The following is a 57,671-nucleotide window of genomic DNA, read 5'->3' on the forward strand; positions in this document are numbered from 1 at the left end:
GTAACTTTAGGCTCGCTTTCACCAAATCCTTGTCCAGAAATTCTATCCTTAGCAATTCCTTTAGAAACTAAATATTGAACTGTAGATTTTGCTCTTCTATCTGATAAGTTCAAATTATATTTATCACTACCTCTACTATCTGTATGAGATTTTGCAAAGATTACCATCGTTGGATGTTCGTTCATCACTTGAACTAACTTGTCAAGTTCAGTAGCTCCTTGCTGAGTAATATTACTTCTATTAAACTCAAAATAAATTGGCTGAAGTATAACTTCTTTTTCAGTAATAATTGGCATGATTGGTTTTAGGGTCACATCAACTTTAAAATCATCTCCTATTGCATCACTTGGAATGTTAACATTAAAAACTTCACCTTCATAACCAGATTTAGAAACTTGACCAACGTATGAAGTCATACAATTAAATTGAGAAATAGAGTTTCCATTAATATCTGTCGTCGAATTAGATAAAGTTTTTTGCTTATCATCCATTAAAACAACTAAAGCCCCTTCAATTTCTTTACCAGTAACTTTATCTCTAACTATTGTAATTGCTCTAAAATTACAAACAGGATCTGCTTTGTAAATATCATCATTCCCTGCTCTATTACTAGAAAAGAAACCAACTTTTTTACTTGTATTATAAGTAAATGAAAAATCGTCTTTTTCTGTATTTACAGGAGCTCCAACATTAATTGCATCGGTTCCTTTGTTTAAATCAATTTTAAAAACATCTAAACCACCAAATCCTTGTTTTCCATTTGATGAAAAGAAAAGAACATTATCATCAGTAATAAATGGAAAACTTTCATTTGCTTCAGTGTTAACTTTTGCTCCTAAATTTTCAGGAGTTCCATATTCATCTCCATTAACAGAAACCTTCCAAATATCTTCTCCACCAAAACCACCTGGCATATTTGAAGAAAAATATAAAGTTTTACCATCTTTACTTATACTTGGGTTTCTTACGTCGTATGCCGCATTATTAAAAGGTAACGGTTTACCATTTGACCAAGAACCTCCAGCATTTGTAGCTTTATAAAGATAAATTTTGCCGAATTTTGCTTTCTTTTCTTTATCCTTTGTATACTCCTTTTCGTTGAAACTTTCACTACCATAATACATTGTATTCCCGTCTGAACTAATAGAAGCGGGACCATCATGCCATTTTGTATTCAAGTTATCAATAGCAACAGCTTCACTTATTGTACCATTTGCGTTATAAGTAGCTTTGTATAAATCTAAATATGGTTCTTCATTCCAATTGCTATTTCTTCTTGAAGTATTTCTAGCACTTGAAAAATAAACGTTATTATCATTAGTCAATACAGCACCAAAATCAGTTTTATCACTACTAATGTCTGATTTTACAACATCGTATAATTTCGACTGATTTTTTAAAGTCGGTAAATAGTTAGGATTACTTGAAAAAGTCTTAGCTCTTTGATCGCTTGGAGCTAAACTTGCAAATTGTCTCATTTGCTTATCTGCTTCCGTGTAATTTCCCTCCGCCTTTAGCATTTGAGCATACTTATAATAAGTTTCTGCGTCTTGTTTTTGCTCAATTGCTTTCGCATACCACTTTACAGCTTCTTTTGTATTAAAAACGTTGTAATAACTATCTGCTAATTGTTTATATACGTAAGTATCTGCTTTACCACTTTCAGTAAGTTTTAAATACTCTTTAGCTGCATCTACATACTCGTATCTATCGAATAGTTTGTCTGCAACTTTGGTGTCTTTGTTTTGTGCACTAAGTAAACCACTTGCGATTACAAAACTCAATGTTAAATATATTTTTTTCATGTCGTTATCGCTTTTAGGTTAGAAAAATCTTGGTGAACTTGATACTTTTTTCGGGAAGTTCAAATCAAACAACAAGATAATCTCATGTGAGGATGGAGTTGTTACATTCAAATCCGATACTATATGATCATATGCATAACCTAATTTAACATTAGGGGTAATTGCATAGTTTACCATAGCTCCAAAACTATCATCTAAACGATATGTTACACCTGCTTCAAACTTTTGATTGAATAAAAAGTTTGTAGACAAATCTAAAGATGAAGGTGCATTAAATGCAGATTTTAACATGAAGAAAGGTTTGAATTTGATATTTTCAGAAACATCAAATACATAACCTCCAGTTAAAAAATAATGTGAGGTTTCAGAACCAAATTCTCTTCCATTAAAATCTAAATGCTTTGACTTAATCATATTTGGAACAGATAATGCTAAATAATACTTGTTTGTATAATAGAAAAATCCAGCTCCCATATTCAAGTAAGAATTATTTGTATCTTCTGAAAATGCTGGGTCATTTGGCTGAGGAAGTGTATTATAAATATCACTATACAAAGCAACATTGTGTAATGTTATACCTGTTTTTAAACCGAATGCTAATTTATGTTCACCTCCTAAATTTAAAGTATAAGAGAAATCAGCATAAATATTATTCTCTTCAACTGGTCCAATTTTATCAGAAATAACAGATAATCCTAAACCTACATTTTTACCTACTGGCGCATGACCTGATAATGTTGCAGTTGTAGGAGCATCTTCAATTTCTACCCATTGCTTACGATACAACATACCGATTGATAAATTTTCTTTACTTCCTGCATAAGCTGGATTGATAACATTCATATTATACATGTATTGTGTATAATGTGGATCTTGTTGTGCGTGTAAATCCACTACGGTGGCAATTACTACTAAAGCTACTAAATATAGTTTCTTCATTATTTTTGATTTTTAAAGCTGGCTGCTTCAAAGTTTGAAGCAGCCTACTTTTTTTAATTATTGCTCTCTATTAATATATACCCAACCTGTTTTTGCAGGTAAGTCGTTAAATTCTATAACATAATAGTAAGTTCCATCTGGAAGCTCGTTTCCATTGTCTGATTGACCATACCATTCGTTTTCATATCCAGATTTGCTATAAACGATTGTTCCATAACGGTTGAATATTTCAACTTTTCTAATATCATATCCTGATAAATCCCATGTGTCATTTTTAGTATCATTGTTTGGAGAAATTCCTTTAGGTATTTCACAATTTATAACAACAACATCTAAAGTAGTAGATGAAGCACATATTGATGCGTCAGGAGTAAATGTATAAGTAGTAGTCCCTACAACTGAGGTATTAATAGCTACTGGAGACCATGTTCCCGCATAACCTTCAATTGAAGTTGCTGGTAAAGTAACATCTAAAGAACCAATACATAAATCAAGAATAGGATTAAATGTTGGAGTTTCTCTATTAATTACGGTAACTACTAACGTTCCTACTGCCGCACATTGCCCTGCATCAGGAGTAAATGTATATGTAGTATTGCCAACTGTTGCACTATCAATAGTTGATGGAGACCAAGTACCTGTATATCCTTCTACAGAAGTAGCCGGAAGCACAGGAGGAGTAGAATTCTCACAAACATCACCAAGACTATTGAAAGTAGAATTATTAAGCGGTGAAATTACAATATTTGCTGTACTTGAACCAGCGTTGGTACAATTAGCAGCATCAGCAGCAACTGAATAAGTAACCACATAAGAACCTACTGTACTATTTGATAAATCAATTTCACCCGTAACACTATTTATCGCTAAACCAGTTGTAGATGAATATGTACCTCCATTAGCAAAACCAACCGCTGAAGTATCAGGTAAAGGATTAGTTGTACTAGAAATACAAACAGGAGTAGTATATGAGAATGTAACTACAGGATTTGTATATACAACAGGGTTTATTGTAAATGTTAATGGTTGAGAAAAACATCCTGTCATTAAATCATGAGCTACTAAAGTGTGAGTTCCTGGTGCAACACCTGTAAATGTAACACTAGATTGAGTTGTTGTTCCGTCTAAAATATATTCATAATTAGAAACATACAAACTATAGAAACCAACATCTCCATAAACTTCAGGATCTAAAGCTGTCCAATCTGCAGGATTCCAAGTTGTTGAAGGTAATGTTGCTGAATTAAGTCTTCTATATACATATCCCACACCATTACTTGGAGTAAATGGAGTTCCATCTGAAACACCCCAAACATCAAGTTCTACATCTGCAATTGTTGCCAGAGCAATTTTGTCATTATTATTTACACCATTACAAGTAGTATATGTTAAATCTGGTACTATACCTGTTATATTAGCACTGTTACTCAGTTTTACTACTACAACATCATTGTTTGCAATTGTTCCACTTAAAGTAATATTACAAGCTGCAGATGGTGTTGGACTACCATTAGTCATTACTCTTAACTTATAATTCGCTAAGTTTTTAGCACTTCCTGTACCGTTATAAATTTCCACGTAAGTTAATGAACCTGTTTGTGCATCGGTTACCTCAGAAATAAACAAATCTGATGGGAAATTTAATTGTAAATTAAGTGGTGAAACCACATCAAAAGTTGCTGTTTGGTTAGAACATACTGGTTGAGCCGTTACATTAATAGTTGGAACAGCAATAGTAGTAACAACTACTGTTGAAGTCTGAGTAAGTGGCACTGTACAACTTGCACTTGCAACACTAGTTAAAGCAACTACTACATCAGCAGCTGGAGTTACTTGAGTAATTGTGTAAGTACCTGTAGCACTTAAAACAGCTGTTTGAGCAATTCCTCCGTTGATTGTATATGTAACAGTCGTATTTGGAGTTCCTGTTATTGTAAATTCAGCATTTCCAATACCGATACAAATATTTCCATCTACTGCAGCAATAGAAGCTGTAGGTAATGGATTAACCACAACTGTATATGATGTTCCTAATGTTGTAGTACAAGCTCCATTATTAATTTGACTTAATGCTAAAACAACATTTCCAACAGCAGGATTATTTACAGTAATTGTAGCCACACCTGTTCCATCCACATTTAACACTAATGGAAGACCAGCGTTTATTGTGTAATTAATTGTTGTATTTGGACTAGATGTTATTGTAAATACAGCATTATTTCCAAAACAAACTGCTGGATTAAGTACACTCGTTATAGTTGGAATAGGATTAACTAGAACTGATAAAGTTCCTGAATTATTAACACATTGTCCTGCAGCAGGAACAAAGTTTAATGTATATGTACCTGCAACTGAAGAATCGAATGTTGTAACAGGATTACCTCCTAATGTCCAACTTCCAGGGAATCCTTCAATTGAAGTTGATGGTAAAGTAACTGTATCACCAACACAGAAAGGTCCAATTGGCGCAAAAGTTGGAACATAAACAGGATCTACTAATGTTATTTGAGTAGCACTTGTAAATGTACATCCATTAACTACAAAGCTAAAGTTATTATAAACTCCTGCATTAAGACCAATTAAATTAATTTCCCCTGAAACGTTAGCCGTATAATTTGCTGGGCCTACCACTACAGTATCATCTGAATAAGTAACACTGTAAGTAACATTTGGAGTAAATCCACTAATTGTAATTGTACCTTCTGTACCATTACAAGTGGTTGGATTAGTAGAAGCAAATACTGGGTTAGACTGTATAGAGAAAGTAGCTGAATAATTTGCTCCTGCATTGTTAACAAATATAGTATCATCACATTGAGCAGGATTATCATTATCTCCAGTAACATCAAAGAAAACTTCAATTCTATAATTTCCTGGAGCAAATGTTGTTAAATCAACTGGAGATTCTGAATCAGATAATATTTCTTGCCATTTTTGATCTCCTGGGTCACATGAACCTCCTGTAGGGAATGTTCCAGCACCACAGTTATCAAAGAAAGGTAAATTTATTACTGTAAACGCTCCTGGTGTAGCAGAAACTTCATAAACTCTATAATTTAAACGAGCACTACAAACGTTTGAAGTTGCTGTTTTAAATGTTTTTAATTCAGCACCTCTAAAAATTAAATTTCCAGAATTTTGAACATAGTTCCCTAAATCAGAACTTGGAAACACATTCGCAATAGGACCGATAATATCAGTACCTGAACCTGTAATATTGAAGAAATCTCCATCTGTTGCAGAATTTGTACAATTTTCAATCCAAGCTGCAGTTGCAAAAGCATTAAAGCTACAAGTAGCTAATACCTCAACATAAACTGAATTTGTAGTAGCACATTGTCCTGCATCTGGTGTAAACACATAAGTTCCAGAAGCTGTATTACTAACTACTGCTGGCGACCATGTTCCTGTAATACCATTATTTGATGTTGTTGGTAATACTGGCGCTACATCTCCTGAACAAATTGGAGAAGGCGCAATAAAAGAAGGTATTGTTTGATCTAAAACGGTTACATCTAAACTAACAACTGTTCCACACTGACCTGCAGTCGGTGTAAACACATAAGTTGCAGAATTCAGATTGTCAACAACCGCAGGTGACCATGTTCCTGTAACACCATTGTTAGATGTTGTTGGTAAAACTGGCGCTGTATCTCCAAAACATATTGGAGCTGGTTGTGTAAATGTTGGTGTCACTACATCTAAAACAGTAATTACTGTTGATTTAATAGTAGAACACAATGCATTTGTATCTGTTGATTGAACTGTAACTGTGTATGTTCCAGGAGCTGGAGGTGTAAACACAACTGAAGTTCCTGTTAAAGCACTTAATCCAGTAGCTGGAGACCAGTTGTATACTCCATTACCTCCACCTGCTGTAAGTGTTAAGGTTTGACCCATACACATAGTTGGAGTATCAGGTGTTAAAGTTACATCCGTAATTGCAGAACCTCCTGATGTTAATGTTACTGAATAATCACAAACTGCCCCTGCAAAACCATCAATCATCAAGAAATAGTTTTGTCCTGGAATTAGTCCTGTAAATGTCAAAGCATTCAATCCTGGTGCCATATTTCCAAAACAACCCAAACTTGTTACTGCTCCAGAACCACAAGTTGGAGTAGTAAATATCATAAATTGAATTCCACTTCCATTAGTACAGTTTCCAACATTAACATTCATCGATATTGATGTTGATGCCGCTTGGAATGTTAAGAATGAGTTATTTTCAATAGAACCACAAAATGCAGTATCTAAAGCACCCCAAGAATCGTCTCCATATGTTGATGAAGTGTTTCCACAATAACCATCTAAGTTACATACTGGTGCAGCAGTTGCACAAATATCTCCAGCTGGAGTTGAACCATTACATCCTGGAAACAATGTATTAAATGCTCTTGGTCCTGACCAAAAACTTACTCCATCTGTAGCGCCACAATCTGATAACACATAAAATTCTAAAGCTGTATTTGGAGTTAAACCTGTAACAGTAAACGGATTTGTAGTAGCTGTTATTATTGTAGAACTTCCTGTAGGATAACCTAAAACAACTGGTTGAACCACAATTTGCCATCCACCTACTGGAGGAGTAACATTGTTATCAATCCATGATAGAGTAGCACTATCAGAAGTTATATTTGTAACAGCAAGTCCTGATGGTTGCACACAAGCCGGCGGAGGCCCACATGTTACATTGGCTGTCCAACCTGGATTTGTAACCGAAGTATCACTTCTAAACACAAATGTTAAACAACCAGAAGGATGAGTTGATGTAAATGGTCCTGGAACAGTTGTTCCCCACCAACCACCTGCTAATCCTCCAGGTACATTTCCAGCACCATTTGTACTTGCAATTAATGGAGAGGCAGTAGATGGCCCATCATAAACATATAATGCATCCCAAGTTGCCTCAGTATTAAAAGATGTAAAAAGAACAGTTACCATATCTCCTGCTGTAGTAGGACATATTGTTGTTGTAATATTTTCACTATTTGAATAAGCTCCAGAAACCCCTCCTGAATCTATAAAGTTACCACCACAACCAGGTGGGAGAGCAGAAGTTTGAAAATTACCAACTGCAGACCAAGCACTTGGATTATCTGCCGCACATAATGTTCTTACATAAAAACTATAATTTGTTAACGGGTTAAGCGGAGATATTACAAAGTTTGTATTAGTAGCCGCAGAAACTATTGTTCCTGTACCTTGTACAAAACCAGCTGGTCCATATTCAATTTCCCATGGCCCCGTATTTGGACTTGTCCATGATAAAGATGCTGAAGTAGCTAATGGCGTTGCAGTTAACGCCGTATTAACTTGACAAATTGGATCTAGATTAATATTATCTACCAACCATCTATCTCCATTGTCATTTTCCATAACAAAAGCGATATAAACATTTTGACCCGCATAAGCACTTAAGTTTACAAATTTTTGTTCATAAACGTTATACGTTGTCACTAAATCAGCTTCTGTCCAAGTTTGAACAGTAGTAAAAGAACCTGCTGTAGTTTGTGAAGTTGTAGAAACCCTAATGGTATAAATACTACCAAAGTTTCCGTTTTGTGTTTTTCTTGTGTAGAAACGCAATTGTCCATTAGCAGGCACTGTTGTTATTGGCGATACTAACCAATCTAAAGCAGTTGTACCATCAGTAACATTTTCTCTGTTCAAAAATGCTGCTTTTGCTCCTGCATAAACTAACGAAGCATTTGTCGTCTCATTCCACTGTTGAGCTAATCCAATTCCATTGTCGAATCTAGCCCAACCTGCTGGCGGGAAAGATGCATTTTCAAAACCTTCAGGAAACTGTGCATAACTGAAGATTGTGAAGAACGACATGAAAAAAAGTAAAAGTTTTTTCATTATGTTATTTTTTTGTTATGGTTTGATTAATTTCTCAAAATTAAATAAATCATATCAAAAACAAAACTCTATCGATTAAATGATGTCTTTTATCGATAAATTACACATAATAATACCCAATTGTTACAAATAACTTATTAAAACCTGTTATCACCATCCAACATTCTACCCAAACCACCTAACAGACTCCCTTCTTCTCTACTACCTCCTCCTGCTTTTGGAGCTGAAGCTATTATTCTATCTGCTAAACGAGTAAACGGTAAAGATTGAATATAAACTATCCCTGGACCACGCAAAGTTGCAAAGAAAATTCCTTCTCCTCCGAAGATTGTATTTTTGATACCTCCTACAAATTCAATATCATAATCAACATCTTTGGTAAACCCTACTAAACAACCTGTATCAACTCGTAATAATTCGCCAGCTTGCAATTCTTTTTTTGCTAAAGTTCCTCCTGAATGTACAAAAGCCATACCGTCTCCTTCAATCTTTTGCATGATAAAACCTTCCCCACCAAACAAACCTGTTCCTAATTTTTTAGAAAATTCAATTCCTACAGCAACACCTTTAGCAGCGCATAAAAAAGAATCTTTTTGACAAATAAACTTTCCTCCAAATTGTTGCAAATCAATAGGAACAATTTTTCCAGGATAAGGAGAAGCGAAAGATACTTTTCTTTTTCCCATATCAATATTTTGATAGGCAGTCATAAACAAACTTTCACCCGTTAAAACACGCTTTCCTGCCGATAAAAGTTTTCCGAAAATTCCAGATTGTTGATCTTGACTATCATCACCAAAAATAGTTTCCATCTTGATGCCGTTTTCCATCATCATGAAACTTCCTGCTTCAGCAACAACAACTTCTTGTGGGTCTAATTCAATTTCAACATATTGCATTTCCTCACCATAAATATGGTAATCTATTTCATGTGCTTTCATATTCTATAATTCTATTTTAGATTTACTAATATGTCGTTCACGAAAAACAAAAGTTACTAAAAATTAAAATTATTTAAGCGTATATTTTCTTATTAAGCTATTAAACATACGATAGCCTAAACCTCTTCTAAGAAATTTCATCAAATTTGCATCAAAACCAATGGTATATCTTCTAAATTTTTTATTGGGATTCTCGGCAATCTCATATAATTTTTCAGTAATCAATGGGGTGAGATTTGTGTTTTTATTTGATTTTTTTTGAAGTAAATCAGTTACTTTTTTCATTAAATCATTATAAGACTTGATTGCAGTAGCTGGGCATTTTGTAACATTTTTTTGAAAAGAAGTTGGTGCATTCCCAAACTGAACAGTACAAACTCTAATATTCAAATCATATAATTCATAAGCCATACATTCTGAAAAACTTTCAACCGCTTGTTTTGTAGAATGATAAAAACTACCCAAAGGCAAATTAACCAACCCCGCTATAGATGAAATATTAATAAAAAGTCCGCTTTTCTGGGCTCTAAAAACTGGGATAAACGCTCTACAAACCTTTACAACACCTAACCAATTAATAGCAACAATAGCATCAATTTTTTCATCTTCAGAAAGTTCTACAAAACTTCTATAACCTATTCCGGCGTTATTAATAATTACATCAATTTTAGCATTTTCTTGCATTATTTTTAATCTAGCAAGTTCGATACTTTCTGAACTTGTAACATCTAATTCATAGCATTTGATGTTGGGATAATTATTCAAATCCATTGCTTCCTTCAAGGATAGCATTGTAGCTAATACGTCCCAACCTTTTTCCGCAAAAAAAAGGGCTGTTTGTTTTCCTATTCCACTAGCTGCTCCAGTGATTAATACTGTTTTTTTCAATAGACTTTTTTTAATAATCCAGTTTTATCATTGGAATATAGCGTGAAATTTTTGCCTTTCTTCGGTTGATATATGATGATGAATTTGATGCTTTATATTTTCTTGGATTAGGCAAAATGGCTGCAATTCCAGCGGCTTCATATCGTGTTAAATTTGCGGCATCTTTACGAAACCAATGTTTGGCTGCGGCTTCTGCTCCATAAACTCCATCACCCATTTCAATACTATTCAGATAAACTTCCATGATTCGTTTTTTACCCCAAATCAATTCAATCAAAACAGTATAATAGGCTTCTAAAGCTTTACGAACATAGCTTCTCCCTTGCCATAAAAAAACATTTTTTGCCGTTTGTTGCGAAATAGTGCTTCCTCCTTTTATTTTTTTTCCTTTTTGATTACTCTTATAGGCTTTTTGCATAGCTTCAAAATCAAAACCCCAATGGTCTAAAAAGCGTCCATCTTCGCTAGCAATTACGGCTTTTTGAAGATTTAAAGATATTTCTTCAATAGGAACCCATTCATGACTACATGTCATTTCCTTTCCTTCTTTCTTATGCTCCATTGCTCTAATTCCCATTAGTGGCGTAAAAGGCACTGGGACAAATTTGAATAATAAAACTAATAAAAAACTAATAATATTAAACCAAAGAAAAGTTAACCAAATAAAACGAACTATTCTTTGACCTGTAGTTCGTTTTACAGGTTTTTTTGCGGTTTTATTTTGTGTTGATTTTTTTGCCATTTTTTAAACTAAATCTGCTAATTCTTGACCAACTAAACTACCTATAGCCACACCCATTCCTCCCATTCTTACACCACAATAAACGTGATTTGAAAGTTGCTCTACTATTGGTTTTTTATGAGCTCCAATTCCCATTGTTCCACTCCAACGATGTTCTACTTCAAAATTGATATTAGGCAAAATTACTGTTTTTAATAATTCTTCCAATCTGTTTTGAATTAATTCAGTTGTATCGTGTGAAGTTGTAGTCTCGCCATAAAAATCTAAATTTCTCCCTCCACCAAAAAGAATTCTATCGTTAATATTTCTAAAATAATAATAACCCTTATCTAAATGAAAAGTACCTTTGATATCTAAATTTGGGATAGGTTTGGTGATTAAAACTTGTGCTCTTGCAGGCTTTACTTGATTATTAGTCAACTGCGCTGCAAAACCATTTGTAGTGAATAACAATTTATTAGTTTTAAAAGAGATTTCATTGGTGACCACCTCAACATTATCGTTTAGCTCTTGAAAACTTGTTACGGTTTGGCTATTTAAGATAAGAATATTATTTTCATGAGCTTTTCTCAACAAAGCTTGCATCATATTTCCAGTATCAATTTGTGCTTCAAAAGGATTGAAAATTAGATACTCGAATATATTATCAAAATTAAAGCGGTCAACTTCTTTTGAAAATACATCTGTTTTAAAAAGCGGTTTTAAGATATCATTTATAAAAGGCATTTTTTGAACACACTCATTATAAAAAGATTCATCTTCTTTTAGAAATAATTCATAACCACCATAAGGTTTCAAATCAATTACCGAATCGCCAAGATTTTTTCGAAGCAATTGCAATCCTGCATACCTTTTTTGAACCAGTTGAATAACTTCTTCTTCAGTATGTGTTTTTAAATCATCTATAATTTCAGATACACTACCAAAGCAAGCAAAACCGGCATTTTTTGTGCTGGCTCCTTGTGGCAAAACTCCTTTTTCGAGAATTAAAATTTTAGCCAAAGGAAATCGTTCGCGTAAAGCTAATGCTGTATGTAAACCAACAATTCCACTACCAACAATAGTGTAATCTACATTAGTAAACCAATTTTTTATTTCCCAATAACTGAGTTGCATTATTCTTTAATATTTTCAGTTTTTCTTTTCGCTTTAATTGCTTTCATTATTAGAGGAAATGAAGTTACTGCAATTAAAATCAATATAATTGTTTCAATATGTTTTTTCAAATCGATACCAAATTCATCATTAAAAAAACCATATAGATAATGTCCTGCAAAAACTAGTAGAAATGACCACAACAGCGAACTCAACACATTGTAGAACATAAATTTACTTTTTGGCATGTGCACAATTCCTGCAATGATAGGTACAAAGGTGCGCACAATGGGTAAAAAACGCGCAAAAATAATAGCAACCCCTCCATGCTTTTCAAAGAAAGCTTGAGATTCAAACAAATATTTCTTTTTAAAGAAAAAACTATCTTCTTTATTGTATAAAAATTGTCCGCTTGTGGCACCAAACCAATAACCAAAAATATTTCCTAACGTAGCAGCCGCAGCAATTAATAGCGATAAAATAGTTACATTAGAAAAATCGCTTGGAATCATAAAAAAAGTCTCAACTAACTCTCGACTGTAAATTCCAGAAAGAAAAAGCAAACTATCACCTGGTAAAAAGAAACCTGCAAACAAGCCAGTTTCGGCAAAAACAATGAACAACACCATGTAAATCCCAATAGGAATTCCTCCAACTTCCATAGTAATATAGAATTCAGGATTAAAAAGTTTGGTCCAATGAAAATCGTTCATTTTTATTCTTCTATTTTAGTTTCCCATTTATCAATAGCTGCTGTTGAAAGGGCGTTTCCTAATACATTTGTCATACTACGCGCCATATCACAAAAATGGTCAATTGGCAATATTAAAGCAATTCCTTCTGGTGGAATTCCAAACATTGCACAAGTAGCTACAACAACAATCAACGAAGCTCTTGGTACTCCAGCAACTCCTTTACTAGTCAACATTAACACCAACAACATAGTTAATTGTTCTCCTAAAGACATATCAATTCCATAAACTTGAGCAATAAAAATACTTGCAAAAGTCATATACATCATACTGCCATCTAAGTTAAACGAATAACCCAATGGCAAAGTAAACGAAACAATTTTGGGTTGGCAGCCAAAACGCTCTAATTCTTCTACCATTTTTGGAAAAACAGCTTCACTACTGGTAGTTGAAAAAGCAATTAACAATGGACTCTTAATTCGCTCTAACAAGACCAATAAACGTTTTCCTAATATCAAATAACCCACAGTAAGTAATATTACCCAAAGTGCTAAAATTCCAACAAAAAAGGCTCCTAAATATTTAGCATATAAAGTAAAAACTTCAAATCCATGTTTGGCAATTGCACTTGCTACGGCACCCAAAACACCAAGTGGAGCTGTCCACATAATATATGTTACCATTTTCAAAACTACATGAGACACAGTATCTAAAAGTTTTAAAACAGGTTTTGCTTCTTTCTTACTAAAAGCAGCCAAAGCCACTCCAAATAAGATTGAAAAAATTACAATTTGTAAAATTTCATTAGTAGCCAAAGCTTCAAATAAACTTTTAGGAATTACATGTTTGACAAACTCTTCTAATGAAAATCCTTTTGAATTTTCGACTAATTCAGAAGCACTTGAAGTATCATCTAACTTAATTGTTGTTCCTTTTCCTGGTGCAAAAAAGTTTACCAAAACCATTCCAAGAAGCAACGAAATCAATGAAGCCGAAATAAACCAAGCCATCGCTTTTCCTCCTACTCTTCCTACCATTTTCATATCGCCCATTTTGGCAATTCCAACTACTAAAGTGGAAAACACTAATGGTGCAATAATCATTTGCACTAAACGGATAAATATTGTTCCTAACAGTTTAATATTTTTTGAAAAAGATTCAATCGCGTCTGGAAACTGATAATGTACAATTCCTCCTAAAGCAACGCCAATGACTAGCGATACAATGATTAATATAAATAGTTTATTGTTCTTCACGGTACTCTATATTTTAGTTTGTGAAAATACTTATATTTTTTTAAAAAAGTACTACATTTAGCATCGTTTTAAATATAATCGGTATGAAAAAATACATTTTTCTCATTTTCAGCATGATAACCATGAGTACATTAGCACAGCAAAACCTAACTCCAGAAACTTTATGGCAATTAGGAAGAGTAACGCCTTTAGGAATTTCAAAAGATGGAAAGCTATTGGTTTATAAAGTAGGAATACCTTCTATCGAAGAAAACAAAATCAACTTTAAATATTACACCATTCCGGTTCAAGGGGGAAATGCTACTTTAGTGGAAGATTACAAATCGTTATTGTCTGACAAGAATGTTTCTCCTGATGGAAAACATTTATTATCTTCTCAAGAAGTTAAAGTAGAAAAATTATTAGGAAAAGACCATTATCCAGAATTATCAAAAACAACAGCACAAGTTTATACCGGTTTAGATTACCGTCATTGGGATACTTGGAATGATGGCACCCATAATCATGTTTTTTACAGCACTCTAGGTTCGGAAACAGAAAAAGTATTACCTCCAGTTGATATTATGCCAAACGAACCTTATGATGCGCCTCAAAAACCTTTTGGTGGTGATGAAGATTATATTTGGTCACCCGATGGATCAAAAATAATATACGTTTGTAAAAAGAAAGCCGGGACTGCTTATGCAACCAGCACCAACACAGATTTATACGAATATGATTTAGCAACAAAAACCACAAAAAATCTTACTGAAAGCAATTTAGGTTACGATACGCATCCGATTTTTTCACCAAAAGGCGATTTGTCTTGGTTACAAATGAAACGTGATGGTTTTGAAGCCGATAAAAACGATATTATTGTTCGTCATAAAGGAATGGACATCAATTTAACTGCTGGTTGGGACGGAACTGTGGATAGTTTTACTTGGAGTGCAGATGGGAAAAAAGTGTATTTCATTGCTCCAATCAAAGGAACAAAACAACTTTTTGAAGTTAATTTTCCGGGGTTAACAAAAATTGCGATTAGAGTAACTCAATTAACTGATGGTGATTTTGATGTGAATGGAATTGTTGGTTTTTCAGGAACTTCAGTTTTAGTTACCAAAACAACACACAATATGGCAACAGAAGTGTTTTCATATGATCTAAAAACAAAATCTTGGAAACAAATTACACACGTAAATGATGAAGCATATTCAAAAATTGCAAAATGTACTTCCGAAAAACGATGGGTAACTACAACAGATGGTAAAAAAATGTTGGTTTGGGTAATTTTACCTCCAAATTTTGACAAAACTAAAAAATACCCAACCCTTTTATACTGCCAAGGCGGGCCACAAAGCGCATTAACGCAATATTATTCGTTTCGTTGGAATTTTCAATTGATGGCATCGCAAGGTTACATTATCGTGGCGCCAAACCGAAGAGGAATGCCAGGACATGGAACGGCTTGGAACGAGCAAATTTCTGGTGATTGGGGCGGACAAGTGATGGATGATTATTTAGCAGCAATTGATGACGTAGCAAAAGAATCTTATGTTGACAAAACACGTTTAGGGGCTGTTGGCGCGAGTTATGGCGGATATTCTGTATTTCAATTAGCTGGAATTCACAAAAATCGTTTCAAAACATTCATTTCACATTGTGGCATTTTCAATACAGAAAGTATGTATGGAACTACAGAAGAAGTGTTCTTTACAAATTGGGATTCAGGTGGCGCGTATTGGGAAAAAGATAATGTTACAGCACAAAAAACATATAACGAATTCAACCCAATTAAGTTAATAAACAATTGGAATACACCAATTTTAATTATCCAAGGCGGAAAAGATTACCGTGTACCAATTGGACAAGGACAAGAAGCTTTTCAAGCGGCACAATTAAAAGGAATAAAAAGTAAATTCTTGTTGTTCCCAGATGAAAACCATTGGGTATTAAAACCACAAAATGCGTTAGTTTGGCAAAAAGAATTTTTTGGTTGGTTGAAAGAAACGCTTTAAAAGTTCAAGAGCAAGAGCAAGTTCAAAAAACAAAATAGAAGCTGAAACAAGTTCAACTTGACAAAATTGAACTTGCTCTTGTAATTCACATTTACCTTGCCCTTGAAAATGATGCCTTTTGAAGACATAAAGTTCACTATAAAAACCTTTCACAAGCATGGCTTAACGAAAGAAGCGGCTTTATGGCTATTAAAAATATATCAAATTGAACATCCAAATTTTGCTGGTTTTGAATTTAGAGAAGCTGCAAAACCTGATTTTATTTTAATGACAACCGAAGGCGAAATTGGCAACCCTCAAATTATTAGAATTCCTGAAAACACTTTTGAATTTCCATTAATTTTGATGCTTAATTTGCTCGCTCACGAAATGATGCACGTGAAGCAAAAATCGAAAGAAATTGCGCTACAAGATAAAAACGAGCGCGAATGGCAGGCTTATTATGAAATGTTGTTTCACAAAGAATTTCCATTGGTTCCAATAGCAACTGTGTATCATCAAAAATTTTTTGCTGAAAAAGCTATGATCTATTACAATCGCTCTGAAAAAGAAGCTAATCCATTGCGATTAAAGTATGAAGCACAAAAAAAAGAAATTGAGGAATTGATAGTAAAATTAGAATAATTATTGCAACACCATTTCTTCATAAGATAAAACTGTAGTGTATCCTTTTTGTAGAAAATAATCTTTTGGATTTTCTTTAGATAATACCATTACAAAATCACCACCCCAAGCCCCAAGACTTTTAACAACTCCTTTAAAATCTGGGAATAATTTTTCTTGAACCGTTTTGGTTTCTAAAACATCACTCATTATAATTTCGTGCTGTTCCATTAATTTGGCAAATTCTTTCCCTTCTTTGCAGTCAATTGCTTGGTAAGTAATAGTGTTTATTTTTGAAATTATTTTTCCAGTTTTATGACGTTGGGTCAAATAATTTGAAATAGCCGATTTACTGCTTTGCTTCTGATTCAAATACACAAAATGAATGTTTTCTTTAAATTGTGGATTAAAATGTATGGCTTTAAAATGTGGAATTTCATTTTCTAATTGGTAAATAATAGGCAAATTAGTTTGTGCACAAGCTACATCATAACCGCTTCCGCCAAAGCTTTTGCTCAATAATTCAAAAGCATCTATTTGCAACCATTGTCCAATGTTGTTTATCAATGTTGAAGAAGTGCCTAACCCCCAAATTCTTGGAAAAGTTAAATGCGTTTCAATTTCATAGCCTTCTGTAGTTAAAAAATCAGGTTGTTGCATGAAAGCTTGATACAATATTTCTATTAAGGTGTTTTTTATCTTATCGTTTGTTTCGTTAAGTGATTTATTTTTTATTTCCTCAAAAGTAATTGTATCTTGAAACCAAATTGTTTCATCGGCATCAAAACTTACCCATTTTATTAATTGATTGCTCCCTTTTTTTACAACAAGATTTTGTCCAAACCGAGTAGGAACAGCCAATGCTTTTGCACCATCAAGCACAACATATTCTCCTGTGAGCAATAATTTCCCGTTGCTGTAAAATGTTTGATTTTGCATTAACTTCTTAATTTTTCTAAATAGTCGATTACTAAACTATGGGAAACTGTTGTGTCTTTGAAATAATCTAATACCTTTTGTTTTTCTTCTTTTGTTGCTTGATGTTGGTTTAAAATATTCATCAAATGCATCTTCATATGTCCTTGTTGAATTCCGGTTGTAGTTAGCGATCGTAATGCTGCAAAATTTTGTGCTAAACCTGCCGCAGCTACAATTTGCATTAATTCTTCGGCTGAAGGTTTTTGTAATAATTCCATCGAGAATTTTACTAATGGATGCAAAGAAGTTAATCCGCCAACAGTTCCAAGTGCTAAAGGAACGTCCATCCAAAAAGTAAAAATTCCGTTTTCAATTTTTACATGTGACAAACTTGCATATTGCCCTGATTTACTAGCATAAGCATGGATTCCAGCTTCTACAGCTCTAAAATCATTTCCTGTGGCTAAAACTACTGCATCAATGCCGTTCATGATACCTTTGTTGTGTGTTACAGCTCTATAAGGTTCTATTTCTGCAATTTTTACTGCGGTTGCAAATTTTTGAGCAAATTCGACTGAATCGATACTTGCTGATTCTGAAAGTCGATCAACTGGACAAGAAACTTCGGCTCTAACTACACAATTTGGCACATAATTACTCAGAATACTCATAATGATTTGTACATTTTTTTCTTCAGAAGAAAATCCATCAAAATCATTTGCTTGTGATTCTAGTGTTTTTGCAAATTGTTCTAAACAAGTATTGATGAAATTCGCGCCCATGCTGTCTTTTGTATTAAAAGTTGCATGCAGCTGAAAATAATTTGCGATTTCATGTGTTTTATCACGCAATTCGATATCTAAAATTCCGCCACCACGTTTTTGCATATTTTTGGTGATTTCTGCAGTATCTGAAAAGAATTTTTCTTTAATATGATTAAAAAAAGCAGTTAACTTTTCCGCAGTTCCATTAAAAAGGAAATGCACTTGACCAATTTTTTCGGTGTTGATGATAGTTGTTTTAAAACCCCCACGTTCACCCCAAAATTTTGCCGCTTTTGAAGCCGCAGCAACTACCGAACTTTCTTCGATAGCCATTGGTATCGTATAACTTTTTCCGTTGATGATAAAATTTGGTGCTACACCATAAGGTAAATAAAAATTGGTCAACGTGTTTTCGATAAATTCATCGTGCAATTTTTGCAGATTTTCGTCAGAATTCCAATATTTTGTAAGACTTTCTTTTGCTTCTAATGGATTGATAAAATAGTTGTTTGTAATCCAATTTATTTTTTCTTCTTTAGAAAGTTTTGAAAACCCTTTTACGTTTTGAGTCATAGCAGTTGTAATAATCAAATGAAAAGCAAAGATACTAATTGCATTAATTATGAATGCTGTTTATCCATTTAAATGTAGTTTCTTCAAATAAATTTTTATCTATTGGTTTTATGATAAAATCATTCATACCGATATCAATACATTTTTCTTTTTCTCCAGTAATAATTCCGGCTGTTAAGGCTATAATAATGCTATTTGGATTGTGTTTTTTAATTTCAATTGTGGCTTCATATCCATTCATAATTGGCATTTGAATATCCATAAAAATAATATCTGGAAGTTCTTTTTTAGCAATTTCAACTGCTTCTAATCCATTTGATGCTTCAAATACAGTACAATTTGGCAATTTGTTTAAAATGAGTGTTTTGGTTAACAACATATTAATTTTATTATCATCAACAACTAAAAACTTCACTTCATTCAAATAACTAACATCAATGTTTTCAGCTGTTTTTGCCAATTGTTTTTCTTCTGTAATTTTATTAAAATAGTTTTGAAGAACACTAAATTTAACAGGTTTAATTATGCTTTGAACATTTTTATAATAATTAATATCTGGAAAATCTGATGTTGAATTTTGCATTACTAGAACCATAATGTTTTTTACTTTTTCCAGCTTTTTTAGTAAACTCAATACGTTTTCTTTTCCTATGTATTCTAAATCTAAAAGCAGAAGTTGGTATTTGTTTTTTTCTGCGAATAACAATTCATCTAAATTTTCAAGTTTAATATTTTTTGATTTGATTTGATAAGCACTCAACATTTTTTGAATTATGCTAGAAACCAATGGATTATCTTCAATTAAAAGTGCTTTTTTGATGTAATTATTTTCTAAAACCAAATGATTATTGCAAAACTCTGCTTTTAAAATTAATTCAAAACTAAATACAGATCCAACATTTGGTTTACTAGAAATTTCAAGTTTGCTATTCATCAATTTTAAGAGGCTATTTGAAATTGTTAATCCTAATCCAGTTCCGCCAAAATTTCGCGTTGTTGAGCTATCTTCTTGTGTAAAAGCTTCTAGTATTTTTGCTTTGTTTTCTTTTTTTATTCCTATGCCTGTGTCTTTAACTGCAAATTTGAACTTTGATTCATCATCATTAATTACCGTTGCAGTTACTTCTATTTCTATTTGGCCTTTAGGTGTAAATTTTATGGCATTACTCAATAAATTTTGAAGAATTTGTTTTAATCTAATTTCATCTACCCAAACTGCGCAACGCACATTTTCATGAATATTTACAATTAACTCTAAGTTTTTTTGATGCGCCATAAACTTCATCATATCAACTGATTGATTGATTATGCCGTGTAAACTAGATTTTTCTTTATCTATAATAAGTTTTCCAGCTTCGATTTTGGAAATATCTAAAATGTCATTGACAACGTCTAGCAAGGTTTCAGCAGATTGATTGACCGTTGCTAAATATTGCTTTTGAATTTCAGATAATTCAGAATTTAAAAGCAACTTACTAAAACCTATAATTCCATTTAGAGGAGTTCTGATTTCGTGGCTCATGTTGGCAAGAAATTCTGATTTTGCTTTATTTGAAGATTCTGCAAATTCTTTTGCGACGACAGCTTCTTCGGCCGTTTTTCGTTCAGTAATATCTATTAAAACGCCTTCAATGTATGCTAGTTGATTGTTGATAACAACACCTTCTCCATATTCTTCAATCCAAACGTAAGTCCCGTCTTTTTTTCGAAGTCTACAAGTAACTTGATATGATTTTTTATTATGAAGTGCGTTTTCTATTTTTTCTCTTACAGCTTCTACCTCATCGGGATGATATAAATCTACCAATGAAACTTTATTGTTCATAAAATCATCTCGGTGATAACCCGTTAATTTTTCTATTTCATCATTCAAATAAACTTTTGTGCGCGCTTTATCATATTTCACTAAAAATACTGACGCAGGAATATTATTTGCTAATAATCTAAATTTTTCTTCACTTTCTGCAATTGCTTTTTCGCTATTAATCCTAATAATTGTTGAAGAAATGTTATTAGCTAATGTCTGCAAAATACTTATTTCTTCTTCTGTCCAAATTCGTTCATTTTTACAATCATCAAACCCAATAAATCCTAAAAATAAATCGTTATCAAAAAGCGGAATAACCAAGATTGAAATTATTTCTTGGCTAATTAATATATTTTTAAAATCACCTTCTGGAATATCTTTTGTGAGGTTTTTATACGTTTTTTTACTCAAAATATTCTCCATAAAATCAGGAAAAGCCTCATGCGGAACATCTTGAAGATCTGGGTTATCAATTTCTTGCAAATCAGTTTCAGAAACCCATTCAAAACGTTGGCTTAATAGATTGGTTTTTTCATCATTTTCAAAATAATATAACCTGTCAACTTTTAATGTTTTTCCGATTAGCTCTATTGAGTTATCAAAAATGCTGTTTTTGTCTTTATGAATCAGCAAATTACTTGTTACTGTAGCAATAGCTGTTAAAATTTCATTCTTATATAGAATTTGCTTTTCGGCGGTTTTTCTTTTTGTGGTTTCTATTGCTAAAGCGATAATGTCAGCAATGGTTTTTGCAAAATTAATATCTTCATTTGACCAATATCTAATTTCATTAGTAGCTTCCAAACAAAAAATAGCTTCCAATTCTCCTGCTATATATATTGGAAAATCCAACAATGATTTAATATTATATTTTGGAAAATAATCAACATAAAACTCATTTAAAGCAGGATTAGAAAACACATCTGAAGCAATAATTATAGGTTCATGCTTGATTGTATCAAAATAATTTTTAAAATCTTTTTTATACAATGTTAAATCTGCATAATGCTTATCTTCATTATAAACGTAAATATTATGAAGTTCAATACTATCTATATGATTTTTCCAAATACTAACACGGTCTATATTTAAACCTATCGCCGTTTCTTTACAAATATGTTGAATTATAGACTCTAAATCAGGAAAATTTAAAAAGTTCAACGTAGACAAACGATTAGAAACTGCATTTAAACGTGAAATTTCTTCCATTCGTTTTTGTTCTTCTATCTCTATAGATTTTGAAAAAGTAATATCTCTAATAATGCATGAATATCCGATAATTTCGTTGTTCTCATCTCTTTTTACAGAAACTTTTTGAGAAACCCAAAGCTCTTCTTTATTTTTCTTTAAGATTGGAAATTCTAACAAATCATATTCATCTGTTTCTTGATTAATATTGTTAATATAATAATTCATAACAGATTCTCTGTAGTCAGCACGAATAAAAAAGCTGTAATTTTTTCCAATAATTTCATCGATTCTATACCCTGATAATTTTAAAGTAAATTTATTTACATAAGTAATCGTACCATATTTATCACTTTCATAAATAATATCTTTAGCGTTTTGAATTAGATTTGCATATTTCCGTTCTAAGTTTATTTTTGAAGTAACATCTTGACCTGTTGCAACATAAATGTTTTTAGTATGCTTAAAATCGGTCCACTGAATAAACTTATAATCGCCATTTTTACACTTTAGTTTTCTAAAATAAACAGCGTTAGGTTTAAATTTAAGATTATAGTCTCCCGCTTCAAAATCTGCATCTTCAGTCAATGTCCAAAAAGCATCTCCGAGAACTTCTTCGGGTGAATATCCTAATATTTTACTCACTGATTCGTTGCAATACAATACTTTTCCTAAGTTATCTGTCGCAATAATAATCGAATTTGTATTGTCAATTATATCTTGCGTAAAAAGTAATTTTTCATTGTTTTTTACATTTCTTATAAATTGAGACAAATGAATTATTAATGTTATAAAAAGACAATTCAAAAGCACAATAATTACAAAAGTTTCTGTAGGCTTTTGATACAATAACGCTAATAGTAAAAGAAAATTCACAAACACAAAATAGATGTAATATGTAAATCTTTTAAATACAAAAAGCGCAAAGAATAAAATGAGAATATATTTAGAAAAAAGAATAAAATGGACTGGTTTAATAAAAAAATTATAGCTAATAATTGCCCAAAGAATCAAGAAACAATAAGCAAAAAAGGTACTCGAATATTTTGTAATTTTTTTAAAAGAGGTTAAGGCAAACAGCAAAATACAAATTGCCCCTATCGAATAACCTGAATAAAAGTTAATATCAATATTTATTTTAAAAAAAGTATAAAAAATTTCAGTTATTGGAAAAATTAAAGCTAAATAAAGAAAGTAAAACTGGTATTCTTGAGAAGATTGATTGGTGATTTTACTCTTAAACGTTGTCAAATCAATTTTTGAAGTTCGTAATTGATGAAATAATAATGCTGCTAAAAAAACAATTAAAATAACAACATAAAAAACAACATAAAAATAAGAAGTACCAAAGCTTCCTGATAATAAACTAATATCTTTTTGTAGGGGTAATATCATTCAATACTATTAAAATATCGTTTATAAATATAATTAAAAAAAATTAAAAACTTGATTAAATGAAGTTAAAAATATGGTTATTTGATAAATTTTCACTAAAATTGGTGTTTTTTAGAACATAATTCTCATGAAAAAATATCTTATTACGCTACTTTTTATTGTAGCATGCTCATTATCAGCTACTGCCCAACAAAAAATTACATTAGAAGAAATTTGGGGTGGCGCCTTCCGTACCAAAGGAATGGACGAATTGAATGCAATGAAAAACACCAACCAATATACAGTGTTAAATTTTGACAGAGCTTCAAAAAGTTTTCAAATTGATTTGTATGATTTTGCTACTTTAGAAAAAGTAAGTACATTATTTGACACTAAAAATCATTCTGAAATTACTTCAATTGACAGCTACTCTTTTGACAAAAACGAGAAGAAAATATTGATAGCAACCAATTCAAATCCTATTTTTCGCCATTCTTTCACAGCTGACTATTTTGTTTATGACATTGCAACAAGAAAAGTAAGCAAATTCACAAATAGACAAATTCAAGAGCCAACATTTTCTGCAGATGGAACTAAAATCGCATATGGCTTTGAAAACAACTTATATGTCTACGATTACATTTCGGATGCTACAGTTACACTAACATTTGACGGTAAGAAAAATGCAATCATTAATGGAATTACTGACTGGGTATATGAAGAAGAGTTTGCATTTGTAAAAGCATACGATTGGAATATTTCTGGAAGCAAAATTGCATACATCAAATTTGACGAAACAGAAGTTCCAGAATTTTCAATGGATTTGTACAATGAAGGTTTATATCCTACTCAAAATGTTTTTAAATACCCGAAAGCAGGAGAAAAAAATGCTGTTGTTTCGCTACACATTTATGATTTAAAAACGAATACAACACAAAAAATCAATTTAGGAAATTATAATGACTTTTATATTCCTAGAATAAAATGGACAAATGAAGCAAACACATTAAGTGTTCAAGTCATGAATCGTCATCAAAACAATTTAGATCTACACTTCGTAGATGCTACAACTGGTAATACAAAAATTGTTTTAAACGAAAAAGACAACGCTTATATTGACATCACTGACAATTTAACTTTCTTAAAAGACAACAGCTTTATTTGGACCTCTGAAAAAGATGGATTCAATCATATTTACCATTATGACAAGACAGGTAAATTAAAAAAACAAATTACTAAAGGAGCTTGGGAAGTAACTAATTACTATGGTTTTGATGAAAAATCAGGAATAATATACTACCAATCGGTAGAAAATGGTTCAATCAACAGAGATGTCTATGCTATTAAGATTGACGGAAAATCAAAAGTGAGGTTATCTTCTAAAACCGGAACTAATAACGCAACATTTAGCCCTAATTTTCAATTTTTCATTAACGCCTATTCTAGCGCAACTGTTGCACCAACACACACATTAAACAATTCAAAAACTGGTGCGCTTGTAAAAACAATTATTTCTAACGAAGCAGTTGAACAAAAATTAGCTAAATATGATGTTGCTCCAAAAGAGTTTTTTGTTTTAACAACAGAAAAAGGACATCAATTAAACGCTTGGATGATCAAACCTAAAAATTTCGACCCAAATAAGAAATATCCAGTTTTCATGTATCAATATTCTGGCCCTGGATCACAACAAGTTAATAACGATTGGAATGGTGCTGATGATTATTGGTTTATGATGTTAGCACAACAAGGCTATATCGTAGCTTGTGTAGATGGTAGAGGAACAGGTTTCAAAGGAGCAGCTTTCAAAAAATGCACACAAAAAGAACTTGGAAAGTATGAAGTAGAAGATCAAATTGATGCAGCAAAAGTAATTGGAAAATATAATTACGTTGATGCTTCGAGAATCGGAATTTTTGGATGGAGCTATGGCGGATTCATGTCGTCAAACTGTTTATTCCAAGGTGCTGATGTGTTCAAAATGGCAATTGCAGTGGCTCCAGTAACTTCTTGGAGATATTACGATAGTATTTACACAGAAAGATACATGCAAACACCACAAGAAAACGCTAGTGGTTATGATAACAATTCACCTATCAATCACGTAAGCAAATTAAAAGGTAACTTCTTGTTAGTTCACGGAACTGCTGACGATAATGTACATGTACAAAATACAATGAAAATGGTTGAGGCGTTAGTTCAAGCGAACAAACAATTTGATTGGGCTATTTATCCAGACAAAAACCACGGCATTTATGGTGGTAAAACACGCTTACAATTGTACACTAAAATGACAAATTTCATTAAAGAAAAATTATAATAAACCAATAAACTAAAACAAATTATATGAGTGAAGTAGCAGCTAAACAAAGCCATCCAAAAGGACTATGGGTTTTATTTGGAACCGAAATGTGGGAGCGTTTCAATTTCTACGGAATGAGAGCAATCTTAACATTGTTCATGGTAAATTCATTATTAATTAAAGAAGCAGATGCAGCCATTATTTATGGTGGATTTTTAGCTCTTTGTTATTTAACACCACTTTTAGGAGGATTTATTTCTGATAAATACATTGGAAATAGATACAGCATTATGTTAGGAGGAACATTAATGGCAATAGGACAATTCTTATTATTTATTAGTGCTTCAACATTTGATTCTAGCATTGGAAGTGCAAAATTATTCATGTGGATTGCTTTGTTTATTATTATTTTTGGTAATGGATTTTTCAAACCAAACATTTCATCAATGGTGGGAAGTTTGTATCCAAAACAAGAAAAAAACAAACTAGATTCAGCTTTTACCATTTTCTACATGGGGATTAACATTGGAGCTTTCTTAGGTCAGTTTATTTGCCCTTGGGTTGGAGATGTTAAAGACGCTGAAACTGGAGTTAGAGATATTTTTGCCTTCAAATGGGGATTCTTGGCAGCTTCAATTGCAATGATAATTGGAACAATCACTTTCTTCATGTTGAAAAATAAATATGTAGTTACACCCGAAGGAAGACCAATAGGTGGTTTGCCGAAAAATAATGGCGCAGAAGACTTTGAAGAAGGAGAAACACAAACTGCTAAATTTACTGGTACAGCAGTTGGTACAGCAATAGGAATTTTTGCAGCTTTATTCTTTGTGTTTAGATATTTATTAGTGGGTGAATTCGGATTTTCGGATGTAGCAATGGGGCAATTGATTAAAGGAATTATTTATCCATTTATTTATTCTGCAGGTATTGCTTTGGCTTACTTAATTATGAGTTCAGCTGAAAACAAAGTAGAAAGACAGAGAATTTGGGTAATTTATATTGTTTCGTTCTTTATTATTTTCTTTTGGGCGGCATTTGAACAAGCAGGTTCGTCATTAACTTTTATTGCAGACAACCAAACAGACAGGAATATTTTTGGATGGAATATGCCACCATCAATGGTGCAAATTTTTAACGGTATTTTCGTTGTTATGTTAGCATTGCCTTTCAGTTTATTATGGGATAAATTAAGAGCTAATGGTAAAGAGCCAGTTTCTCCATTAAAACAAGCAATGGGATTGGCTTTAATCGCCTTGAGTTATTTTATTATTGCACATAATGTAAAAGATTTAGGTAACTCTGGATTATTAGCAATCAAATGGTTAATGTTATTATACTTAATCCAAACAATGGGTGAATTATGTTTATCTCCTATCGGATTATCATTGGTGGGTAAATTAGCACCAAAACGTTTTGCTTCTTTATTATATGGAGTTTTCTTTATTTCTAATGCGGCAGGTTATGCTTTAGCAGGCTCGTTAGGAGCAATTATTCCAGCAACAGGAGATAAATTTCAAAAAGCAGAAACATTAGGTGTAAATCTTCAAGATGTTTTAGATAAAAAAGTTACGTTAACAGCAGAACAAGTAGCCTTATTTGAAAAAGAACAATTGCCAATGGAATATACCTCTTTTGGAGGATTTGAAATTCATAACTTATATGAATTCTTTATGGTGTTCGTTGTTTTATGTGGAATTGCCGCTGTTATTTTAGCCGTTTTATCTCCTAGATTGAAAAAAATGATGAATGGTATTACCTAATTGTCAATAAAAATATTTTTTATATCTTTCAAACCTACAAGAAACCCTTGTAGGTTTGTTTTTTTAATACAATAAATTATGTGGAAAAGTCATCCTAAAGCATTGCCTTACTTGTTTTTATCTGAAATGTGGGAGCGTTTCGGTTACTATTTAATGATTGGTATTTTTACCTTATATCTTAAAGATGTTGAAGCCGGATTCGCTATGACCGAGAAAGAAGCATCGGATTTATATGGAACTTTTATCGCTTTGGTGTTTTTAACTCCTTTTATAGGTGGATTAATTGCCGATAGATATTGGGGCTACAAAAAATCCATTGTAATAGGTGGTTTAATGATGGGAGCGGGTTATTTCATGATGGGAATTCATGATGTCACAATGCTTTACATTGCAATGACTTTAGTAATTGTTGGAAATGGATTTTTTAAACCAAATATTTCAACATTATTAGGAAACTTCTATTCTGAAGATAAATATAAAGACAAAAAAGACGAAGGTTATAATATTTTCTACATGGGAATTAACGTGGGTGCGTTTATTTGTAACTTCTTTGGGGCTGCTTTACAAATTTTACTTGGTTGGCAATATGCTTTTATGGCAGCTGGCGTAGGAATGTTTATTGGTGTAATTGTTTTCTTATTGGGAACAAAACACTACGGAAATCAAACCGAAAAAAAAGGAGTACAACCAGGCGATATGCCCTTTTGGAAAATTGTACTGTTTATTTTAGTTCCATCAGCTGTATTTGGAATAATCGGATGGTTAATCAAAGGGGTGCAATCTGATATAAATTTAGATAGCGCCATTTTTGGTTCAGATAGTACTGATGCCTTTATATTTGCTTGTATTCCAGTTATTTTTTTCTACGGGAGTTTATATTTTAAAGCCAAAGTGGAAGATAAAAGGCCAATTGGTGCATTATTAACAATATTTGCCGTAGTAATTTTATTCTGGGCGGTATTCAAATTAAATGGCTCCGCATTAACAACTTGGGCAGACCGTTATACAGACAGAGAAATCACAGGGAATACACAAGCAGTTTTCAATGGATTGAAATTAGCCAAAGAAGTAGAATACAAAAAAGACACAGTTGAATTATATGATTCAAGTTTCCGTATTCAAAAAGTAGATGGTGAAGTTCAAAAAACAGTGGATTATCCAGTTTATTTCAGAAACGTAGCGAAAGATAAATTACCAGAAGAAGGTTCCAAAGTTTCACTTTGGGCAACTAATTTAAGTCAGTCGATCAATCCAGGTTGGGTAATTATTTTAACTCCATTAGTTGTGGCATTCTTTACATTTTTAAGAAATAGAAAGAAAGAACCTTCAACCCCAACCAAAATCGCATTTGGATTATTAATTTCTGCCTTATCTGTTTTAGTAATGGTTGCTGCTGTTAATATGGGTGCAAATGGAACTGAAAAAGTAAGTGTTTGGTGGTTAGTAGCTAATTATGGAGTCATCACAATTGGAGAATTATTCTTAAGTCCGATGGGATTATCAGTCGTTTCTAAATTAAGCCCGACCAATATTACTTCTTTAATGATGGGCGGTTGGTTTTTATCTACTTCTATCGGAAACAAATTAAGTGGTGTGTTAGCAAGTCTTTGGGATACCTATGATAACAAACAAGACTTCTTTTGGATTAACTTCGGATTATTAATGTTTGCAACTATGTTGATGTTTGTTTTATTGAAACAATTAAACAAAGTAATGCAAGAAAAAGGAATTCATTAAGATGCAAACAATAGAACAAATACAAGACTTTAAAGGAAAATATCCGAAACAACTTTGGTATTTATTCTTTAGCGAAATGTGGGAGCGTTTCTGTTTTTACGGAATGCGCGGAATGTTGGTGGTTTTCATGGTAAATCATTTAGCCATGGATGAAAAAACGGCTAATTTACAATATGGAGCAACTCAAGCTTGGGTGTATGCTTTTACTTTTATTGGAGGTTTATTTGCCGATAAAATTTTAGGATTAAGAAAATCACTTTTTTGGGGTGGAATTCTAATGATTCTAGGAAGTATTATTTTAGCAATCGATCCAAAGAACTTATTTTTTATTGGAATTAGTTTTACCATTGTTGGAACAGGTTTTTTTAAACCAAATATTTCATCAATGGTTGGTCAATTATACAAGGAAGGTGATCCAAGACGTGATGCTGGATTCTCGTTTTTCTACATGGGAGTTAACTTAGGAGCATTATTAGGAGGTTATGTTTGTATAGCTGTTGCCGAGGGTTCTATGTGGCAATCTATGGTTCCAGAACATTTAAGATGGAACGTTGGTTTTGGTTTTGCAGCTATTGTAATGATGATTAGTTTATTGACGTTTACACAAACTCAAAAAACATTAAGTACTATTGGACTTTCTCCTTTACAAGAAGTAGCAACTTCAAAACGTAAAGGTTTGGAAATTGCAACTTATTTGGGATCTTTACTAGTAATTCCAATCATTATTGTAATGGTTGCTAATACGAAGTATACAGATTATTTTATGATGTTTATTGGGCCGGCTTCAATTTTGTATTTGTTCTATGAAATGAAGAATTTTTCAGTTTCCGAAAACAAGAAACTTTTAGCGGCTTTAGTTTTTATTATATTCTCTATTTTCTTTTGGGCATTTTTCGAGCAAAGTGGAGGATCTTTAAGTTTGTTCGCAGCAAATAATTTGAACAATACAATTGCAGGAGTTGAGTTAAGTCCAAACGGAGTTAATAATTCAGCGAACTCATTTTTTGTAATTGGTTTTGCCGCATTAGTTGGTTTAGTCTGGTTGTGGATGGCAAAGAGAAAAATTGAGCCAAATACTATTATTAAGTTTGGTTTAGCCTTTTTGTTTTTAGCAGGAGGTTTTTGGGTATTCTATTACACACAATTTTTTGCCGATTTAAATGGAAAAACATCTTTAGGGATATTCACTTTAGGTTGGTTGGTTATCACTTTTGGTGAATTGTGTTTGTCCCCAATTGGAATGAGTGCTATGACCAAACTATCGCCGCAAAAAACCCAAGCCGTTATGATGGGAATGTGGTTTTTAGCAAGCGCTTATGGCCAATATTTTGCTGGAATTTTAGGGGCTAATATTGCAGAAGCTTCTGAAAATGCAACTAACATGGAAAAATTAGTTTTGTATGCAGATGGTTATGAACAGTTAGCTATTTACGCGCTTATTTTAGGTGTTGTGCTTATTATTATTTCACCACTAGTTAAAAAATTAATGCAAGAAGTTAAGTAGTTGATGTTTTTTGGCATCCAATTTGCTTAATTTTGTTTTATAAATTTACAATATGAAAAAGATTTTAGTAATAGCGTTTTTAACTTTGACGAGCATGTCAATTCAAGCACAAGAAGAATTAACATGGCATACAGATATGTCAAAAGCAACCGATATTTCGATTAAAGAAAATAAACCTATGTTTTTATTCTTTACAGGCTCTGATTGGTGTGGTTGGTGTATTCGTCTACAAAAAGAAGTTTTCAAAACACCAGAATTTATCAAATGGGCAAAAGAAAATGTAGTTTTAGTTGAATTAGATTTTCCTAGAAAAAATGAACAAACAGACGCGGTAAAAATGCAAAACGCTCAGTTGCAACAACAGTTACAAGTTAATGGTTATCCTACAGTTTGGTTTGTAAGTGCTGTTAAAACAGATGAAGGCAAAGTGAATTTAACAGCTTTAGGAAGCACAGGTTATGTAGCTGGTGGTCCTGAAAAATGGCTTGAAGGCGCTAATCAAATTATCAAAAAGAAATAATTTATTTCAATCTATAAAATCCCTTTTCGGCTATGGCATGGAAAGGGATTTTTTCTTTTTGGCATGTTGCACTCCACACTTTTAATAAGTTTCTATAATTAGTTTTATCAGCTATAATTAGTTTTGGGTTTACATCTTTAATTAAGCGTGATAAATTAATTTTTGGGCTTTGCATTAAAACAACTATTTCTGGTTTGATAGAAGTTTTATAAATTCCTAAACTATCGATAATTAAAATTCTCTTTTCATCAAACAACAATACATTTTGCATAGGAAAAATGCGTAGCGAATCCGAAAAAGTTCCTCTACTATAATGATTTAATGTTGCAATGTGATTTTCGGGAGCGTCAGTGTATGCAATAATTGTATTCCTATTTTTTATTCCTATCAAACTGCTCTTATCATTGAAAACAATTAATTCTGAGCCTTTATTTTCGGCAATTTTAACAAAAATAAAACTGATTTGAAAAATAAAAAGTGCAACTAAAACATATACAGTGTGCTTTCTTTTTTTCTTGTAAATCCAAAATAAACAGCTTATGATGAATAAGTAAAGTGTTAAAACCATAATAGCCGAAAACGATATATTGGTAATTATTCCACTTTTAAATTGTGCAATCCAATGAATATAATCATTCATAAGTTGAATTAAAAAAGACAAAAGTTTTCCTAAAAAAACAGCTGCTTCTGGGAGAATAAAATTAAGCACCAAAATCAGAATTCCATAAATTAGCACAAAGCTAGAAAGCGGAATAATAACCAAATTTGCCAATAAAAATAGCATTGGCAATTGATTAAAATAATACAAACTCAATGGCAAAACACCTATTTGAGCTGCAATAGAAACCAAAATAGTATCTATAAAATAAATTCCTATTTTGTTTTTTGTAAAATGAAATTTCTTATAAAATGGCTGAAATAAAATAATTGCCAAAACTGCTGCATAACTCAACTGAAATCCAATGTCAAAAATAGCGTTTGGAACAAATAATAAAATTAAAAAAGCAGAAATAGCCATAGCATTATAAATTGCCTTTGGCTGATTAAAATAGTTTCCAATACTAATAAAACTAAATAAAGTAACTGCTCTGGTTACTGAAGCTGGCAATCCAGTTAATAAAGCAAACAACCAAAGAAAACTAAGAATGATTACAAGCTGTATTTCGTTACCAAACTTAACTCTTTTTAAAGGTTTTAAAAGAAATACTAAAACAAAGTATAAAATTGAGATATGTAATCCAGAAATTGCTAACACATGAATTACGCCAGCATTCGAATAATCTGTGACAGTTTGTGTATCCATTTCTACTCTTTGTCCTAGCAATAATGCATCAACAATTGCTTTTGTTTTAGCATCAAAATGATGTATATCAAAACTGCGGCTTAATGAATTGCGCAAATTTTCTAAAAAATAATCCACGTCATGATGCTGATGAATTACTTTTAAATGATTTTCATTTGCATAAACCTGATGAAAAACATTTTGCTTTTCTAAGTAATTTGCATAATCAAATTGATAAGGATTATATGCTTTTGGAATAGAATAAACGGGAGCCATAAACCAAATTTCAGCACCAGAATGCAATATTATTTTGGTCTTCTTTGGCACATAAATCAATAATTTCCCGGAAACATTTGCTTGATTAAAACTTGTTACTGTAACAAAATATTTATTGTATTTTGCATTTGGTTTTAGTGGTGTTTGAACAACTCCTCGAATAGAATTTGTAGCTTCAAAAGTTTGCCTAGAATAATGATTTTGTTTATTACTATCTAAATGAACAAAAAAAGTAATCATCCCCAAAACAAACGAAAGCAAATAAACTACTATTCCAAAAGTAGTGTTTTGGATAATTTTCTTGTTACTTTTCCAATAAAAAACCCCAAATAAAAGAACACCAAACAAACTGCTAATCAATAAAATAGAAAAAGATATTTTCCAATAATATTGAGCAATAATTCCAACTGCAAAAGCGCAAGTTATTGTAATTAGGGGGAATTTAAGTGGCTTCAAAAATCTATTTAGTTTATATTATCCCAAGCTATTTAATCGTTTTTAAAAATTGAGTAAGATTGTCATGACTGTGCGAAAGTTTTCCGTTAATGACAACTATTGGAAAAGTTATGTTTTTTGGTAAATTCTTTTCTTGTTTCAACAACGTCCATACTTTTGCCCTATCTGCTGTGTTGTCATACTTTAATTCTTTAAAAGCAATTTTATTATTATTCAAATAAAGCAAAGTTTCTTTACATCTAGGACATCCTTTTTTAGTCATAATAAAAATCCCTTTTTTAAGATCCTCTTTTTGAAACTCATTCGCTGGGTTAGAAATAATATTTTCAAAAACTACATTGTGATGAGCAAAAAAAAGCAAACAAGACAAGTGAAACACAATCAAAACATTTTTCATAAAATAGGGATTATAGCGTATTTACAATCAATTGTGCCGTTTTTTTACTTGCTCCTTCACCACCAAGATTTTGTTTTAATTCGGCATAATTTTTCAACAGATCGACTCTTTTTTCTGGATTTAGAATTTTTTGCAACTCAATTTTTAAAATTTTTGTATTCAAATCATCTTGAATCAATTCTTTTACCACTTCTTTATCCATAATTAGATTGACCAATGAAATGTATTTCAAAGTAATAATTCGTTTAGCGATTTGATACGAAATCCAACTTCCTTTATAACATACCACTTCAGGAACATTAAACAAAGCCGTCTCTAAAGTAGCCGTTCCAGAAGTTACTAAAGCAGCATGCGAATGACTTAATAAATCATAGGTTTTATTCGAAATAAATTTTACATTATCGCTTGTTAGAAATGGCTTGTAAAATTCATATTCCTGACTTGGAGCACCAGCAATTACAAACTGATAATCAGGAAAATCGTTTACTATTGAAAGCATAATAGAAAGCATTTTAGAAATTTCTTGTTTTCTACTCCCTGGCAATAAGGCTATAATTGGTTTATCAGATAAATTATTTTCTGTTCTAAAAATAGCATCTGAAATTTCGGTTCTGCTTGCAATTGCATCAATTAGTGGATGGCCTACAAAATGAACAGGAAAATGGTGTTTTTTCTCATAAAAATCTTTTTCAAACGGAAGAATTACATACATGTAATCGACATCGCGTTTGATTGCTTTGATTCTATTTTCTTTCCAAGCCCAAATTTGAGGTGAAATGTAATAATGAGTTGGTATATTTCTCGCTTTAGCCCAAGTTGCAATTCGCATGTTAAACCCAGGATAATCGATAAAAATAATAGCATCTGGTTGAAACGCTTCAATATCTTTTTTGCAAATTTTGATGTTATTCAAAATCGTTTTTAGGTTCATAACAACTTCTATAAAACCCATAAATGCTAATTCGCGATAGTGTTTTACCAATGTTCCGCCTACGCTTTGCATCAAATCGCCACCCCAAAAACGAATTTCGGCTGATGGGTCTTTTTCATACAAAGCTTTCATTAAATTAGAACCATGTAAATCACCCGAAGCTTCTCCTGCTATGATATAATATTTCATATGTTTTTCTTTATAATTCCCAAGCATTCAATTGCTGAATAGCATGATGCGCTGTTAAATCAAACTGAACTGGAACAATCGAAATATAACCGTTTTCTAAAGCCCATTCATCTGTATCAGTTCCTTTATCTTGATTAACAAATTTACCCGTTAACCAATAATATTCTTTTCCTTGCGGATTGGTTCGCTTATCAAATTCTTCATGCCACATAGCTTTTGCTTGGCGACAAATTTTGATACCTTTAATTTCTTCTTTGACTAATTTAGGAAAATTAACATTCAAAACAACTCCATTTGGCAATCCTTTTTCTAAAACATTATGTGCAATTTGCTTTACGTGACTTTTTATAGGTTCAAAATCTGCATCCCAACTATAGTCCAACAACGAAAAACCAATGGCAGGAATTCCTTCAATACCAGCTTCCACAGCAGCACTCATGGTTCCAGAATAAATCACATTGATAGATGAGTTTGAACCGTGATTAATCCCTGAAACACATAAATCGGGTTTTCTTTTTAAAATTTCATTAACTGCAATTTTCACACAATCTACAGGTGTTCCACTACAACTATACTCTTGAGTAATTTCTTTATCCAAATGTACTTTCTCTAGTTTGAGCGTGTTGTTTATAGTTATTGCGTGTCCCATTGCGCTTTGAGGACTATCGGGTGCAACCACTACAACTTCTCCTAATTCTTTCATTACTTCAATCAAAGCTCTAATTCCAGGAGCAACAATGCTGTCGTCGTTTGTAATAAGTATAAGTGGTTTTAACATTTTTATCATTTTTTGCTAAATTAATTAATTTATATCGAAACCTTTTTTCTGCAACAAAAAAAATATAGGTTTAACAAAAATTTATAGTAAATTGCGGACTTGTGGCATGATTTTTTGTGTAATTTAGTTGAAAATTTTTTAATGAAACGAATTGTGGAATTTATGAAGAGAAATTATAAGGTTATTTTGCTAATAACTGCTTTATCAGCAGTTTTGTGGAGTTTTATTCCAAAAGATAAAAAAGAAGACCCTGAAAAAGACAAACTATTACTAGAGTTGTTAACTTTTGTATTAGAAAAAGGTCATTATAGTCCAGTAGCTTTAGATGATGCATTTTCTAAAAAAGTATATGCAAAGTATCTAGATGGAATTGACCCTACTAAACGTTTCTTTTTACAAAGCGATATTGATGAGTTCAGTAAATATGAAACTCAAATTGATGATATGATTAAGGATAAAGATTTAACATTCTTTAATCTAACAAATTCTCGTCTATTACAAAGAATGGATGAATCTAGAGATATTTATGAAAACATATTGGATAAACCTTTTGATTTTAATACAAATGAAAGCATTAATGTGGATTATGAAAAACTTCCATTTGCAAAAAACAAAAAAGAATTAGCAGATAGATGGAGAAAGCAATTAAAATTACAAGCATTATCATCTATAACAGATAAACAAAAATTAGAAGAAGATAAAAAAGCAAAAGACGCTTCATACCAAAGTAAATCGTTTGACGAAATTGAAAAAGAAGTTCGTGAAAATTCGTTAAAGTCTTTAAATGAATATTTTGATTTTATACAGAAAGAATTAGACCGAAATGATTGGTTTTCTATCTTTTTAAATTCAATTGTAGAACGCTTTGATCCACATACTTTCTATTTTTCACCTGATGATAAAGAAAAATTTGATGTAAGTATGAGCGGAACTTTTGAAGGAATTGGAGCGCGTTTACAAAAGAAAAACGATGCTGTTGAAGTTTCCGAATTAATTTCTGGAGGTCCAGCTTGGAAGGGAAAAGAATTAGAAGCAGGCGATTTAATTTTAAAAGTAGGACAAGGAAAAGAAGAACCAATCGATGTAGCTGGTATGCGATTAGACGACGTAGTTAAGAAAATCAAAGGTCCGAAAGGAACCGAAGTAAGATTAACTGTTAAAAAAGTAGATGGTTCCATTAAGGTTATTACTATTATTAGAGATGAAGTAGAAACAGAAGAAACATTCGCCAAGTCATCAATAGTAGAAAAAGGCGGAAAAAGATTTGGAATCATCTATCTACCAAAATTTTACATTAGTTTTGAAAATAAAGAAAATAGAGACGCTTATAAAGATGTTGCTACTGAAATAGAACGCTTAAAAGCTCAAAATATCGATGGTATTATCATGGACTTGCGTGATAACGGCGGAGGTTCTCTTGAAACAGTCGTAAAAATGGTAGGATTATTCATTCCAGAAGGACCGGTGGTACAAGTAAAAGCTCCAGGACGAAACCCTGAAATTTTACCAGATCCAGACAAAAAAGTACAATATGATGGACCACTTATTGTAATGATTAATAACTTTTCGGCTTCGGCATCTGAAATTTTTGCAGCAGCTATTCAAGATTATAAGAGAGGAATTATTGTAGGAAGTAAGCATTCATACGGAAAAGGAACTGTTCAAAATGTAATTGACTTAAATCAATTTATTAGAGGTAATTCGTATGGTGATTTAGGCGCTTTGAAAACAACAATTCAAAAATTCTACCGAATTAATGGTGGATCAACACAACGTGAAGGTGTACAAAGCGACATTGTTTTTCCTGACAGATTTTCTTATTTAGATATGGGAGAACGTGACGAAGAAAGCGCATTACCTTGGGACAAAATTGAACCAGCAAAATACGAACCATTAAACATTAATTACGACAACATTATTGCAAATAGCAAAAGAAGAATTGCTGCTAATAATTATTTTAATTTAATTGATGAGAATGCAAAATGGATTTTTGAACGTAAAGACGAAAATGATTACAGTCTAAACTTAAACGAGTTCAAAAAAGAAATGGCTATTTCAGATGCAAAAATTAAAAAATTTAAAGCTATTTCTGATTACAACAATAAATTACAATTTCAATCCTTGCCAAATGAAGTTGTCTTATTTGAAAAAGACTCATTATTAAAACAAAAACGCGAACGCTGGCATGAAGATTTACAAAAAGATGTATACATAGATGAAGCCTTAAATGTAATTATTGACATGAAATCGCTACCAAAACCTAAAGGAATTACTGCAAAATTTAGCATGAATTAATTACTTTGTATAACAATAAAAAACACTCCATTAGGAGTGTTTTTTATTATAGATAAATCAATAGGTTATTTTAATAAATTTTTAGTTACTGTTCCAGAAGCTATCCAAGATGATATAATTCCTAGAATAATAATAGTTGTAACAACTATTACAATATTACTCCATTCAAAAGAAACTGGATAAGGCATTGATGACGTTATCATGATAAAAGAAAATTGTTGTTGTAAAACAATAATTGCAATTGCCAACACTAATCCAATAAATAAGCCAAAAAGTGTAATAATTATTCCTTGTGCAAAGAATATATTTCTGATAGAATTTTTAGTAACACCTATATTATAGAGCGTTTTTAAATTCTCTTTTTTATCAATGATTATCATTACGATAGCACCTGCCAAACAAAACAATGTCAAAATCACTACTAACGTACTGAAAAGATAAATGAATAAATTTTCAGATTGCAACATTTTGTATAGCGAATCGTTCAATTGTGCTCTATTTTTAATTTTAATTGTTGAACCAAAAATTTTCTCAATTTCAATTCTAAATTCATCCTCATCGCTTTCAGGAGAAGCTTTTATCTCAATATTAGTATACTGATTAGATTGCAAACCCAATAAGTTTTGAGCCAATACAATATCACAAAAAACATATTTACTATCTAAATCTTCGTTGATAGAATAAATCCCTGAAGGAAAAAGCATCGCTTTATTAAAGGCTTCATTTGGATTTTCAATGTTCCCTTTTCCTGGTTTTGGCGCAAAAACTTCTAACGCATTACTATAATCAAATAATCCTAAAGCCAACTTTCTACTTATCTCAGCACCTACAACAACTTCCTCTGAATTTGATTCAAACCAATCTCCTGCATATAAATGACTATTAAAATCATTTACCTTATTATAATTATTATCAACTCCTTTAATATGAGCAACTACTTCTTTTTCGCTATATAAAAAATAAACGCGTTCTTCAACTATTTTACTGTAGGAAGCGATATTCTTACTTGCTTTTAATTGCTGTTCTTGTTTCTCTGAAATATTAAAAAACTTCCCATTAGTAGTTTCTAATCTAAAATCGGGATCCGTTACATTCGCAAAATTTAGAGTAAATTCTTTTAATCCACTAAAAACAGACAAGAAGATAAACAATGCCATAGTACTCGCAATAATTCCAACAGAAGCAATTCCCGTAATAATATTAATGGCTTTGTTCTTGCTAAAACTAATAGCATAACGCTTGGCTATGTATAATGAAAGGTTCAAATTAAGATTTCTTTCTTTTTTCTAATAAATCTGGGTTTTCAATTGGATTTTCTTCTCCAGTAAGTGCCTTATCAATTTGTTCGATATAATCTAAACTATCATCGATATAAAAAATTAAATTAGGAACTTTACGCAATTGATTTTTAACACGCTGTGCTAAATCATGTTTAATTAAAGGAGCGTTACTTTTTACAGCCGCTAAAATTTCCCCAGCTTTTTCAGTTGGAAAAACACTTAAATGCACTTTGGCAATTGACAAGTCAGTAGTTACATTAACCTTTGAAACCGAAATTACTAAATTATTAATATTATTTTTACGGATTTCTCCTTGCAAAATAGAGACCAAGTCATTTTGCAAAAGTGCTCCTATTTTTTTTTGTCTATTTGTTTCCATTTGGCAAAAATACGATTTTTTTTCAAGCTATAAATAATTGTGTTTTTCTATGGTAGATGATAGAAACGCTTTTAAAATTACTAATTTTGTGATACAATATTTTAGACACATAATAGCATGAGAAAAATTGAACACATTGGCATTGCTGTAAAAAATTTAGAAACATCTAATTTACTTTTTGAAAAATTATTTGGACAACCTCCATACAAGGAAGAAGAAGTTGCTAATGAGGGCGTCAAAACATCATTTTTTATGAATGGGCCAAACAAAATTGAACTTTTAGAAGCGACAAATCCTGAAAGCCCAATTGCAAAATTCATCGACAAAAAAGGAGAAGGCATTCATCACATTGCTTTTGACGTCGAAGATATAAACCAAGAAATAGCACGATTAAAAAATGAAGGATTTATTATATTAAATGAAACTCCCAAAAAAGGAGCTGACAACAAACTAGTTGCATTTCTTCATCCAAAAGGAACTAATGGCGTTTTAATTGAACTTTGCCAAGAAATAAAATAAACTTTTAAAAAAGATTTGTTTGCAATAAAAATTAGTAGTAATATTGCATCCTCAAACTGGTCCTATAGCTCAGTTGGTTAGAGCACCTGACTCATAATCAGGTGGTCCCTGGTTCGAGCCCAGGTGGGACCACTTTAGTTTGAAAACATGACAGAATAACACTACAAAAACTAAATTTTAAGTTTTTTTTAAGTTTTTTTGTTAAAATAACTTGTAAAGTATAAAAATATTTATATTTTCGTATTAACATAATGAGTTAAACAAATATCAATATTAACTTATTATTAAATATAACCTTTTCTAATTTGAAAAGTAAGTATTTTTAATACTTTTACGCCCAATAAACAAAACTATGAATAAAACCTTAACCCTAATAATGGTGATTTTCAGTGTTCAAGCGGCTATTGCTGCAGACCCAACGCCGCCGCCGCCAACACCGCCGCCGCCTCCAGGCTTACCTATAGATGGCAGTATAGTTGTGCTGTTTTTTTTAGCATTAGCAACCGGTTATTATTTATCTAAAAAATATATATCAACAAAAAAAGGCTCTTTATAAAGAGCCTTTTTTTTATTTTCTTAATTCGTTTAAACGAGCCACGTATTTTCCAATCACATCAAACTCTAAGTTCACAATAGTTCCTATTTTAAAAGTATGAAAATTTGTGTGTTCAAAAGTATATGGAATAATTGCAACACTAAATGAATTTATTTGAGAATTCACAACGGTTAAACTTGTTCCGTTAATTGTAATAGAACCTTTTTCTATAGTAATGTTATTCAAATCTTGATTATATTCAAATGTAAAAACCCAACTACCATTAGCTTCTTTAATATTTGTACAAACACCTACTTGATCAACATGCCCTTGAACTATATGCCCATCTAATCTATCTCCAAGCTTCATAGCACGTTCAATATTTAAAACATCACCAACTTTCCAAGTCCCAATAGAAGTCTTATCTATTGTTTCTTTGATTGCAGTTACTGTGTATTCATCTTGATGAATTTTTACCACCGTCAAACATATACCATTATGTGCAACACTTTGATCAATTTTTAATTCATGAGTAATATCAGAAGTCACTGTTAAGTGAAGGTTTTCTTGCTCTTTTTGAATTTCTTTTACAATTCCAAGCGTTTCTATAATTCCGGTAAACATAACTGATTTAATTTTACTAAATTTGCACTTCAAAAGTAAGCAATAAATCACATTTGTTATGGTTAAAAAAGCAGAAAATATAATTGTAGGTATTTCGGTTGGAGATTTAAATGGCATTGGGAGCGAAGTCATATTAAAAACATTTGAAGACAATCGAATGCTAGAATTGTGTACTCCTGTAATTTTTGCAAATGTCAAAATTATCTCATTTTTAAAAAGAGAATTAAACTTAACCACAGCAATACATGGAATTGACAAGCTTGAACAACTTGTTGTAGGCAAAATAAATGTATTGAACGTTTGGCGAGAAGGTGTCAATTTAGAGTTTGGCAAAAACGACGACACTGTAGGAAGTTATGCAATAAAATCTTTTGTTGCTGCCACAAAAGCACTGAAAGAAGGATTTGTTGACGTCTTAGTCACAGCACCTATCAATAAATACAACATTCAATCTGAAGAATTTAAATTTCCTGGACATACAGATTATTTAAACACAACACTAGAAGGTGATGCTTTAATGTTAATGATTCACGAAGATTTAAGAGTTGGATTACTTACCGACCATGTTCCTGTAAATGAAGTCGCTAAGAATTTAACCGAAAAATTAATTTCGAATAAAATTCAAACAATTATCAAAACATTAAAACAAGATTTTGAAATTGAAAAACCTAAAGTTGCTGTTTTAGGATTAAACCCACATTCAGGCGACAACGGAGTTATTGGTAATGAAGAAGAAACTATTATTAAGCCCACACTAAAAAAATTATTTGAATCAGGAAATATGGTTTTCGGCCCATTTTCAGCGGATGGTTTTTTTGGTTCAGGACAATACGAAAAATATGATGCTGTAATTGCAACATATCACGATCAAGGGTTAATTCCTTTTAAAACATTATCATTCGGCAATGGAGTGAACTATACCGCAGGATTAAATAAAATTCGCACATCACCAGATCACGGCACAGCATATGAAATAGCAGGTAAAGGAATTGCAAATCATGAATCATTTAAAGAAGCCGTTTATTTAGCAATTGACATTTACAATAAAAGAAATGACTATCAAGAGCTTACCAAAAACCCTTTAAAAACAAAAGAAAAACAGTTATAAACAAAAAAATGTTTACAACTAGTTTTAATTTACAATAATTTTATATCTTTGCACACCTTTTAAAAAGGTAAAACTGTTGTTATGAACAATTTAAAAGAATATTTGATTCCTTTTGTGGGATTAAAAATAGGGAAGCATCAGTTTGATTATCAAATAGATAATACGTTCTTTAAAAACTTTGATTACGATGAATTTAACGATGCATCAGTTAAAGTAAATATTGTTTTGGAGAAAAAAAGCACCATGCTAGAACTCGACTTTAAACACAAAGGCACAGTAAATGTACCTTGTGATGTTTCTGGAGAAGAGTTTGATTTGCCAATTAAAGGAAAATTAAAACTTTTAGTTAAGTTTGGAGATACCTTTAATGACGAAAATGAAGAGTTGCTCATATTACCCCATGGTGAGTTTCAAGTTAATGTTGCGCAATACATATATGAATCAATTGTATTGTCGGTTCCATTAAGAAGAGTTCATCCTGGTGTTAAAGATGGTACTTTGTCAGAAGTGGTTGAAAAATTAGAATCACTTGCTCCAAAAGAAAATAAAACAGAAGAACAAAAAGATGATATAGACCCTAGATGGGAAAATTTAAAAAAACTATTAACGGATAAATAAAATAGAAAAATGGCACATCCTAAGAGAAGACAGTCGTCAACAAGAAGAGATAAAAGAAGAACACATTACAAAGCGACAGTTGCACAAATTGCTACATGTCCTATAACTGGTGAAGCACACTTATACCACAGAGCTTACTGGCATGAAGGTAAAATGTACTACAGAGGTCAAGTTGTAATTGACAAAGCAGAAGCAGTAGCTTAATTGCATCAAAAAAATAGAGAAAACTCTCACATTGTGAGAGTTTTTTTGTTAAGTGCCAGTTTGTTATATATTTATAATAACGAATAGGATTGGTTTAAAATTTTTTTTGTAATTTCCACCACTTTTCGAATCAAAAAAATTCGAATAGAAAAATTAACCTTTATGAATAAAATAACAGCAGCAATTACCGCTATTGGTTCGTATGTTCCAGACTTTGTTTTATCAAATCAAGTATTGGAAACATTGGTAGACACCAATGACGAATGGATTACCACTCGTACAGGAATTAAAGAAAGAAGATTATTAAAAGAAGAAGGCAAAGGAACCTCTTACCTTGCTATTAAAGCAGCTCAAAACTTATTAGAGAAAGCCAATTTAGATCCTAAAGAAATTGATTTAGTGATTATGGCAACCGCAACTCCAGACATGCCAGTAGCATCAACAGGTGTATATGTAGCAACAGAAATTGGAGCAACAAACGCATTTGCATTTGATTTACACGCTGCTTGTTCAAGTTTCCTTTATGGAATGTCAACAGCATCAGCATATATCGCCTCTGGAAAATACAAAAAAGTATTATTGATTGGCGCAGACAAAATGTCTTCAATTATTGATTATACTGATAGAGCAACTTGTATCATCTTTGGAGATGGAGCTGGAGCAGTTCTTTTTGAACCAAATTCTGAAGGATTAGGATTGCAAGATGAAATCTTAAAAAGTGATGGAATTGGTAGAGAATTTTTAAAAATCGAAGCCGGCGGTTCTATTTTACCTGCAACAGAAGAAACCGTTAAAAACAAGCAACATTTTGTATTTCAAGACGGAAAAACAGTTTTCAAATATGCTGTTTCTGGAATGGCGGATGTGAGCGAAAAAATTATGCAACGAAACAATCTTACTCATGACGATGTAAATTGGTTAGTAGCACATCAGGCAAACAGAAGAATTATAGATGCAACTTCAAACAGAATGGGATTAGACGATTCAAAAGTTTTAATCAATATTCAAAAATATGGAAATACAACATCTGCAACATTACCTTTATTATTATCTGATTTTGAAAACCAATTAAAAAAAGGAGATAATATTATATTTGCTGCTTTCGGTGGAGGATTTACATGGGGAGCAATCTATTTAAAATGGGCTTATACTAAATAAAAACAAACTAAACTAAATCAAATATTATGGATATTAGAGAGATTCAAAACCTAATCAAATTTGTAGCAAAATCAGGCGCTACAGAAGTAAAATTAGAAATGGACGATTTTAAAATCACCATAAAAACTACTGCTGAAGGCACAGAAAGCACAACTACTTATGTTCAACAAATGCCTATGGCTGCAGCACCTCAAATGTTAGCACCGCAAGTAGTATCATCTCCAGCTGTTTCAGACACTGTTTCTGCTCCTGCATCTGATGATAATTCAAAATATATTACTGTAAAATCACCAATCATTGGCACTTTCTACAGAAAACCAGCTCCAGACAAACCTGTTTTTGTTGAAGTAGGTTCATCAATAGGAAAAGGTGATGTACTTTGTGTAATTGAAGCAATGAAATTATTCAACGAAATTGAATCTGAAGTATCTGGTAAAATTGTAAAAGTACTAGTTGATGATTCATCTCCAGTAGAATTTGACCAACCATTATTCTTAGTAGACCCATCTTAATCAATTAAAAATTGCGAATGACAAATTAAAAATTCCAATTATGGTTTTCTTAATTCTTAATTTTTAATTCTTAATTTTTAATTTTAAAGGATATGTTTAAAAAAATATTAATTGCCAATAGAGGTGAAATTGCATTACGTGTAATTAGAACCTGTAGAGAAATGGGCATTAAAACAGTAGCTGTGTATTCTACAGCTGACGCAGATAGTTTGCACGTAAAATTCGCAGACGAAGCAGTATGTATTGGCCCAGCTCCAAGTAATTTATCTTACTTAAAAATGTCTAATATTATAGCTGCTGCAGAAATTACAAATGCAGATGCTATTCATCCAGGATATGGATTCTTATCTGAAAACGCAAAATTTTCAAAAATTTGTCAAGAACACGGCATCAAATTTATTGGAGCTTCTCCAGAAATGATTGATCGTATGGGAGACAAAGCCTCAGCAAAATCAACAATGATTGAAGCAGGAGTTCCTTGTGTTCCAGGTTCTGAAGGTATTTTAGAAGATTTTGAACAAGCTAAAAAAGTAGCTAAAGAAATCGGATATCCAGTAATGATGAAAGCTACCGCAGGTGGTGGTGGAAAAGGAATGAGAGCCATCTGGAAAGAAGATGAATTATTAAAAGCTTGGGAAAGTGCTCGCCAAGAAGCTGCTGCTGCATTCGGAAATGATGGAATGTACATGGAAAAACTTATTGAAGAGCCTCGTCATATTGAAATCCAAGTTGTTGGAGATTCTTATGGCAAAGCTTGCCATCTATCAGAAAGAGATTGTTCGGTACAACGCCGTCATCAAAAATTAACTGAGGAAACTCCTTCCCCTTTTATGACTGATGAATTGCGTGAAAAAATGGGAACAGCAGCTGTTAAAGCCGCAGAATATATTAAATATGAAGGAGCGGGAACTGTTGAATTTTTAGTTGACAAACACAGAAATTTCTACTTCATGGAAATGAATACGCGTATTCAAGTAGAACACCCAATTACTGAACAAGTTGTTGATTATGATTTAATTCGTGAACAAATCATGGTGGCTGCTGGAATTCCTATTTCTGGTAAAAACTACTTCCCTTTATTACATTCTATTGAATGTCGTATTAATGCTGAAGATCCATATAACGACTTTAGACCTTCTCCAGGTAAAATTACCGTTTTACATGCTCCTGGAGGTCATGGTGTTAGACTAGATACTCATGTATATGCAGGTTATACAATTCCACCAAATTATGATTCAATGATTGCTAAATTGATTACTACTGCTCAAACAAGAGAAGAAGCAATTGCAAAAATGAAACGTGCTTTAGACGAATTCGTAATTGAAGGAATCAAAACTACAATACCTTTCCACAGACAATTAATGGATGAACCAGATTATGTCGCAGGAAATTACACTACAAAATTCATGGAATCTTTTGTAATGAAAGAACCAAGTGAAGATTAAATATAAAAACGCTCAATTTAGTTGAGCGTTTTTTTTATAATTTGTATTTTTGTGTAATAATTACGAAAACGTTGTATTTATAAAAAAATATTATGCATGCATATAAAAATTAGAAATATATTTTCTACTTTTACAACAATAAATCTAAATAACTAAAGAATGAAAATATTAGTTTGCATCAGTCATGTACCTGATACTACTTCAAAAATTAATTTCACCAATGGTGATAGCGAGTTTGACACTAATGGTGTACAATTTGTAATTAATCCAAACGACGAATTTGGTTTAACAAGAGCAATATGGTTTAAAGAGCAACAAGGTGCAAATGTAACAGTTGTAAATGTTGGTGGTGCAGACGCAGAGGCAACATTAAGAAAAGCTTTAGCCATTGGAGCTGACGAAGCAATAAGAATCAACGCAAACCCTACTGACGGTATGTTTGTTGCAAAACAATTAGCCGAAGTAATTAAAAGTGGTTCTTATGACTTAGTAATCGCAGGAAAAGAATCTTTAGATTACAATGGAGGCATGGTTCCAGGAATGATTGCAGGATTATTAGGATATAACTTTGTTAATGCATGTGTAGGCATCGATGTTAATGCAAACGAAGCAAAAGTTACAAGAGAAATTGACGGAGGAAAAGAAACTATTTCAGCAAGTTTACCTTTAATTATTGGTGGACAAAAAGGTTTGGTTGAAGAAAAAGATTTACGTATTCCAAACATGAGAGGAATCATGATGGCTAGAACTAAAGCCTTAACTTTAGTAGAACCAACTGGCGATGCCACTTCAACTAAAGCTGTTAAATTTGAAAAACCAGCTGCTAAATCAGCAGTTAAATTAGTAAATGCTGACAATTTAGATGAGTTAATTAACTTATTACATAACGAAGCCAAAGTAATTTAATTACGAATTAAAAATTACGAATTAAGAAATCTTTAAATCATTAAATTTTTCAATCTTTAAATTAAAAAATATGTCAATATTAATATATGCTGAATCAGCAGAAGGAAAAATTAAAAAAGTAGCATTCGAATTAGCTTCTTACGCAAAAAAAGTAGCTGCTTCAATGGGAACAACAGTTACAGCAGTAACTATTAATAACTCGGACAACAGCGCTTTAGCTGCTTACGGAGTAGACAAAGTATTAAACGTTTCTAACGACAAATTAAACAACTTTAGTGCAAAAGCGTATGCTGATGTAATTGCTCAAGCGGCTAAAAAAGAGGGAACTCAAATTGTTTTACTTTCTTCATCAACGGATAGCTTATACTTAGCACCACTTGTTGCTGTAAGTTTAGAAGCAGGTTACGCCTCAAATGTTGTGGCTTTACCAGAAAGCACATCACCTTTCCAAGTAAAAAGAACTGCTTTTTCAAACAAAGCATTCAACATTACTGAAATTTCAACTCCAGTAAAAGTATTAGGAATTGCTAAAAATTCTTTTGGTTTAGTTGAAAGTCCATCATCATTAACAGAAGAAAGTTTCGCACCTTCATTAAACGATGCTGATTTTGGAATTAAAGTAGAAAGTGTAGAAAAAGTAACAGGAAAAGTAACTATCGCTGACGCTGAAATTGTAGTTTCTGCAGGTCGTGGAATGAAAGGTCCAGAAAACTGGGGAATGATAGAAGAATTAGCTTCTGTATTAGGAGCAGCAACAGCATGTTCAAAACCAGTTTCAGATATTGGATGGAGACCTCACAGCGAGCACGTGGGACAAACAGGAAAACCTGTGGCTTCAAACCTATACATTGCGGTTGGAATCTCAGGAGCTATTCAACATATTGCAGGTATCAACTCATCAAAAGTAAAAGTTGTAATTAATTCTGATCCAGAAGCACCATTTTTTAAAGTGGCTGATTATGGCGTTGTAGGCGATGCTTTCACAGTAGTACCTCAATTAATTGAAAAATTAAAAGCATTTAAAGCAAGCAACTCATAACAAAATAGTTGTTTTAAAATATATTAAAATTAAAATTAGAGTTATCTTTGTTTAGATAGCTCTTTTTTTTATTTTTGAAGCGGATGGTTTATTTATTTTACAGAAATTTTTCTGATAATAAAAAACATAAACAATCTGATTCTTAAAACCACAATTAACAAATTATAATGAGTCTCGTAAAATTAAATATAAAAGGCATTTCCTATAGTCAAACACAAAACGGAGCCTATGCCTTAATCTTAAACGAAGTGGACGGTGAGCGAAAATTACCTATAGTTATAGGTGCATTTGAAGCACAATCTATTGCTATTGCTTTAGAAAAAGAAATCAAACCTCCTCGCCCATTAACCCATGATTTATTTAAAAATTTTGCCGATAGATTTGACATCGTAGTCAAACAAGTCATCATCCATAAATTAGTGGATGGCGTCTTCTACTCTAGCATTATTTGTGAAAGAGACAAAATCGAAGAAATTATCGATGCCAGAACTTCCGATGCAATTGCGTTAGCTTTACGTTTTAATGCGCCTATTTTTACCTATAAAAATATTTTAGATAAAGCAGGAATATACTTAAGCATTAATCCATCAGAAAACGAAAAACAAAACGAAGATAACGATGACATTCTTTCTACCCCAGAAACATTTGGCATAGAAGAAGATGTTGTTGTTCCTTCTGATAATTATTCTGGTTTCTCATTAAAAGAACTATATGATAAACTAGAACAAGCGGTTCAAAACGAAGACTACGAAAAAGCCGCAAAAATAAGAGACGAAATCTCAAAAAAAGAATCTTAAATACTTAAAAAACAATAGTATGAATGTAAAATTCAGATTAACGATAATGAACTTTTTCCAGTTCTTCGTTTGGGGAGCTTGGTTAATCACAGTAGCCAATTATTGGTTTGGAACAAAAAATTGGGATGGCGCTCAGTTTGGTGCAATTTTTTCAACAATGGGAATTGCTTCTATATTTATGCCTACACTCTGCGGAATTATCGCCGATAGATGGATAAATGCAGAAAAATTATACGGAACATTACATATTTTAGGTGGATTAACACTTATGTACGTTCCTCAAATCAGCAATCCAACCGATTTCTTTTGGGTAATTTTAGTTGCGATGATTTTTTATATGCCAACGATTGCTCTTTCTAACTCAGTTGCTTACAATGCTTTAAAAAAAGGAGGATTAGATGTTGTAAAAGATTTTCCACCTATTCGAGTTTGGGGTACAGTTGGTTTCATTGTAGCTATGTGGATTACTAACTTAACTGGAAACAAAGCTTCTGAAAATCAATTTTACATAGCGGCTATTGCAGCTATTTTCCTAGGAATATACTCGTTCACTCTACCAAAATGTAAACCTGAAGGAAACACTACCGAAAATAAATCATTTGTAGAATTAATCGGTTTAAGCTCATTCAAATTATTTGCCGATTATAAATTAGCATTGTTCTTTGTATTCAGTATGTTCCTTGGAGCGGCTTTACAATTAACGAATGCTTATGGCGATGTATTCTTGGATGATTTCAAACACAATCCTATTTACGCTGATTCATTAGTAGTAAAATATTCGACTTTAATTATGTCGATTTCTCAAATTTCGGAAACCTTATTCATCTTAGCCATTCCGTTTTTCTTAAAACGTTTTGGTATCAAACAAGTAATGTTATTTAGTATGATTGCTTGGGTTTTACGTTTCGGATTATTCGCTTACGGAGACCCTGGAGATGGTTTATGGATGATTATTTTGTCTTGTGTGGTTTACGGAATGGCATTTGATTTCTTCAATATTTCAGGTTCATTATTCGTAGAAACCTCAACCGATTCTAAAATTCGTTCTTCGGCTCAAGGTTTATTTATGATGATGACTAATGGTTTCGGAGCTGTTTTAGGAAGTGTTACAAGTGGATTTGTCATTGATAAATTTTTTACTGATAAATATTATAACTTAAATGAATTTTTAACCAAATTCAACTTAACTACAGATAACGAATGGGTTAAATCTTTATTAAAAGATAAAGTTGTTACTGATAACGTTCTTGACAAACCAATTGGAATAATTCAATGGGAACCAGTTTGGTTAACATTTGCAATATATGCCGCTATTATCGCAATCGCATTTGCAATTCTATTCAAGCACAAACACAACCCAAAAGACGTTTCGAACATTTCACATTAATTTTATTATTGAATAAGTTGTTGAAGATTTCAAAAACTTCTGACTTCTAACTTCTAACTTCTGACTTAAAAATGCAACAATATCACGATTTAGTAAAACACGTATTAGAAAACGGCAACCAAAAAGGCGACCGTACAGGAACTGGAACACTAAGTGTTTTTGGTTATCAAATGCGTTTTGATTTAAGCGAAGGTTTCCCAATGGTAACCACAAAAAAATTACACTTAAAATCGATTATTTACGAATTGTTGTGGTTTTTAAATGGCGATACGAATATCAAATATTTACAAGAAAACGGTGTAAAAATTTGGGACGAATGGGCGGATGAAAACGGCGATTTGGGTCCGGTTTACGGACATCAATGGCGCAATTGGAACAGCGAAGAAATCGACCAAATTACCGAATTAATAGAAACCCTAAAAACCAATCCAAACAGCAGAAGAATGTTAGTTTCGGCTTGGAATCCTAGTGTTTTGCCAGATACTTCTGTTTCGTTTGCTGAAAATGTAGCGAATGGAAAAGCAGCTTTGCCTCCATGTCATGCCTTTTTTCAGTTTTATGTGGCGGATGGAAAATTAAGTTGCCAATTGTACCAACGCAGTGCTGATATTTTCTTAGGCGTTCCGTTTAATATTGCGTCTTATGCTTTGTTTACGATGATGATTGCGCAAGTTTGTGATTTACAAGTAGGCGAATTCATTCACACCTTTGGTGATGCACATATTTACAACAACCACATGGAACAGTTAGAATTACAACTATCTCGCGAGTGCCGACCTTTACCAACAATGAAATTAAACCCAGAAATCAAAAATATTTTTGATTTCGAATTTGAAGATTTTACGTTAGAAGGTTATGACCCGCATCCGCATATTAAAGGAGTTGTGGCAGTTTAGAAAATTAAGTTATGAAAAAAATATTTACCTTTTGTTTTTTTATTATATACACATGTTCTTTTGCTCAAACAGAAATATTAAAAACAATTTATGAAGATAGTTTGGGCGAAACAGCCAGTAATGACAACTTTTACATAAAAAAAGAGTATTCTTTTCATGGTAAAGACTATATTTTTAAAATTTCAAATTTTAAAAAATCTATATTAGAAAAAGATATTTTTACTGATGACACAACAAATATCTACCTAAAAGCTAAAGTAATAAGCTATCATAAAAATGGTGTGATTGCTGAAATATCTCATTATGAAAAAAACTCAATAGTCAACGAGGTGAATACTTGGTATGACAATGGACAATCTAAAGAAATATTTAAATTTTTAGAAGATCAAAAAACAAAAAGTAAAATTAAATTGATTAGTCAATTTTGGGATAAAGACAACAATCATTTAGTTATCAATGGAAATGGCGAATACAAAAACATAGATCCAGAAAATAACATCTATGAAGTTGGAAAAGTTCAAAACTACCGCAAATCAGGAATTTGGGAACTAAAATCAAAACAATATTCAATTCAAGAGAATTACGAAGAAGGTAAGCTAATTTTTGGAAAGGCCGTTTATACAGATGGAGAAACATACGAATATAAAGAAATTGAAATAAGACCAAAGCCTAAAAAAGGATTCGAACATTTTTATCAATATGTTGGAAAAAAACTAAAAGTTAGAGGTGATTGGTATGGAAAAATGATGATTCAATTTGTTGTAGACAAAAACGGTGAACTAATTGACCTAAAAATAAAAAAAGGAATTTCTCCGGAATTAGATGCTTCAGCAATAGAAATATTAAAAGAATATGGGAAATGGATTCCAGGAAAATATAGAGGAAAAGCTGTTAAAGTTCAATATTTATTACCTATAACGATAAAACAAAGTTAAATCCATGCTCACCATAATCGCAGCTGCATCTGAAAACAATGCTTTAGGAAAAGACAATCAATTGGTTTGGCATTTGCCAGATGATTTTAAGCGTTTTAAAAATTTAACTTCAGGACATTATATTGTGATGGGTAGAAAAACCTTTGAAAGTTTTCCGAAGCCGTTACCAAATAGAACACATATAATCATCACGCGACAAAAAGACTACGAAATTCCAGAAGGCTGTTTGGTAGCGAGTAGTTTGCAAAAAGCGATTGATTTATGTCCTAAAAACGAAGAAGTTTTCATCATTGGCGGTGGCGAAATCTACAATCAATCCATCGAAATTGCTACTAAAATCGATTTAACTCGCGTACATACAACAATTGAAGCGGATACTTTTTTTCCAGAAATCGACACTGATAAATGGGAATTGGTTTTCGAAGAATTTCATTCAAAAGACGAAAAACACGATTACGATTTTACTTTTTTAACGTACATTAGAAAATAGTTTTTTTTAGAACGCGGATGACACAGATTTTACAGATTTTCACAGATTTTTTGTAATTCCTTTGTGAAACTTCGTGTAAAACTTTGAGCTACTTTGTGTAACTAAAACAGATTTTTTAAATTCCTTAAATCTGTGTTCCTAAAAACATTTCTTTAATTTGAATTTTGAAGTTGAAATTGAAATTTGCCCTTATATTTGATTTTTTATAAGTACTTTTGTGATTCAAAATTAATACAATGTCAAAAAATATTACACCATATAAAGATTCAGATTTAGGCAAAAAAGAGCAAGTGGCTCAAATGTTTGACACCATTTCTGGTAGTTATGATGGTTTAAACAAAGTGATTTCTTTTGGTACTGATGCAAAATGGAAACAGAAAATCTTGAAAATGGTAGCGGCAAAACAACCAAAATCCATTTTAGATATTGCAACAGGAACAGGTGATTTAGCCATTTTATTTGCTAGCACTTCGGCAACTGAAATCATAGGTTTAGATATTTCACAAGGCATGTTGGATATTGGCAAGAAAAAAATTGAAGCCCAACATTTGGAATCTAAAATTCAAATGGTCTTAGGTGATGGCGAAAACATTCCCTATCCAGATAATTATTTTGACGCAATTACGGTTGCTTATGGCGTGCGTAATTTTGAAAACCTAGAAAAAGGTTTGTCAGAAATTTTAAGAACATTAAAACCTAACGGACAATTTATCATTTTAGAAACTTCGGTACCAACTCAATTTCCATTTAAACAAGGATATTATATTTATACTAATTTTATAATGCCAACTATTGGAAAGTTGTTTTCAAAAGATAAAAAAGCCTATCAATATTTATCGACTTCAGCACAAAATTTTCCTTTTGGTGAGGCTTTGAACAATATTTTAAGAAAAATTGGGTTTATAGATGTGCAACATTTGCCTCAAACATTTGGAGTAGCTACTATTTATCATGCATCTAAAAAATAATATGAAGAAATTATTTGCTCTTTTACTTTTTACACAAATTGCCTTTGCTCAAGGTGGTATGTTTGGCAAAGACCCAATTATCAACAAAGAAAATTGGAACAAACAACGTGTACATTGGGGTTATTTTCTTGGATTTAATAGTTTAGATTTTAAGTTTGACTATTTATCCGTAACAGATGACATTCAAGTAGGAACTACCACAGGTTTTAACGTGGGATTAGTTGGAAATTTAAGACTTACAGAATATTTTGACTTGCGTTTTGAGCCTGGATTATACATTACACAACGTAATTTAACCTATCCAAATATTGTAGATACTGGCGATCGTTTAAGAGAAGTAAAATCTACTTATATTTTCTTTCCATTATTGCTTAAATATTCGGCTTTGCGTACAGGAAATGTGCGCCCATATTTGGTTGGAGGAGTATCAACTGCTTTAAACTTAGGAAGCAACGCAAGTGCACCAGACGATAATTACAACGAACGTTTTAGAATGACCAAATGGACCAATTTTTACGAAGTAGGATTTGGTATTGATATTTATCTAGAATATTTTGTGTTTTCGCCATCCATTCGTGGTGTTTTCAGTATTAACGACGAATTAATTAGAGACAACACGCCAGGAAGCCCATGGACTGGTAATGTACAAGAAATGAAAACGCGTGGCTTTTTTGTGAATTTTACTTTTCACTAAAAAATTATCGTTTAAACTCACTCAAAATTATAGCGGTGGCGGTGGCTACATTTAAACTTTCTGTAGCTTGTAAATCGCCAAATCTAGGAATTGCTATGCGTTGCGAAACTAAATTTTCTACCGCTTTTGAAATACCGTTGGCTTCATTACCCATTACTATAATCCCTTCGTTAGGAAGTGTTTCTTTATAAATATTTTTCCCGTCCATAAAAGTGCCATAAACAGGTAATTTTGTTTCAAACAATAATTTTTCAAGGTTACCATACACCACATTAACCCGGCTGATAGAACCCATAGTTGCTTGCACTACTTTTGGATTATATACATCAACCGATTCTTCAGAGCAAAACAAAGTTTTAATTCCAAACCAATCACACAAACGAATAATTGTTCCCAAATTACCCGGATCGCGAACATCGTCTAAGGCTACAATTAATCCTTTTTCTTCAAATGTTACTACCGTAGGAATTTTAAAAGTAGCCAAACAAGTATTTGGCGTTGTTAAAGCACTAATCTTTTTTAATTCGTCAGCTGTTATGGTATGAACTTTGCTTTTACTAACAGAACCAAAATCAGCTTTTGTAGTAAACAATTCATGCAATTCAAAGTTAGAATCTAACAATTCTTGAACACCTTTTACCCCTTCAACAAAGAAAAGTTGTTCTTGTTTTCTATATTTTTTTTGCTGTAAACTCGTTATTAGTTTAATTTGGTTTTTACTAACCATAAAAATTGTATTTTTGACTAACTTTTAAAAAGTGCTTTGAGAAATATTTTACCAAAAATAACATTATTATTTGTAATCGGAACAATAATTTATTCGTGTTCGTTAGTTAAGCGTGTACCCGAAGGCAAACAACTATTGTCTAAAAACGAAATTTTTGTAAACGAAAAACTAATAAAAGAAGAGCGAATTAACAATTTGGTTTTACAACAACCTAATAATAAATTCTTAGCTTATCCGTTGCGTTTGAGCTTGTATAATTTGGCAAAAAAAAATCCAGATTCTTCTTATCAAGTTTGGCTAAACAAAAAACCAAACCGAAGAGCTCGGTTAGTAAAATTGTTATCTGAAAAACAAGTTCAACGCTTAGGAAAATCGTTTGTTGTTTCTGGATTTAGTAATTTTTTAAAGAAAACGGGCGAACCACCAGTAATTATTGATACCAAAAAAGCCGAAATCTCAAAAGAACGCCTATCTGGTTTTTATTACAATAGTGGTTTTTTAAAAAATAATGTCACACTAGCTATTGATTCTGTTGGCAATAAAAGAGGTAAAATCACTTATCGTGTTGAAACTGGCAAACCTTATCACATTGACACAATTTCAAGAGTTATAGAAACGCCTGCTATTGATAGTTTGTATGCTTCCGAAGAAAACAAATCTTTCCTTAAAAAAGGAGCACAATATTCCTACCAAAGTTTTGATAATGAACGAAAAAGAATTACGCAACAATTTAGAAATAATGGTGTATATCATTTTCAAGAAAATCACGTAAAATTTGATGCTATTATTGATGATTCCATTCAAAAAATGAATGTTGTGTTGAAAATTGAAGATAGAAACGTTAAAGAAGGCGACACCTTAATCAAAAAACCATTCACTATTTATAAAATTAGTCAAGTAAATATTTTTACCAATAATTCTTCTAAAAAAGAGAAAAACAATGTAAAAGACAGTGCGGTTTACAACAATTATAACATTTATAGTTCTGGCCGATTGAATTACAAACCAAAAGCGCTAACAAATGCAGTTTTTATTGAAAAAGGCAAACTTTTTAGTGACAACGACAGAACCTTAACTTCTAAAGCATTGAGTAATTTAAAGGTTTTTAATTATCCAAATATTGAATACACACAAGATCCTGCTGATTCAACTAAGACTTCATTGATTGCAAATATTTATTTAGTCAATAAACCTAAATTCAAATGGACGCCTTCGATAGATGTTTCAACTTCTGATGTACAAGAATTTGGTATTAGCGGAAATATGTCGTTCACTTGGCGAAATGTTTTCAAACGAGCAGAAATTCTAGAATTATCAACCAGAGGAAATATTGGTTCGTCGCAAGATTTAGCTAACCCTAACAATGTTTTCTTTAATATTTCAGAATATGGTGCAGATGCCAAACTAAATTTTCCAAGGATATTTTTTCCTATAAGTGTAAAAAATATCATCAAAAAAGAGATGTTCCCTTCTACTCAAATTAGTACAGGTATCACCAACCAAAGAAACATTGGATTAGACAAACAAAGTCTTTCAAGTAGCATCAGTTATAGTTGGTCTACAAATAACAATAAAAATAATTTCAAATTTGAGTTGTTAGGAATCAATTATGTGCGAAACTTGAATGTTGGAAATTATTTTAACGTTTACCGAAATTCGTATAATCGAATTAATGAAATTGCTGCAATATACAATACAAATGATGGTTATGAAGATCTAAATGGAGATTTAAAAGAAGATAGTGTTTTAGATTTCATCGTAGATGTTCTTTCTGGAACAACAGCTTTGACTCCGAATGATGCTGATTTCAAATCTGTTTTAAGTATTTCTGAACGCTATGTCAGATTAGCTGAAGACAATCTAATTGTTTCGTCTAGTTTTGTATACAACCGAACTACAAAAAACAACATTAATGACCGAAACTATTATAATTTCAAAGCCAAAATAGAATCCGCTGGAAATTTTTTATCATTTTTAGGAAATAGCTTAAACTTATCTACAGAAGAAAGTACGGCAGGAAACTCAAAATTATTTGGAATTGAATATGCACAATACATAAAATCAGAAGTTGACTTTGTAAAACATTGGGATTTTGGCAAGAAAAACACATTAGCAATGCGTTCCTTTGCAGGTATTGCAATTCCTTATGGTAATGCAAAATCAATTCCATTTTCGCGAAGTTATTTCTCGGGTGGCTCAAACGACAACCGAGGTTGGCAAGCATATAGTCTTGGACCAGGTAGAAGCGGTGGCGTGTTAGATTTTAATGAAGCCAATTTAAAATTAGCCTTCAGTACAGAATATCGTTTTAGAGTAGGAGGAAATCTATATAGTGCATTATTTGTCGACGTTGGAAACATTTGGAACGTACTAGACAACGTAGAAGATGAGCGCTACACATTCACCGGATTAAAATCATTACAAGATTTAGCAGTAGGCTCAGGTATTGGTTTTAGATATGATTTTGACTTTTTTGTATTCCGATTTGATTTGGGCTATAAAACCTATGATCCTGCACGCGAAATTAAAGACCGATGGTTCAAGGGAATTAACTTTAGCAAAACAGTGCTAAA

Annotated in this window: 46 protein-coding genes and 1 tRNA gene (2 of these 47 cut by a window edge); 27 read left to right on the forward strand and 20 right to left on the reverse strand. The window is 32.0% G+C overall.

All coding sequences use genetic code 11. The features are described 5' to 3' along the window. The 9 genes from G4L40_RS09345 to G4L40_RS09385 all read right to left on the reverse strand — a co-directional run. Nucleotides 1-1,805 carry the 5' portion of an OmpA family protein gene (locus G4L40_RS09345; RefSeq protein WP_166236933.1) on the reverse strand. 70 nt of this gene lie to the left of the window's left edge, so the window shows 1,805 of its 1,875 coding nt (coding positions 1-1,805); it begins with the start codon at nt 1,803-1,805; the stop codon falls past the left edge of the window. Nucleotides 1,806-1,823: 18 nt separating this feature from the next. Then, entirely contained in the window at nt 1,824-2,744 is a 921-nt protein-coding gene (locus G4L40_RS09350; protein WP_166236934.1) for a PorP/SprF family type IX secretion system membrane protein, read from the reverse strand. Nucleotides 2,745-2,801: 57 nt separating this feature from the next. After that, a complete protein-coding gene (locus G4L40_RS09355; protein WP_166236935.1) occupies nt 2,802-8,609 on the reverse strand; it encodes a T9SS type B sorting domain-containing protein in 5,808 nt (1,935 codons plus the stop codon). Nucleotides 8,610-8,746: 137 nt separating this feature from the next. Next, the gene (locus G4L40_RS09360) at nt 8,747-9,550 is read right to left on the reverse strand and encodes a TIGR00266 family protein (RefSeq protein ID WP_166236936.1); all 804 of its coding nucleotides are present in this window, start codon (nt 9,548-9,550) and stop codon (nt 8,747-8,749) included. A 69-nt stretch (nt 9,551-9,619) separates the two neighbouring features. Continuing rightward, entirely contained in the window at nt 9,620-10,438 is an 819-nt protein-coding gene (locus G4L40_RS09365) for an SDR family NAD(P)-dependent oxidoreductase (RefSeq protein ID WP_166236937.1), read from the reverse strand. A gap of 10 nt (nt 10,439-10,448) precedes the next feature. Further along, complete coding sequence (gene mtgA / locus G4L40_RS09370; protein ID WP_166236938.1) at nt 10,449-11,180, reverse strand: monofunctional biosynthetic peptidoglycan transglycosylase; 732 nt, start codon at nt 11,178-11,180, stop codon at nt 10,449-10,451. A 3-nt stretch (nt 11,181-11,183) separates the two neighbouring features. Further along, complete coding sequence (locus G4L40_RS09375; protein WP_166236939.1) at nt 11,184-12,296, reverse strand: NAD(P)/FAD-dependent oxidoreductase; 1,113 nt, start codon at nt 12,294-12,296, stop codon at nt 11,184-11,186. Further along, nucleotides 12,296-12,988 (reverse strand): DedA family protein, encoded by a 693-nt coding sequence (locus G4L40_RS09380; protein WP_166236940.1) that lies wholly within the window; start codon nt 12,986-12,988, stop codon nt 12,296-12,298. Before G4L40_RS09380 ends, G4L40_RS09375 begins: the two co-directional genes overlap by 1 nt. Nucleotides 12,989-12,990: 2 nt before the next feature. Beyond that, nucleotides 12,991-14,223, reverse strand: coding sequence for a dicarboxylate/amino acid:cation symporter (locus tag G4L40_RS09385; protein WP_166236941.1), 1,233 nt, complete (start codon nt 14,221-14,223; stop codon nt 12,991-12,993). An 83-nt stretch (nt 14,224-14,306) separates the two neighbouring features. Here G4L40_RS09385 and G4L40_RS09390 point away from each other — a divergent pair, with 83 nt between their 5' ends. Both G4L40_RS09390 and G4L40_RS09395 read left to right on the forward strand, forming a co-directional pair. Beyond that, nucleotides 14,307-16,220 (forward strand): S9 family peptidase, encoded by a 1,914-nt coding sequence (locus tag G4L40_RS09390; protein WP_166236942.1) that lies wholly within the window; start codon nt 14,307-14,309, stop codon nt 16,218-16,220. A 108-nt stretch (nt 16,221-16,328) separates the two neighbouring features. Then, on the forward strand, nt 16,329-16,844 hold the full coding sequence (locus G4L40_RS09395; RefSeq protein ID WP_317163954.1) for a hypothetical protein: 516 nt from the start codon (nt 16,329-16,331) through the stop codon (nt 16,842-16,844). Here G4L40_RS09395 and G4L40_RS09400 read toward each other — a convergent pair whose 3' ends face one another. From G4L40_RS09400 to G4L40_RS09410, 3 genes are read right to left on the reverse strand one after another with little or no spacing between them, the layout of a single operon-like run. After that, on the reverse strand, nt 16,845-17,762 hold the full coding sequence (locus G4L40_RS09400) for a GYDIA family GHMP kinase (protein WP_166236943.1): 918 nt from the start codon (nt 17,760-17,762) through the stop codon (nt 16,845-16,847). Beyond that, nucleotides 17,762-19,078: a hydroxymethylglutaryl-CoA reductase, degradative gene (locus G4L40_RS09405; RefSeq protein ID WP_166236944.1), complete on the reverse strand. Its 1,317-nt coding sequence runs from the start codon at nt 19,076-19,078 to the stop codon at nt 17,762-17,764. The genes G4L40_RS09400 and G4L40_RS09405 overlap by 1 nt, the downstream gene beginning before the upstream one ends. Before the next feature lie 43 nt (nt 19,079-19,121). Next, the gene (locus tag G4L40_RS09410; protein ID WP_166236945.1) at nt 19,122-22,847 is read right to left on the reverse strand and encodes a PAS domain S-box protein; all 3,726 of its coding nucleotides are present in this window, start codon (nt 22,845-22,847) and stop codon (nt 19,122-19,124) included. 748 nt (nt 22,848-23,595) lie between these two features. On the opposite strand from G4L40_RS09410, the gene G4L40_RS09415 reads away from it, so the two are divergent. The 5 genes from G4L40_RS09415 to G4L40_RS09435 all read left to right on the forward strand — a co-directional run bounded on the left by G4L40_RS09415 (nt 23,596) and on the right by G4L40_RS09435 (nt 31,273). Further along, the gene (locus tag G4L40_RS09415; protein ID WP_166236946.1) at nt 23,596-25,767 is read left to right on the forward strand and encodes a S9 family peptidase; all 2,172 of its coding nucleotides are present in this window, start codon (nt 23,596-23,598) and stop codon (nt 25,765-25,767) included. A gap of 26 nt (nt 25,768-25,793) precedes the next feature. Beyond that, nucleotides 25,794-27,512 (forward strand): peptide MFS transporter, encoded by a 1,719-nt coding sequence (locus G4L40_RS09420; protein ID WP_166236947.1) that lies wholly within the window; start codon nt 25,794-25,796, stop codon nt 27,510-27,512. 78 nt (nt 27,513-27,590) lie between these two features. Then, complete coding sequence (locus G4L40_RS09425; RefSeq protein WP_166236948.1) at nt 27,591-29,249, forward strand: peptide MFS transporter; 1,659 nt, start codon at nt 27,591-27,593, stop codon at nt 29,247-29,249. Between the two features lies 1 nt (nt 29,250). Further along, nucleotides 29,251-30,753: a peptide MFS transporter gene (locus tag G4L40_RS09430; RefSeq protein ID WP_166236949.1), complete on the forward strand. Its 1,503-nt coding sequence runs from the start codon at nt 29,251-29,253 to the stop codon at nt 30,751-30,753. Between the two features lie 52 nt (nt 30,754-30,805). Then, the gene (locus tag G4L40_RS09435; RefSeq protein WP_166236950.1) at nt 30,806-31,273 is read left to right on the forward strand and encodes a thioredoxin family protein; all 468 of its coding nucleotides are present in this window, start codon (nt 30,806-30,808) and stop codon (nt 31,271-31,273) included. Between the two features lies 1 nt (nt 31,274). Here G4L40_RS09435 and G4L40_RS09440 read toward each other — a convergent pair whose 3' ends face one another. Genes G4L40_RS09440 through surE form a run of 4 tightly spaced genes read right to left on the reverse strand, consistent with a single transcriptional unit; the run spans nt 31,275 to nt 35,582 of the window. Then, on the reverse strand, nt 31,275-33,287 hold the full coding sequence (locus tag G4L40_RS09440; protein ID WP_166236951.1) for a ComEC/Rec2 family competence protein: 2,013 nt from the start codon (nt 33,285-33,287) through the stop codon (nt 31,275-31,277). Between the two features lie 28 nt (nt 33,288-33,315). Continuing rightward, entirely contained in the window at nt 33,316-33,684 is a 369-nt protein-coding gene (locus G4L40_RS09445) for a glutaredoxin domain-containing protein (protein ID WP_166236952.1), read from the reverse strand. Nucleotides 33,685-33,694: 10 nt separating this feature from the next. After that, a complete protein-coding gene (gene lpxB, locus G4L40_RS09450; protein ID WP_166236953.1) occupies nt 33,695-34,804 on the reverse strand; it encodes a lipid-A-disaccharide synthase in 1,110 nt (369 codons plus the stop codon). A gap of 10 nt (nt 34,805-34,814) precedes the next feature. Continuing rightward, a complete protein-coding gene (gene surE / locus G4L40_RS09455) occupies nt 34,815-35,582 on the reverse strand; it encodes a 5'/3'-nucleotidase SurE (protein WP_166236954.1) in 768 nt (255 codons plus the stop codon). A 141-nt stretch (nt 35,583-35,723) separates the two neighbouring features. Between surE and G4L40_RS09460 the strand changes: the two genes are divergently transcribed. Then, complete coding sequence (locus G4L40_RS09460; RefSeq protein ID WP_166236955.1) at nt 35,724-37,877, forward strand: carboxy terminal-processing peptidase; 2,154 nt, start codon at nt 35,724-35,726, stop codon at nt 37,875-37,877. Between the two features lie 65 nt (nt 37,878-37,942). On the opposite strand, the gene G4L40_RS09465 is transcribed toward G4L40_RS09460, so the two are convergent. Continuing rightward, nucleotides 37,943-39,142, reverse strand: coding sequence for an ABC transporter permease (locus G4L40_RS09465; RefSeq protein ID WP_166236956.1), 1,200 nt, complete (start codon nt 39,140-39,142; stop codon nt 37,943-37,945). Between the two features lies 1 nt (nt 39,143). Further along, nucleotides 39,144-39,536, reverse strand: coding sequence for a 30S ribosome-binding factor RbfA (rbfA, locus tag G4L40_RS09470; RefSeq protein WP_166236957.1), 393 nt, complete (start codon nt 39,534-39,536; stop codon nt 39,144-39,146). 117 nt (nt 39,537-39,653) lie between these two features. Here rbfA and mce point away from each other — a divergent pair, with 117 nt between their 5' ends. The 3 genes from mce to G4L40_RS09485 all read left to right on the forward strand — a co-directional run bounded on the left by mce (nt 39,654) and on the right by G4L40_RS09485 (nt 40,611). Continuing rightward, nucleotides 39,654-40,055: a methylmalonyl-CoA epimerase gene (mce, locus tag G4L40_RS09475; protein WP_166236958.1), complete on the forward strand. Its 402-nt coding sequence runs from the start codon at nt 39,654-39,656 to the stop codon at nt 40,053-40,055. A gap of 58 nt (nt 40,056-40,113) precedes the next feature. Beyond that, nucleotides 40,114-40,187 (forward strand) — tRNA-Ile (locus tag G4L40_RS09480). A gap of 220 nt (nt 40,188-40,407) precedes the next feature. Then, nucleotides 40,408-40,611: a hypothetical protein gene (locus tag G4L40_RS09485; RefSeq protein WP_166236959.1), complete on the forward strand. Its 204-nt coding sequence runs from the start codon at nt 40,408-40,410 to the stop codon at nt 40,609-40,611. 12 nt (nt 40,612-40,623) lie between these two features. Here the strand turns inward: G4L40_RS09485 and G4L40_RS09490 are convergent, their stop codons facing one another. Next, nucleotides 40,624-41,214, reverse strand: coding sequence for a riboflavin synthase (locus tag G4L40_RS09490; RefSeq protein WP_166236960.1), 591 nt, complete (start codon nt 41,212-41,214; stop codon nt 40,624-40,626). Nucleotides 41,215-41,272: 58 nt separating this feature from the next. Between G4L40_RS09490 and pdxA the strand changes: the two genes are divergently transcribed. From pdxA to porT, 15 genes are all read left to right on the forward strand, one after another. Further along, the gene (gene pdxA / locus G4L40_RS09495; RefSeq protein WP_166236961.1) at nt 41,273-42,322 is read left to right on the forward strand and encodes a 4-hydroxythreonine-4-phosphate dehydrogenase PdxA; all 1,050 of its coding nucleotides are present in this window, start codon (nt 41,273-41,275) and stop codon (nt 42,320-42,322) included. Between the two features lie 81 nt (nt 42,323-42,403). Continuing rightward, complete coding sequence (locus tag G4L40_RS09500; RefSeq protein WP_166236962.1) at nt 42,404-42,940, forward strand: YceD family protein; 537 nt, start codon at nt 42,404-42,406, stop codon at nt 42,938-42,940. 9 nt (nt 42,941-42,949) lie between these two features. Continuing rightward, nucleotides 42,950-43,144: a 50S ribosomal protein L32 gene (gene rpmF / locus G4L40_RS09505; protein ID WP_166236963.1), complete on the forward strand. Its 195-nt coding sequence runs from the start codon at nt 42,950-42,952 to the stop codon at nt 43,142-43,144. Nucleotides 43,145-43,306: 162 nt separating this feature from the next. Then, nucleotides 43,307-44,302, forward strand: a complete 996-nt coding sequence (locus G4L40_RS09510; protein WP_166236964.1) for a beta-ketoacyl-ACP synthase III — start codon at nt 43,307-43,309, stop codon at nt 44,300-44,302. Between the two features lie 26 nt (nt 44,303-44,328). Beyond that, nucleotides 44,329-44,814 carry an acetyl-CoA carboxylase biotin carboxyl carrier protein gene (gene accB, locus G4L40_RS09515; RefSeq protein WP_166236965.1) on the forward strand — a complete coding sequence of 162 codons (486 nt, stop codon included), beginning with the start codon at nt 44,329-44,331 and terminating at the stop codon, nt 44,812-44,814. 92 nt (nt 44,815-44,906) lie between these two features. Then, nucleotides 44,907-46,259, forward strand: a complete 1,353-nt coding sequence (gene accC / locus G4L40_RS09520; RefSeq protein ID WP_166236966.1) for an acetyl-CoA carboxylase biotin carboxylase subunit — start codon at nt 44,907-44,909, stop codon at nt 46,257-46,259. Nucleotides 46,260-46,418: 159 nt separating this feature from the next. Beyond that, the gene (locus tag G4L40_RS09525) at nt 46,419-47,165 is read left to right on the forward strand and encodes an electron transfer flavoprotein subunit beta/FixA family protein (protein ID WP_166236967.1); all 747 of its coding nucleotides are present in this window, start codon (nt 46,419-46,421) and stop codon (nt 47,163-47,165) included. A 70-nt stretch (nt 47,166-47,235) separates the two neighbouring features. Next, nucleotides 47,236-48,204, forward strand: a complete 969-nt coding sequence (locus G4L40_RS09530) for an electron transfer flavoprotein subunit alpha/FixB family protein (protein WP_166236968.1) — start codon at nt 47,236-47,238, stop codon at nt 48,202-48,204. 167 nt (nt 48,205-48,371) lie between these two features. Beyond that, complete coding sequence (locus G4L40_RS09535) at nt 48,372-49,001, forward strand: bifunctional nuclease family protein (protein WP_166236969.1); 630 nt, start codon at nt 48,372-48,374, stop codon at nt 48,999-49,001. A 19-nt stretch (nt 49,002-49,020) separates the two neighbouring features. Further along, complete coding sequence (locus tag G4L40_RS09540) at nt 49,021-50,388, forward strand: nucleoside permease (protein WP_166236970.1); 1,368 nt, start codon at nt 49,021-49,023, stop codon at nt 50,386-50,388. Nucleotides 50,389-50,459: 71 nt separating this feature from the next. After that, nucleotides 50,460-51,284 (forward strand): thymidylate synthase, encoded by an 825-nt coding sequence (locus tag G4L40_RS09545; RefSeq protein WP_166236971.1) that lies wholly within the window; start codon nt 50,460-50,462, stop codon nt 51,282-51,284. An 11-nt stretch (nt 51,285-51,295) separates the two neighbouring features. Further along, entirely contained in the window at nt 51,296-52,219 is a 924-nt protein-coding gene (locus tag G4L40_RS09550; protein ID WP_166236972.1) for an energy transducer TonB, read from the forward strand. Between the two features lie 4 nt (nt 52,220-52,223). Next, nucleotides 52,224-52,709, forward strand: a complete 486-nt coding sequence (locus tag G4L40_RS09555; protein ID WP_166236973.1) for a dihydrofolate reductase — start codon at nt 52,224-52,226, stop codon at nt 52,707-52,709. Nucleotides 52,710-52,945: 236 nt separating this feature from the next. Next, nucleotides 52,946-53,677 (forward strand): bifunctional demethylmenaquinone methyltransferase/2-methoxy-6-polyprenyl-1,4-benzoquinol methylase UbiE, encoded by a 732-nt coding sequence (ubiE, locus tag G4L40_RS09560; protein WP_166236974.1) that lies wholly within the window; start codon nt 52,946-52,948, stop codon nt 53,675-53,677. Between the two features lies 1 nt (nt 53,678). Further along, entirely contained in the window at nt 53,679-54,371 is a 693-nt protein-coding gene (porT, locus tag G4L40_RS09565; RefSeq protein ID WP_166236975.1) for a type IX secretion/gliding motility protein PorT/SprT, read from the forward strand. A 4-nt stretch (nt 54,372-54,375) separates the two neighbouring features. Here the strand turns inward: porT and G4L40_RS09570 are convergent, their stop codons facing one another. Beyond that, nucleotides 54,376-55,098, reverse strand: coding sequence for a TrmH family RNA methyltransferase (locus G4L40_RS09570; RefSeq protein ID WP_166236976.1), 723 nt, complete (start codon nt 55,096-55,098; stop codon nt 54,376-54,378). 36 nt (nt 55,099-55,134) lie between these two features. On the opposite strand from G4L40_RS09570, the gene tamL reads away from it, so the two are divergent. After that, nucleotides 55,135-57,671, forward strand: partial view of a translocation and assembly module lipoprotein TamL gene (gene tamL, locus G4L40_RS09575; protein ID WP_166236977.1) — the 5' portion only. Its footprint extends 25 nt past the window's final position; 2,537 of the gene's 2,562 nt are visible here — the first part of the coding sequence; its start codon is at nt 55,135-55,137; the stop codon falls past the right edge of the window.

It is taken from the genome of Flavobacterium celericrescens (genome assembly GCF_011392075.1).
Taxonomy (GTDB): domain Bacteria; phylum Bacteroidota; class Bacteroidia; order Flavobacteriales; family Flavobacteriaceae; genus Flavobacterium; species Flavobacterium celericrescens.

Excerpts from the sequence above, each read along its gene's own strand:
- G4L40_RS09350 (WP_166236934.1), bottom strand. The coding sequence starts at position 2,744 with ATGAAGAAACTATATTTAGTAGCTTTAGTAGTAATTGCCACCGTAGTG.
- G4L40_RS09355 (WP_166236935.1), bottom strand. The coding sequence starts at position 8,609 with ATGAAAAAACTTTTACTTTTTTTCATGTCGTTCTTCACAATCTTCAGT.
- G4L40_RS09360 (WP_166236936.1), bottom strand. The coding sequence starts at position 9,550 with ATGAAAGCACATGAAATAGATTACCATATTTATGGTGAGGAAATGCAA.
- mtgA (WP_166236938.1), bottom strand. The coding sequence starts at position 11,180 with ATGGCAAAAAAATCAACACAAAATAAAACCGCAAAAAAACCTGTAAAA.
- G4L40_RS09375 (WP_166236939.1), bottom strand. The coding sequence starts at position 12,296 with ATGCAACTCAGTTATTGGGAAATAAAAAATTGGTTTACTAATGTAGAT.
- G4L40_RS09380 (WP_166236940.1), bottom strand. The coding sequence starts at position 12,988 with ATGAACGATTTTCATTGGACCAAACTTTTTAATCCTGAATTCTATATT.
- G4L40_RS09390 (WP_166236942.1), top strand. The coding sequence starts at position 14,307 with ATGAAAAAATACATTTTTCTCATTTTCAGCATGATAACCATGAGTACA.
- G4L40_RS09395 (WP_317163954.1), top strand. The coding sequence starts at position 16,329 with ATGATGCCTTTTGAAGACATAAAGTTCACTATAAAAACCTTTCACAAG.
- G4L40_RS09400 (WP_166236943.1), bottom strand. The coding sequence starts at position 17,762 with ATGCAAAATCAAACATTTTACAGCAACGGGAAATTATTGCTCACAGGA.
- G4L40_RS09405 (WP_166236944.1), bottom strand. The coding sequence starts at position 19,078 with ATGACTCAAAACGTAAAAGGGTTTTCAAAACTTTCTAAAGAAGAAAAA.
- G4L40_RS09415 (WP_166236946.1), top strand. The coding sequence starts at position 23,596 with ATGAAAAAATATCTTATTACGCTACTTTTTATTGTAGCATGCTCATTA.
- G4L40_RS09420 (WP_166236947.1), top strand. The coding sequence starts at position 25,794 with ATGAGTGAAGTAGCAGCTAAACAAAGCCATCCAAAAGGACTATGGGTT.
- G4L40_RS09425 (WP_166236948.1), top strand. The coding sequence starts at position 27,591 with ATGTGGAAAAGTCATCCTAAAGCATTGCCTTACTTGTTTTTATCTGAA.
- G4L40_RS09430 (WP_166236949.1), top strand. The coding sequence starts at position 29,251 with ATGCAAACAATAGAACAAATACAAGACTTTAAAGGAAAATATCCGAAA.
- G4L40_RS09435 (WP_166236950.1), top strand. The coding sequence starts at position 30,806 with ATGAAAAAGATTTTAGTAATAGCGTTTTTAACTTTGACGAGCATGTCA.
- G4L40_RS09445 (WP_166236952.1), bottom strand. The coding sequence starts at position 33,684 with ATGAAAAATGTTTTGATTGTGTTTCACTTGTCTTGTTTGCTTTTTTTT.
- lpxB (WP_166236953.1), bottom strand. The coding sequence starts at position 34,804 with ATGAAATATTATATCATAGCAGGAGAAGCTTCGGGTGATTTACATGGT.
- surE (WP_166236954.1), bottom strand. The coding sequence starts at position 35,582 with ATGTTAAAACCACTTATACTTATTACAAACGACGACAGCATTGTTGCT.
- G4L40_RS09460 (WP_166236955.1), top strand. The coding sequence starts at position 35,724 with ATGAAACGAATTGTGGAATTTATGAAGAGAAATTATAAGGTTATTTTG.
- rbfA (WP_166236957.1), bottom strand. The coding sequence starts at position 39,536 with ATGGAAACAAATAGACAAAAAAAAATAGGAGCACTTTTGCAAAATGAC.
- mce (WP_166236958.1), top strand. The coding sequence starts at position 39,654 with ATGAGAAAAATTGAACACATTGGCATTGCTGTAAAAAATTTAGAAACA.
- G4L40_RS09485 (WP_166236959.1), top strand. The coding sequence starts at position 40,408 with ATGAATAAAACCTTAACCCTAATAATGGTGATTTTCAGTGTTCAAGCG.
- G4L40_RS09490 (WP_166236960.1), bottom strand. The coding sequence starts at position 41,214 with ATGTTTACCGGAATTATAGAAACGCTTGGAATTGTAAAAGAAATTCAA.
- pdxA (WP_166236961.1), top strand. The coding sequence starts at position 41,273 with ATGGTTAAAAAAGCAGAAAATATAATTGTAGGTATTTCGGTTGGAGAT.
- G4L40_RS09500 (WP_166236962.1), top strand. The coding sequence starts at position 42,404 with ATGAACAATTTAAAAGAATATTTGATTCCTTTTGTGGGATTAAAAATA.
- rpmF (WP_166236963.1), top strand. The coding sequence starts at position 42,950 with ATGGCACATCCTAAGAGAAGACAGTCGTCAACAAGAAGAGATAAAAGA.
- G4L40_RS09510 (WP_166236964.1), top strand. The coding sequence starts at position 43,307 with ATGAATAAAATAACAGCAGCAATTACCGCTATTGGTTCGTATGTTCCA.
- accB (WP_166236965.1), top strand. The coding sequence starts at position 44,329 with ATGGATATTAGAGAGATTCAAAACCTAATCAAATTTGTAGCAAAATCA.
- accC (WP_166236966.1), top strand. The coding sequence starts at position 44,907 with ATGTTTAAAAAAATATTAATTGCCAATAGAGGTGAAATTGCATTACGT.
- G4L40_RS09525 (WP_166236967.1), top strand. The coding sequence starts at position 46,419 with ATGAAAATATTAGTTTGCATCAGTCATGTACCTGATACTACTTCAAAA.
- G4L40_RS09530 (WP_166236968.1), top strand. The coding sequence starts at position 47,236 with ATGTCAATATTAATATATGCTGAATCAGCAGAAGGAAAAATTAAAAAA.
- G4L40_RS09535 (WP_166236969.1), top strand. The coding sequence starts at position 48,372 with ATGAGTCTCGTAAAATTAAATATAAAAGGCATTTCCTATAGTCAAACA.
- G4L40_RS09540 (WP_166236970.1), top strand. The coding sequence starts at position 49,021 with ATGAATGTAAAATTCAGATTAACGATAATGAACTTTTTCCAGTTCTTC.
- G4L40_RS09545 (WP_166236971.1), top strand. The coding sequence starts at position 50,460 with ATGCAACAATATCACGATTTAGTAAAACACGTATTAGAAAACGGCAAC.
- G4L40_RS09550 (WP_166236972.1), top strand. The coding sequence starts at position 51,296 with ATGAAAAAAATATTTACCTTTTGTTTTTTTATTATATACACATGTTCT.
- G4L40_RS09555 (WP_166236973.1), top strand. The coding sequence starts at position 52,224 with ATGCTCACCATAATCGCAGCTGCATCTGAAAACAATGCTTTAGGAAAA.
- ubiE (WP_166236974.1), top strand. The coding sequence starts at position 52,946 with ATGTCAAAAAATATTACACCATATAAAGATTCAGATTTAGGCAAAAAA.
- porT (WP_166236975.1), top strand. The coding sequence starts at position 53,679 with ATGAAGAAATTATTTGCTCTTTTACTTTTTACACAAATTGCCTTTGCT.
- G4L40_RS09570 (WP_166236976.1), bottom strand. The coding sequence starts at position 55,098 with ATGGTTAGTAAAAACCAAATTAAACTAATAACGAGTTTACAGCAAAAA.